This is a genomic window from Arthrobacter sp. ISL-72, assembly GCF_018613755.1.
Taxonomy (GTDB): Bacteria; Actinomycetota; Actinomycetes; order Actinomycetales; family Micrococcaceae; genus Arthrobacter.
This window is the reverse complement of the sequence record NZ_JAGGPP010000033.1, coordinates 57,672-103,701: the sequence shown is the minus strand read 5'-3', so window position 1 is coordinate 103,701 and position 46,030 is coordinate 57,672. Positions and strand designations below refer to the sequence as shown.

At 61.3% G+C, this 46,030-nt stretch carries 41 protein-coding genes and 2 pseudogenes (1 of these 43 running past the window's edge); 13 read left to right on the top strand and 30 right to left on the bottom strand.

From position 1 onward, the window contains the following. Positions 1–491: 491 nt before the first annotated feature. Positions 492–1,049 (bottom strand): annotated as a pseudogene (locus J7I92_RS24060) (IS21 family transposase); the annotation flags it as partial. A 340-nt stretch (positions 1,050–1,389) separates the two neighbouring features. Between J7I92_RS24060 and J7I92_RS21165 the strand changes: the two are divergent. The 3 genes and pseudogenes from J7I92_RS21165 (at position 1,390) to J7I92_RS21155 (ending at position 4,947) form a co-directional block, all read left to right on the top strand. Continuing rightward, positions 1,390–3,546: a glycogen debranching N-terminal domain-containing protein gene (locus J7I92_RS21165; RefSeq protein ID WP_214843719.1), complete on the top strand. Its 2,157-nt coding sequence runs from the start codon at positions 1,390–1,392 to the stop codon at positions 3,544–3,546. Positions 3,547–3,715: 169 nt separating this feature from the next. Beyond that, positions 3,716–4,265, top strand: a pseudogene (locus J7I92_RS21160) (IS3 family transposase). 172 nt (positions 4,266–4,437) lie between these two features. Beyond that, positions 4,438–4,947, top strand: a complete 510-nt coding sequence (locus J7I92_RS21155) for a flavin reductase family protein (RefSeq protein ID WP_214843700.1) — start codon at positions 4,438–4,440, stop codon at positions 4,945–4,947. A 912-nt stretch (positions 4,948–5,859) separates the two neighbouring features. Here J7I92_RS21155 and J7I92_RS21150 read toward each other — a convergent pair. From J7I92_RS21150 to J7I92_RS21135, 4 genes are all read right to left on the bottom strand, one after another. Continuing rightward, a complete protein-coding gene (locus J7I92_RS21150; RefSeq protein WP_214843698.1) occupies positions 5,860–6,519 on the bottom strand; it encodes a GntR family transcriptional regulator in 660 nt (219 codons plus the stop codon). A 128-nt stretch (positions 6,520–6,647) separates the two neighbouring features. Then, entirely contained in the window at positions 6,648–7,667 is a 1,020-nt protein-coding gene (locus J7I92_RS21145; protein WP_214843696.1) for a transketolase family protein, read from the bottom strand. After that, entirely contained in the window at positions 7,664–8,575 is a 912-nt protein-coding gene (locus J7I92_RS21140) for a transketolase (protein ID WP_214843694.1), read from the bottom strand. The genes J7I92_RS21145 and J7I92_RS21140 overlap by 4 nt, the downstream gene beginning before the upstream one ends. A 35-nt stretch (positions 8,576–8,610) precedes the next feature. Continuing rightward, positions 8,611–9,948 carry an MFS transporter gene (locus J7I92_RS21135; RefSeq protein WP_214843692.1) on the bottom strand — a complete coding sequence of 446 codons (1,338 nt, stop codon included), beginning with the start codon at positions 9,946–9,948 and terminating at the stop codon, positions 8,611–8,613. Positions 9,949–10,210: 262 nt separating this feature from the next. Here J7I92_RS21135 and J7I92_RS21130 point away from each other — a divergent pair, with 262 nt between their 5' ends. The 3 genes from J7I92_RS21130 to J7I92_RS21120 all read left to right on the top strand — a co-directional run bounded on the left by J7I92_RS21130 (position 10,211) and on the right by J7I92_RS21120 (position 12,169). Further along, on the top strand, positions 10,211–10,987 hold the full coding sequence (locus tag J7I92_RS21130; protein WP_214843690.1) for an SDR family NAD(P)-dependent oxidoreductase: 777 nt from the start codon (positions 10,211–10,213) through the stop codon (positions 10,985–10,987). A 93-nt stretch (positions 10,988–11,080) separates the two neighbouring features. Next, complete coding sequence (locus J7I92_RS21125) at positions 11,081–11,425, top strand: hypothetical protein (RefSeq protein WP_214843688.1); 345 nt, start codon at positions 11,081–11,083, stop codon at positions 11,423–11,425. Positions 11,426–11,524: 99 nt separating this feature from the next. Continuing rightward, positions 11,525–12,169, top strand: a complete 645-nt coding sequence (locus J7I92_RS21120) for a plasmid pRiA4b ORF-3 family protein (RefSeq protein WP_251040262.1) — start codon at positions 11,525–11,527, stop codon at positions 12,167–12,169. 674 nt (positions 12,170–12,843) lie between these two features. Here J7I92_RS21120 and J7I92_RS21115 read toward each other — a convergent pair. The 10 genes from J7I92_RS21115 to J7I92_RS21070 form a co-directional block, all read right to left on the bottom strand. Next, entirely contained in the window at positions 12,844–14,886 is a 2,043-nt protein-coding gene (locus J7I92_RS21115) for an acetoacetate--CoA ligase (protein ID WP_214843686.1), read from the bottom strand. Beyond that, positions 14,883–15,560: an HpcH/HpaI aldolase/citrate lyase family protein gene (locus J7I92_RS21110; protein WP_214843684.1), complete on the bottom strand. Its 678-nt coding sequence runs from the start codon at positions 15,558–15,560 to the stop codon at positions 14,883–14,885. Before J7I92_RS21110 ends, J7I92_RS21115 begins: the two co-directional genes overlap by 4 nt. Positions 15,561–15,922: 362 nt before the next feature. After that, the gene (locus tag J7I92_RS21105) at positions 15,923–17,617 is read right to left on the bottom strand and encodes an ABC transporter ATP-binding protein (protein WP_214843682.1); all 1,695 of its coding nucleotides are present in this window, start codon (positions 17,615–17,617) and stop codon (positions 15,923–15,925) included. Then, positions 17,614–18,504 (bottom strand): ABC transporter permease, encoded by an 891-nt coding sequence (locus J7I92_RS21100; protein WP_214843681.1) that lies wholly within the window; start codon positions 18,502–18,504, stop codon positions 17,614–17,616. Before J7I92_RS21100 ends, J7I92_RS21105 begins: the two co-directional genes overlap by 4 nt. Continuing rightward, a complete protein-coding gene (locus J7I92_RS21095; RefSeq protein WP_214843679.1) occupies positions 18,501–19,457 on the bottom strand; it encodes an ABC transporter permease in 957 nt (318 codons plus the stop codon). Before J7I92_RS21095 ends, J7I92_RS21100 begins: the two co-directional genes overlap by 4 nt. Continuing rightward, complete coding sequence (locus J7I92_RS21090; RefSeq protein ID WP_214843716.1) at positions 19,454–20,977, bottom strand: ABC transporter substrate-binding protein; 1,524 nt, start codon at positions 20,975–20,977, stop codon at positions 19,454–19,456. The genes J7I92_RS21095 and J7I92_RS21090 overlap by 4 nt, the downstream gene beginning before the upstream one ends. A gap of 111 nt (positions 20,978–21,088) precedes the next feature. Further along, complete coding sequence (locus tag J7I92_RS21085; protein WP_214843677.1) at positions 21,089–21,559, bottom strand: thioesterase family protein; 471 nt, start codon at positions 21,557–21,559, stop codon at positions 21,089–21,091. Continuing rightward, positions 21,556–22,527 carry a 3-hydroxyacyl-CoA dehydrogenase NAD-binding domain-containing protein gene (locus J7I92_RS21080; RefSeq protein ID WP_214843675.1) on the bottom strand — a complete coding sequence of 324 codons (972 nt, stop codon included), beginning with the start codon at positions 22,525–22,527 and terminating at the stop codon, positions 21,556–21,558. The genes J7I92_RS21085 and J7I92_RS21080 overlap by 4 nt, the downstream gene beginning before the upstream one ends. A gap of 3 nt (positions 22,528–22,530) precedes the next feature. Then, complete coding sequence (locus tag J7I92_RS21075; RefSeq protein WP_214843673.1) at positions 22,531–23,418, bottom strand: 3-keto-5-aminohexanoate cleavage protein; 888 nt, start codon at positions 23,416–23,418, stop codon at positions 22,531–22,533. Continuing rightward, entirely contained in the window at positions 23,415–24,293 is an 879-nt protein-coding gene (locus J7I92_RS21070) for a TetR/AcrR family transcriptional regulator (protein ID WP_214843671.1), read from the bottom strand. Before J7I92_RS21070 ends, J7I92_RS21075 begins: the two co-directional genes overlap by 4 nt. Positions 24,294–24,613: 320 nt before the next feature. On the opposite strand from J7I92_RS21070, the gene J7I92_RS21065 reads away from it, so the two are divergent. Next, positions 24,614–25,597 carry an alpha/beta fold hydrolase gene (locus J7I92_RS21065; protein ID WP_214843669.1) on the top strand — a complete coding sequence of 328 codons (984 nt, stop codon included), beginning with the start codon at positions 24,614–24,616 and terminating at the stop codon, positions 25,595–25,597. A gap of 314 nt (positions 25,598–25,911) precedes the next feature. Further along, positions 25,912–26,286: a hypothetical protein gene (locus J7I92_RS21060; RefSeq protein ID WP_214843667.1), complete on the top strand. Its 375-nt coding sequence runs from the start codon at positions 25,912–25,914 to the stop codon at positions 26,284–26,286. A 32-nt stretch (positions 26,287–26,318) separates the two neighbouring features. Here J7I92_RS21060 and J7I92_RS21055 read toward each other — a convergent pair whose 3' ends face one another. From J7I92_RS21055 to J7I92_RS21035, 5 genes are all read right to left on the bottom strand, one after another. Continuing rightward, complete coding sequence (locus J7I92_RS21055) at positions 26,319–26,465, bottom strand: hypothetical protein (protein ID WP_251040261.1); 147 nt, start codon at positions 26,463–26,465, stop codon at positions 26,319–26,321. Positions 26,466–27,113: 648 nt separating this feature from the next. After that, positions 27,114–27,491 (bottom strand): hypothetical protein, encoded by a 378-nt coding sequence (locus J7I92_RS21050; RefSeq protein ID WP_214843665.1) that lies wholly within the window; start codon positions 27,489–27,491, stop codon positions 27,114–27,116. A 191-nt stretch (positions 27,492–27,682) separates the two neighbouring features. Further along, on the bottom strand, positions 27,683–28,471 hold the full coding sequence (locus tag J7I92_RS21045; protein ID WP_214843663.1) for a 5'-nucleotidase, lipoprotein e(P4) family: 789 nt from the start codon (positions 28,469–28,471) through the stop codon (positions 27,683–27,685). Between the two features lie 694 nt (positions 28,472–29,165). Beyond that, a complete protein-coding gene (locus J7I92_RS21040) occupies positions 29,166–29,732 on the bottom strand; it encodes a recombinase family protein (protein ID WP_214843661.1) in 567 nt (188 codons plus the stop codon). A gap of 249 nt (positions 29,733–29,981) precedes the next feature. Continuing rightward, complete coding sequence (locus tag J7I92_RS21035; RefSeq protein ID WP_214843659.1) at positions 29,982–31,379, bottom strand: plasmid pRiA4b ORF-3 family protein; 1,398 nt, start codon at positions 31,377–31,379, stop codon at positions 29,982–29,984. Positions 31,380–32,064: 685 nt separating this feature from the next. Here J7I92_RS21035 and J7I92_RS21030 point away from each other — a divergent pair. Next, complete coding sequence (locus J7I92_RS21030; protein ID WP_142036849.1) at positions 32,065–32,268, top strand: cold-shock protein; 204 nt, start codon at positions 32,065–32,067, stop codon at positions 32,266–32,268. Positions 32,269–32,598: 330 nt separating this feature from the next. Here the strand turns inward: J7I92_RS21030 and J7I92_RS21025 are convergent, their stop codons facing one another. The 3 genes from J7I92_RS21025 to J7I92_RS21015 all read right to left on the bottom strand — a co-directional run bounded on the left by J7I92_RS21025 (position 32,599) and on the right by J7I92_RS21015 (position 36,348). Further along, positions 32,599–33,801 (bottom strand): amidohydrolase family protein, encoded by a 1,203-nt coding sequence (locus J7I92_RS21025; protein ID WP_214843657.1) that lies wholly within the window; start codon positions 33,799–33,801, stop codon positions 32,599–32,601. A gap of 8 nt (positions 33,802–33,809) precedes the next feature. Further along, entirely contained in the window at positions 33,810–35,237 is a 1,428-nt protein-coding gene (locus J7I92_RS21020; protein WP_214843655.1) for an MFS transporter, read from the bottom strand. A 124-nt stretch (positions 35,238–35,361) separates the two neighbouring features. Then, a complete protein-coding gene (locus J7I92_RS21015; protein ID WP_214843653.1) occupies positions 35,362–36,348 on the bottom strand; it encodes an ornithine cyclodeaminase family protein in 987 nt (328 codons plus the stop codon). Between the two features lie 201 nt (positions 36,349–36,549). On the opposite strand from J7I92_RS21015, the gene J7I92_RS21010 reads away from it, so the two are divergent. Further along, positions 36,550–37,245, top strand: coding sequence for a GntR family transcriptional regulator (locus J7I92_RS21010; RefSeq protein WP_214843651.1), 696 nt, complete (start codon positions 36,550–36,552; stop codon positions 37,243–37,245). A gap of 113 nt (positions 37,246–37,358) precedes the next feature. After that, a complete protein-coding gene (locus tag J7I92_RS24720; RefSeq protein WP_214843649.1) occupies positions 37,359–37,589 on the top strand; it encodes an aminotransferase class I/II-fold pyridoxal phosphate-dependent enzyme in 231 nt (76 codons plus the stop codon). 336 nt (positions 37,590–37,925) lie between these two features. Here the strand turns inward: J7I92_RS24720 and J7I92_RS21000 are convergent, their stop codons facing one another. The 7 genes from J7I92_RS21000 to J7I92_RS20970 all read right to left on the bottom strand — a co-directional run bounded on the left by J7I92_RS21000 (position 37,926) and on the right by J7I92_RS20970 (position 44,388). Continuing rightward, the gene (locus J7I92_RS21000) at positions 37,926–38,117 is read right to left on the bottom strand and encodes a hypothetical protein (protein WP_214843647.1); all 192 of its coding nucleotides are present in this window, start codon (positions 38,115–38,117) and stop codon (positions 37,926–37,928) included. Positions 38,118–38,211: 94 nt separating this feature from the next. After that, positions 38,212–39,333 carry a Gfo/Idh/MocA family protein gene (locus J7I92_RS20995; protein WP_214843645.1) on the bottom strand — a complete coding sequence of 374 codons (1,122 nt, stop codon included), beginning with the start codon at positions 39,331–39,333 and terminating at the stop codon, positions 38,212–38,214. Next, positions 39,318–40,016 carry a ThuA domain-containing protein gene (locus tag J7I92_RS20990; RefSeq protein ID WP_214843643.1) on the bottom strand — a complete coding sequence of 233 codons (699 nt, stop codon included), beginning with the start codon at positions 40,014–40,016 and terminating at the stop codon, positions 39,318–39,320. Before J7I92_RS20990 ends, J7I92_RS20995 begins: the two co-directional genes overlap by 16 nt. 14 nt (positions 40,017–40,030) lie before the next feature. After that, a complete protein-coding gene (locus tag J7I92_RS20985) occupies positions 40,031–41,251 on the bottom strand; it encodes a Gfo/Idh/MocA family protein (protein WP_214843715.1) in 1,221 nt (406 codons plus the stop codon). 22 nt (positions 41,252–41,273) lie between these two features. Further along, complete coding sequence (locus tag J7I92_RS20980) at positions 41,274–42,170, bottom strand: carbohydrate ABC transporter permease (protein ID WP_214843642.1); 897 nt, start codon at positions 42,168–42,170, stop codon at positions 41,274–41,276. Positions 42,171–42,172: 2 nt separating this feature from the next. Then, the gene (locus J7I92_RS20975; RefSeq protein WP_214843641.1) at positions 42,173–43,066 is read right to left on the bottom strand and encodes a carbohydrate ABC transporter permease; all 894 of its coding nucleotides are present in this window, start codon (positions 43,064–43,066) and stop codon (positions 42,173–42,175) included. Continuing rightward, positions 43,063–44,388, bottom strand: coding sequence for an extracellular solute-binding protein (locus J7I92_RS20970; RefSeq protein ID WP_214843640.1), 1,326 nt, complete (start codon positions 44,386–44,388; stop codon positions 43,063–43,065). Before J7I92_RS20970 ends, J7I92_RS20975 begins: the two co-directional genes overlap by 4 nt. Positions 44,389–44,621: 233 nt before the next feature. On the opposite strand from J7I92_RS20970, the gene J7I92_RS20965 reads away from it, so the two are divergent. Beyond that, positions 44,622–45,659: a LacI family DNA-binding transcriptional regulator gene (locus J7I92_RS20965; protein WP_214843639.1), complete on the top strand. Its 1,038-nt coding sequence runs from the start codon at positions 44,622–44,624 to the stop codon at positions 45,657–45,659. 94 nt (positions 45,660–45,753) lie between these two features. Next, positions 45,754–46,030, top strand: the 5' portion of a protein-coding gene (locus J7I92_RS20960) for a DUF4193 domain-containing protein (RefSeq protein WP_214843638.1). It continues 26 nt past the right edge of the window; the window shows 277 of its 303 coding nt (coding positions 1–277); the start codon lies at positions 45,754–45,756; the stop codon falls past the right edge of the window.

The window sequence follows — 46,030 nt, the reverse complement described above, 5'->3', positions numbered from 1 at the left end:
ACGGATACAGCAACACCAGTAACACCTGGTCGTCGGACAGCTTGAGACGACCAGAGCACCACCAGTAACACGGGGCGGGCAAGTTGAGAGCAACCTTATGCATTCCTTGCCCGCCCCGACCGTTCGGGTCCGCTGCCCGGTACAAAAAAGTTACCTAAAATCAACTCGGCCCCGCCAAACCGGTAGACCTCGTAGCCGGCGAGCCTGAGCCGTCGGTCCTCGGAGACCATCTCGCTGTAGAGGGCTGGGCTCGCCGGTATCGCCGTTCGCGTAGTGCTGCTTCCCGTCGACCTCGAGGACCACGCGATGTCTGCTGGAGAACAGGATGAGGAAGTCCATCCGCTGCCGTGCCAACGGGCTGCCGCTCTGGCCAGCAGATAGACGAGCCGACTGGGTCGCGGGGTCGAAGTGCAGGTGGACCTGCGGGATCAGAGCCGGCCCCCACCCTCACCTGATACGTTCACGGCAAACCTGTTGCGACGTTGGTGAGAAACCGCCCCTTCCAGGAATGCTTCCTGCCCGCAGGTTGGGTATACGCGATGGACAGATTTCCCAGAATTCGAAAGTCGGAAGGCGAACATGTAGCACCGGGTCCTGACGCCATCCAGATCCACCCACACGTCCCCGAAATCGACCTCGGCTTCAGCGCCGGGCGCGTGTTCCTGAGGGATGAACACCTCAACGGCTGCTTTCCCGGACTCGAACGCAATCTCTGCACGGCGGGCCTTCACATACTGGCGGACCGTCGAATACGAGATCACCGCCTGGTGCTCGTCAACCAGACGGTCGAAAACACGCTGCGCGGTATGGCGTTGCTTCCGGGGGGCATCGAGATCCGCGATGAGCATGTCATCAATGACGGACCTGCAACGGTCCAGTTTCGGAGCCGCGCGGGCAGGGACTCTCCGGGTTGGTGGTTCAGCCGCAGCGAGGGCCTGACGGACAGTCCTGCGGGAAACCCGGTATTCCTTGGCCAGCGCCCGGATTGATGATCCATGGACCCGTGCGTCCCGCCGGATCCTGGCAAATAGCTCCACCCTCAACTCCATCACTGCCTTCCACTGTTGGAAAAACAACCCTGATGAAATCAACGGTGGGGTGGGCTCAAGTCAAACTGCGATTCATCGACCGGCGAGCCGCCAAGTGGGCTCCAACCAAACTGCAGAAGTGGTCTCCAAACAAACTGCCATAATCAGGCCAGCTCGTCCAACATAACGTGTCTCGGTCCGGCCAGCTGCCGCTCTGGCGTGCTGGGCGCTGGCACGCTGAGAGTGATTGGCACCCTAGACGTGAGACTGTTTTCTCTTGTCTCCGCTCTGAAAAACCCGCATAGTTCTAAGCAAGTGCTGCTAGGCAGCGTGGCCAGCGAAAGCTTGGGAGGGCCGAGAGATTCCGGGATGGAATATCAACAACGCAGCAGGATCGTCCGGGCCAGGGGCAGTTACTCTTCTTGAGGGATCCTCATTCTGCATTTCTGAGGCGAACGGCGACATGACCGCGGGCCGGCCGCAGGGAGCCTTCTTCAACGACACCCGCTTCATCGCGGAATGGAACCTGACCATTAACGGCCGCTCTATCGAAGCACTTTCCGTTGCGACACCAGAGCCTTACCGCGCCAAGTTCGTCGGGAGGGCCGCCAGCAACGGAGGGATGGACAGTCCGTTGCTGATCGAACGCGAACGAATCCTCGGGGCCGGTCTGACTGAAACTGTAACCGTCCGCAACTACTCCCGTGAGCCTATTAACTGCCGCATGGAGCTAGTCGTAGACACTGATTTTGCGGACCTGTTTGAGGTGAAAGAAGGCAGGCCTTCACGGCGATGGCAACAGTCACGGCGCTCTGACGGGGAGAAGCTAATCTTGGCTTCCGAATGGAAAGGCAACAGCCACGGGATCGTCCTGACCTTCCCCGGCGCTCAGGTTCAGGGGCGCAGTTTCGTATCCGCATTTACAGTCCCTGCACAAGGCGAGCGAGCCCACACAGTTACCGCTGCGCCGCTCATCGGCAGCCGGGACACAGGGCCCTCCCTATACGGAAAGGTCCCTGGCGACGAGCAGTCTCTGAAACGCATCACCGAGTGGCGAACAGCAATGCCCGTCGCAGACCTCGGGGATGACGCGCTCGAGAAAGTAATCAGGCGCAGCCAGGAGGATCTGGGCTCCCTCCGGATCTTCAACCCCGATCACGCTGACCGCGTCGTAGTCGCCGCGGGAGCCCCGTGGTTTATGGCCTTGTTTGGGAGGGACAGCCTGCTCGCCTCCTTCATGTCTTTTCTGCTCGACCCATCCCTCGCTTTGGGCACCCTGAGGACACTGGCCGACTATCAAGGAAAGGAGATAAATCCACTTACGGAGGAAGAACCGGGACGGATACTCCATGAGGTGCGTCTGGGCGTCAGCACCGGGCAAGCTCTGGGCGGTCGCAGCATCTACTACGGCACGGCTGACGCCACACCGCTCTTTGTCGCCGTGCTGGGGGAACTGAGCCGATGGGGACTCGAATCTAAAGCCATACACGACCTGCTCCCTGCCGCGGACAGAGCCTTGGGCTGGGTAGAGAACTACGGAGACCGCGACGGAGACGGCTTCGTTGAATACGAGCGCCACACAAACCAAGGGCTACGTAACCAGGGCTGGAAGGACTCATGGGACGGCATAAATTTCGCAGATGGCACACTGGCCGAACCACCAATAGCATTGTGCGAAGTCCAGGCCTACACCTACTCGGCCTATATGGGACGGGCACTGATCGCCCTTACCCATGGCGATACAGAGACCGCTGATTCGTGTGCGGCCAAAGCCGCGAGACTGAAGGAGGCCTTCAACGAGCGCTTTTGGCTTCCTGACCGAGGATATTTCGCCATCGCCCTGGATGGCGAAAAGAAGCCCGTTGACGCCCTCGCCTCCAACATGGGCCATTGTCTTTGGGCCGGAATCGTGGACCAGGACAAGGCGGGGCTGGTAGCTGAACGGCTCATGTCCCCGGAGATGTTTACGGGCTGGGGAATACGGACTCTCGCCAGCACAATGGGTGCGTACAACCCGGCGAGCTACCACAACGGGTCAGTCTGGCCCCATGACAGCGCCCTGGTCATGGGCGGGCTCATGAGATATGGCTTCACGGAGCAGGCGCAGGCAATTGCGTATGGGCTTTTGGGAGCTGCCGATTACTTTGGGGGACGACTGCCCGAGCTGTTCTGCGGCCTGGACAAGGCGAGCCACCCGGTACCGGTTCCGTACCCAGCCTCATGTTCCCCCCAGGCATGGGCGGCAGCGGCTCCAGTGCATCTGATCCGCGTACTGATGCGTTTTGACCCCGCACTTCTTTGGAACGAGTTGTGGCTCGCTCCCGCACTTCCGCCGGGCACGCGCTTCCATTTGGAGAATGTGCCGTTCGCCGGAAATGCCAAGCTCTCGCTGGACATCGATATGAACAGCGATTCGGTCCAAGTCCAGGGGCTACCGGATTATGTGAAACTTCGACGGGGACTTCGTCCTCCGCTGATGGAACTGTACAACCTGACTCGATCGCCGCGGCCGGACTGAACGACCCAGCTCGTCATAATATCCGCTAGCAGTGTTCCGGCTTCTGCTTCATCAGTGATTAACTGCTGGGATACCTCGGCAGGGGAAGCGCGGCATCCTTTTGGGGACTGCCCCCGTTTTTATTGACTCCTTGACCTAGCGAGCTGATGCTCGTGGAAAGATGTTGACCATGCCCACGGCTTATGGGGCGGAGTTCCGCCAGGATGTTATTGATGTGGCCCGCAAGGTCGAAGCGCCGCTGGCGCAGATTGCGAAGGATTTCGGGCTTTCGGTCACGATGCTGAAGCGCCGGATCGCCATCGCCGAGCGCAAGGAGACCGGAGCCGGCCCGGCAGCGGCGGAGTCGGCCGAGATGCGGGAGCTAAAGAAGCGGAACCGCTTGCTGGAGCAGGAGAACGAGATTCTCCGCCGGGCTGCTGCCTACCTGGCCCGGACATCAACCCAAAATGACTTTTCTATGGGTTCTGTCAAGCCATGATGGTCTGGAGTTGACGGAAAATGGCGCGGCAGACATAGCGTGCCGCGATGGAATCGTTCTTCTCGCTGCTGCAGAAGAACGTCCTGGACCGTCAGCGGTGGACCACCAGGCAGGAACTCCGGCTTGCCATCACGACCTGGATCGAGCGGACCTACCACCGCCGGCGACGGCAACGACGGCTGGGAAAACTCACGCCCATCGAACATGAAACATCAACCGAGCCGCGCTCACAGCGGCCTAAGACCCCGAGTCAACAAAAGCCGGGGCAGTCCCGTTTGGTTTTCCTTACCCATCCGCCTTCAGACCATTGCTATGTTGATTCAAATATCTTAGAATTAAGATACTTGAATCAAAGAGACGCCTGGTGGAGGCGAAATATCGCTTTCCGGGTCTTCGGCACGAAGGGAGACACCATGACTATCGTCACCGAACAACCCCGCACCCTCGATCCGCAGCAGGTCCGGGACGTCATGTCCAAAGTGCCCACCGGCGTGCCGGTCATTGCGGGCGAATGCGAACTTACCGGTGAACGCGCCGCCATGATCGTTGGATCGTTCGTTTTCATTTCCGTCGAACCCTGCTTGATTGGCTTCTTCGTTGGCAAAGGCTCCTCAAGTTGGCCAAAGCTCAACGAGGCCACAGTGCTTGGCATCAGCGCCCTGTCCGCAAGCCAGACGCAGTTCTGTCGCAAGCTCGGCAAAAAGGAAGCGGACCGGTTCGCCGAACATTTCTGGAACCAGGGCCCATGCGGTGCACCACTAGTCGCCGGTTCAGTCGCAGCCATGGAATGCCAGATCGAAAACGTCACCTCCGTCGGTGACCATGACTTCGTTCTGGCCCGAGTCCGCGATCTCAGCACCGGAAGCGCTGCTGACCCTCTTGTCTTCCAAAATCACGAGTTCTCCGGGCTCCTTCGCCACTGACCCGATAGGGCTTGAGCCACCGGATCCTGCCCACACTTTGCTCACTGATACTCTTCCCCGCGGCCTAGTGGAAGTGGCTGCCTAGCTGCTCAAACGTGCGTTACAGCCTTACGCTGGGCTGGGCTTCTGAATTCGCGTCAAGTTCGGCCCGTTCTAATTCCGCGACGATATGTCCTTCCTTCGACGGTAACGGCAAAAGTTCGCTAAAGCTGTAGAGGCAGGCGTGGACCAGCAGAAGGAAGTTGGCCGCACCGAAGCACCCCTCGCCGCCAGGCAGCCTGTCTTCGGAGTCGGTCGCAATGCGCCTCGGTGCCGCCTGGATCCGGGCTCCGGTCTTCTACCCATCTTCACCGGAGCTCGCGGCCAGACGGAAACGGCTGTTTATGGGTTGCACGGCTTGGGACAGTTAAAAAAAGTCACTCCCCCCGCTCATTTTGAAGCGCCGATAATGGACCTTTCGTCAGCCTACGAACACTGACCTGTAGGCTCTGTGCGTGAATCCATGTATAGCCAGCTGTCTGAGGCCATTTCCTCGAGGTGAGGGGGTTGGCTTTTGGGAGTTTTTGAGGTTGAGGGCAAGTTGCGTTTTAGATGCGTTCATCTGTCTTTGTGTTTGTGGGGGAGAGGTCCGCGCGCGTAGCACGACGCCTGCTGGCGGCCGCTTTGGTTGCCGGCCCACTTCGAACCTTCACCCATTGCTTAATGGGACTGGATCAACACCTCAAACCGCCTGGTTTGTCGGGCAAACGCGGTCGTCGACACCCTGGGATTAGAACCAAAGCGTCCCTGAATCAGGCTGGTTTCGCCGACCACTCCGGTTCCAGCGAAGACCCCATATCGGCGGACTTCCATGGTGAGGCTTCAGACGACGATGGTGGCTGTTGCACTTCGAGTCCGAGAGCGCGTGGTGTCTTAGGACACGAGGTTGTCCGCTGCGGTGTCCATGTGTTCGCGGATGGTCTTGCGCACCACGGATGGTTCGCCGGTTTCAATGGCAGCAATGATGTCGCGGTGCCGGTTCACGCTCATGTTCTTGACGCCCTTTTCCAGTCCCGCGAACATGATGGACATCCGGATGGAGCCTTCGAGGGAGGTCCAGGAGTGCAGCAGGGTTTCATTGCCGGTCAGTCGGCAAAGAGTCCGGTGGAATTCCATGTCAGATTCGATACGCTCCGCTAATGACGCGTTCTGGGCTGCCTCCATAACGTCAATCGTCCGGTGCAGGGACGCGATGGCATGAGCGCGGTCGGGGAGCTCGCACAGTGTACGTGCAGCCAGGGATTCGAGGGCAGCCCGTACGGCGAAGATATCGCGGATTTCCTTTTCGTCCAGGTGCCGGACCGAGAGCCGGCCGCGGGGCCCTGCGGACAGAAGGCCTTCCTGTGCCAGTTGGCGGAGTGCTTCGCGGAGCGTTCCCCGGCTGATCCGGAGCATGTCCGAGAGTTCGGTTTCCACCAGGTGCCGCCCGGGTTCCAGCTCACCGCTGGTGATGGCAGTCCTTAGCGCGGAGAGCGCCTGCTCGCGCAGATTTTGCTTCTCCAGTCCCAGCAGCGGGGCTGTCAGTCCGGCCATGACACCTATCCTCAATGTTGTAAGTCGACTGTTTACAGTCATATTCGATAGTACGGCAGAAAGCACGGTCTCGGCCGGGAACGGTGCCATGCTTTCTGCATCTATTCAGTCTGTCCAGGACAGGCTGTCTAGCCGAGTTCGGCGAGCACCTTCGCGACGATGCGGTCCACGGCCAGGCCGTAGCGGTCGTGGAGGGTGGGCAGCGCGCCGGCGTCCAGGAACTGGTCGGGGAGCGCCACCGGGACCACGCGCTTGCCGAGGCCGGCGGTGACCACGGCGGAGGCGACTGTTTCGAACAGGCCGCCCACCACGCTGTGGTTCTCCAGCGTGACGGCGAGCCGGTCGGTGTTGATCTCGGCGAGGACGGTGGCGGCGTCGAACGGTTTGATGGTGGGCGTGTGGACGACGGCAACATCCACGTTGTGCGCCGCCAGGGCATTGGCTGCCTGGAGGGCGCGGATGGTCATCAGGCCCGAGGAGATGAATACGACGTCGTTGCCGCCGCGCAGCACCTTGGCCTTGCCGAGCTCGAACGTGTAGTCGTACTCGTCAAGGACTGTGGGGACGTTGCCGCGGAGCAGGCGCAGGTAGGTGGGTCCCTCGGAAGCTGCAAGCTGGGGGACTGCCTGTTCGATGTCGATCGAGTCGCAGGGGTCCACGATGGTCAGGTTGGGCATGCCGCGGAAGATCGCCATGTCCTCGGTGGCCTGGTGGCTGGGGCCGTACCCGGTGGTCAGGCCGGGCAGGCCGCCAACGATGTTCACGTTCAAGTTGGGCTCGGCGGCGTCTAGGCAGAGGAAATCGTAAGCGCGGCGGGCCGCGAACACCGAGTAGGTGGACGCGAACGGCACCAGTCCGGTCTCGGCCAGGCCGGCCGCGGCGCCGAAGAGCAGCTGCTCGGCCATGCCCATCTGGAAGAACCGCTCGGGGAAGGCCTTGGCGAAGATGTGCATGTCGGTGTACTTGCCCAGGTCCGCGGTGAGGCCGACGATCTTGTCGTTCTCCTGTGCGGCCTTGACCAGTGCGTGCCCGAACGGCGCGGACGCAGTCTTCTGGTCCGGATCGGCGAACGAGGCGATCATGGCCGAGGTCTTCAGCTTCGGCTTTGCGGCTGTTGTGGTGTCGGGAGCCTCGGTGGTGGCGCTCATGCTGAAGCCTTTCCTTCGTATCCTGCGGTGAGCTGCTCGCGGCAGGTCTGCCATTCGTGTTCTTCGATGCGCATGAAGTGCGCCTTTTCGCGTTCCTCGAGCAGCGGAACGCCCCGGCCCACCTTCGTGTCGCACAGGATCACGGAAGGACGTCCGACGGCGGCGACCTGGGCGGCTGCGTTGTCGAACGCTGCCAGCAGCGCGCCGACGTCGTTCCCGTCCACGCGCTGGGTATACCAGCCAAAGGATGCCCATTTTTCGGTGACCGGCTCGGTGCGGAGCACCGTGTCCGTCTTGCCGTCGGCCTGCAGGGCGTTGATGTCCACCATGGCGGTGAGGTTGCCCAGCTGGTGGTGGTGGGCGCCCATGGCCGCTTCCCACGTGGAGCCTTCGTCCAGTTCGCCATCGGAGAGGAAGTTATAGACACGGGCGCCTGAGCCCTGGTAGCGCAGGCCCAGGGCCATGCCGACGGCGATGCTCAGGCCGTGCCCGAGAGATCCTCCGGAGATTTCCATGCCAGGGGTGTAGGTGGACATCCCGGACATCGGGAGCCGGGAGTCGTCCGAACCGTAGGTTTCCAGTTCCTCGACCGGGATGATCCCGGCCTCGGCGAGGGCTGCGTAGTGGCCGATCGCGTAGTGCCCGGTGGAGAGCAGGAACCGGTCCCGTGCTTCCCAGTGCGGATCCTCGGCCCGGAACCGGAGCTGGTCGCCGTAGACGGTAGCCAGCATGTCAGCTGCACCAAGGGCCTGGCCGACGTAGCCCTGGCCCTGGACTTCGCCCATGTTCAGGGCGTGGTGCCGGATCCGGTAGGCGGCGGCGCTGGTCCTTTCGATGCGGTCCTGCGGAACGTCGGCGGAGCTCACCCCGGTCTGCGTTGCACGGTCCTGGACGTTACTTACTGGCATTACTGGCTCCGTGTTCGTTTCGTGTGTGGCGGTCATTAGACGTTCACCGTGTTGGGTGTGCTTTTGGTGGCCTCATCTGCCAGTTCGCGTTCGCGCTTGCCCCAGGTTTCCCGGGTGACGAGGGCGGCCCAGAGTCCGATAGCGGCGTAGGTACCGAAGAGCAGTGCCGGTCCCATCCAGCCGAAGCTCACGAACAGCAGGGTGGTGATGAAGGGGGTGAAGCCGGAGACCATGGCGGAGATCTGGTAGGCCAGCGAGGCTCCGGAGGAGCGGGTCTTGGCCTGGAAGAGCTCGGGGAACCAGGCACCCTGGGCGCCGGCGAGGGAGTTCTGGCAGACGGCGTAGGAGATGGCGACGGTGGCGATGACGGCGATGAACAGGCCGGTGTTGACCAGCAGGAACATCGGCACGGCGAACAGCACGGCGAAGGCGCAGGACCAGATGTACAGGGGCCGGCGGCCGATGCGGTCCGTGAGGCGGGCCCAGGCCTGGGTGGCGAAGATACCGATGGCCGAGGCGATGCAGAGGGCAACGAGGGTCTGGGTTTTGTCAGCGAGGTGCTGGGTGTGGAGGTAGGAAATCATGTAGGTGATGGACACCGCGTAGCCGGCGGTCTCGGCGATGCGCAGGCCGATGCCCTTGACGATGTTGCGCCAGTCGGTCTTGATGACCTCGACAATGGGGGACTTGACGATGGCACCGCTTTCCTTGACCTCGTCGAAGACCGGGGACTCGGGGACCTTGGCGCGGATGATCAGGCCGACGGCGACGAGCACGATGCTGGCCAGGAACGGGACGCGCCAGGCAAGTTCGCCGCCCAGGTTCACGCTGACGAGGAAGACGAGGTTTGCCAGGAGCAGGCCAACGGGGAAGCCGGCCTGCACGATACCGGTGTACTTGCCCTTGGACTTCCAGGGCGCGTGCTCGTAGCTCATCAGGATGGCCCCGCCCCATTCAGCGCCGAAGGCCAGGCCCTGGACGACGCGGACGAAGACCAGCAGTGCGGGAGCCAGCAGGCCAACCTGTTCGTAGGTGGGCAGGAGCCCGATGAGGAACGTTGCCACGCCCATCAGGATCAGGGATGCCACCAGGACGGGCTTGCGGCCCACCTTATCCCCGAGGTGCCCGCCGATGATGCCGCCGATGGGCCGGGCAGCGAATCCGACGCCGAGGGTGGCGAAGGCTGCCAGCGTTCCGGTGACGGGGTCGCCGGTGGGGAAGAAGGCTGTACCGAAGTACAGGGCCGCGGCGGTGCCGAAGCCGATGAAGTCATACGTCTCGATAACGGCGCCAACACCGGAGCCGATGGCCACGCGCTTCGCGTCCTTGGTGCCGTGTACATGGCCGCGCATTTTCAGAGCTTCATTGCTCATTGAGTTTTGTCCCTTTCGATGAGCGACGAAGCACGAAGCTCCAGCGCTGTCGACTGTTAACACCTGATACGACAATAGTGACGCAGGTCATTAGCAATGTCAACAGTCAATGTTTGGAGTTGACTGTTAACAAGACTCGCTCTACAGTGATACACATCACCCCTGCAGATTCAGAGGATCAACGCCGATACTCAACCCCGTACCGGCTCATTGCCCTGAACCGCACCGCAGCAATGCATACCCTAGGTTTCCAAGGAGCATCATGAGCAATATCATTCAGCGCACCGCCGTCCTCACCGGGGCCACCTCCGAGCGCGGTATCGGTATCACCACGGCCCGGCGCTACGCCAAGCAGGGATGGGGCGTGGTGATCCTGGACCTCGACGGCGAGAAGTCCGCCAAGGTCGCCGCCGAAATCGGCAACGAATTCAATGTCCCCGCGTTCGGCCACGAGATTGACGTCGCCAACGAGACCTCCGTCATTGCCGCCCAGGCCGCCGTCGCCGTCGAGGTTGCCGCGGGCAACCTGCCGCCCGTGGGTGCCCTGGCCAACATCGCCGGCATCACCTCCCCGCTTCCGTTTTTGGAGACCACCCTTGAGCTGTGGCACAAGGTGATGGACGTCAACGCCACCGGCACCTACTTGGTGTCCAAGGCGTTCCTGCCGGACATGATCGCCAACGGCTGGGGCCGCATCGTCAACATGTCCTCAGTATCCGCCCAGCGCGGCGGCGGGGTCTTCGGCAAGGTCCCCTACTCCGCGGCCAAGGCAGCCATCCTCGGCTTCACCAAGGCCCTGGCCCGCGAACTCGGCACCACCGGCGTCACCGTCAACGCCATCACCCCGGGCGCCGTGGACACCAACATCCGCGTAGGCAGCACCGAGGAGCAGGAAGCCGCCATCAACGCCGGCATCCCGCTGGGCCGGAACGCCACCACGGAGGAAGTCGCCGCCGTCATCACGTTCCTGTCCTCCGAGGACTCCGCGTACCTCACCGGTACCACCATCGACATCAACGGCGGAAGCCACATCCACTAACAGCCGCGTGCGCGCAGTCGGTGCCCGGCGGCGGCGTAAAGGGCCACTAAAAAGGGCTCTCGAAGTGGTCGTAGTCCCGCCACCCCCCGAACAGTGGCAGCCGTCAAGCAGGCGACGACTGCCACTGATTTACCCGATTGCGGAGAACACATGCCACCTAACCGAGCAACTCCCCGAAAACACGTTGAATGGAACCTCCTGATCAACACATTGGTCGAAATCCGCCTCGACGGCCAAACAATCAGAACAGGCCTCGTCGAAGACGTCATGCCCGACTCCTCCGCTCTGTGGCTCGCTGCCGATAGCGATAACCCGCGCCAAATATTTGAAGTGTGCCAAGGCCACCAGGTGTGGGTGACACCACAGCAACTCTGCGGAGAGCTCAGCTACCGGATGACAACGCAACAGATCTTCGGAACAACGGCTAAGAAATTCTGAATTTGCGCGCCCCGGGTCGGACCTGTTCTTGTACCCGGGAATCTGGGAGAAGAGGCGGATCTTCCGAGTCCCGCAGTGGAGTTTGTCAGAATGGCCTGCATGGACAAACTTGTTGAGGCCGGGGTCGACGGTCGACCGGAATCGGTCCTGGCTGTTCGCGTGGAGCTGGTCGACAGCGAGCCTGAAATCTGGCGTCAGCTGGAGGTCCTCGGCTCCCTGACTCTGGATCAAGTCCACCAGGTCCTGCAAACTGCCTTTGGCTGGGAGGACGCGCACCTGCACAGGTTCACAGCAGATGACCCCTTCGCGCCACTGCGGCCGGTCGACGGAGAGGTTCCCGAAGCCCTGCAGTGGCTTCCCGGGCAGGAGTGCGAAGAACCGGAGGACACGCCTGAGGAGGACTTCTCCCTGGACCAACTGCTGGCGCTGGGTTCCGGCGCAGCGTTTTATGAGTACGACTTCGGTGACAGCTGGCTGCACCGGCTCGAGCTGGTTTCCCGGCGTCCCGCGAACGAAGGCACTCCGCCGGCCCGGCTGATCGACGGTGCACGCCGCGGCCCGCTGGAGGATTCAGGAGGATTTCCCGGGTACGAAGAGATCATGCATGCCCTGGCCGACCCGTCACATCCGGACCACGCCAAACACTCCACGTGGGTGGCCGAAATAACCGGATCACACGAGCCGTTCGACCCTGCCTTCCTGGACATCCCTAGAGTGAACGAGGCGCTGGCCGACCAGACCTAAGCCCCAAGGTTTCTGGAAAAATAGGCGCGAGAGACGAGGCCGCACACAGCCCCGTTTGGGGCCTCTCCCCGGCCTAAACCAAGTGCCGATAATGGAGGTTCCGTAAAGTTGCGGCTCCCGGCTACCAGCGGTGCCGCATACTGTCAGGTTGGGGTGTAGTCCAAACGTACGGGTGCAGGGAACGAGCAAAGTAGTAGATGGAGGTTTGCAGCCGCCGCCTTGCCATAGGCGTATCTCTGATGACGCAGCGGGAGGGCCGGGCAATAGATTAGCTATCGGACCAGCATGACGATGATGCCCCAGGGCTCCCCGAGTGCCACCGAGCACTGATGCAATGTCAGAGTCCACACTTTCCCGCAAGATGCCCCGGGGAGTATGGAGGCTGGGTGACCACTCGCTTGTTACCTTGAAGAGTGCATCCGACTTCCGACATTTTGTGCAGCGGACTTCCGAAACTTACAGATCCGCATCCGCGGGAAGAGTCTCGCCAGAAGTGCGACATGGATGCCCGGCCGAGTTTCACAGCACAATCGTGGCGCCTTACAGGAAGACCCGTACATGGTTGACGACCTGCCGGTCACAGAAAAAGCTGATGATCACGCTGGTTGCCCGTGTGTTGGGAGGGGATTATGCCCGGTTGTGCTGATTGTCCCGCCAGCTCCACTCGGAAGTGCTCATTCTGGTCGACCAGCGCGCCGGGCAGCAAGATCGATGTACCACTGCAGCACGCTGGCATCATCTGTGGATTGTGGGTCAAAGATCGTGTTGATGTCAACGCCTTGGAATATTTTCTTGATGGGAATCTCCAGTTTCTTGCCGGTGCGAGTGTGCGGGATTGCCGGTGTCGCGATGATCTCGTCGGGTATGTGCCGGGGTGATGCTTCCTTGCGGATTATGTCTTGGATCGCGCAAATCAGGTCGTCATTCAGAATGGTGTCCTCGGTGAGAGCGACGAACAGCGGCATCCAGTAGGTTCCGTCGGCATATTCAACTCCAATGACCAGCGCTTCGCGTATCTGCGGCAGCTTCTCCACAGCTTGGTAAATGTCGGCGCTGCCCATCCGGACCCCATGGCGGTTAAGCGTGGCGTCGGAGCGGCCGTGGACGGTGACGGTGCCATGTCCGCTGATGGTAACCCAGTCACCGTGCTGCCATACGCGTGGGTAGCCGTCGAAGTAGGTGCAACGATACCGCTCGCCGCTGGGGTCGTCCCAAAAACGGACCGGCATGGAGGGCATGGGTTTGGTCAGGACCAGCTCGCCGACCTCGTCGATGAGAGGTCGGCCGTCCTTGTCCCAGGATTCGAGGGCCGCTCCTAATGCGAGGGCTGAGATTTGCCCGGCATGGACCGGGACTGTCGGGACGGCTGTGGCGACGGCGCTGACGACGTCTGTTCCTCCGGTCATGGATGCGACTTGGACGTCGGCTCCGACACGGTTGGCTACCCAGGCATTGGAACGTGCAGGCAGGACGGAGCCGGTGACCCCTAATGTTCTCAAGGAGGTGAGGTCATATGTGAGGGCAGGAGAGAGATCGTCCTTTTCGCAGGCCTGCAGGTATCCCGGGCTGGTCCCGAGAAAGGTGACCCTGTTTCGTTCCGAGAGTCCCCAGATGGCGTCGGCCGGGTGGGTGGGACTTCCGTCGTAACAGATGATCGTGGCGCCGACCAACAGGCCGGCGACTTGGAAGTTCCACATCATCCAGCTGGGTGAGGTGTACCAGAAGTACACGTCACCGGGAGCAAGGTCGAGATGGAAAGACATGGACTTGAGGTGCTCGAGCAAGACGCCGCCATGTGAGTGGACAATGCCCTTGGGTCGACCGGTCGTGCCGGATGAGAAAAGCACCCACAACGGATGGTCGAAAGGCAGAGGCACGGTCTGCAACGGCGCGTTTCCCGCGCTGGCCTGGGACCATTCGATGAGGCCAGAGTCCTCCATGGGCAGCTCCAGCCGCGGAACGATGATAGTGGCCTGTAAAGAGGTGATGTTGGTTCGGATGTACCCGATCGCGTCTCGGCGGTCGTGGGATTTGCCCGCGTAGCGGTATCCATCCGCAGCGATAAGCACTTTGGGGTCAAGCTGGCCGAGACGGTCAACAGCCGCGGCTGCCAGATACTCCTGCCCGCAAGATGCCCAGAGTGCACCCAGGCTCGCGGTTGCCAAGAATGAAATCACCGTTTCGATGGTGTTGGGCAGGTACCCGACGACCCGGTCTCCTGCCTGGACGCCGTTGCCACGCAATGTAGAGGCGACGGCAGCAACCTTTCTTTCCAGCTGCTCCCAGGACAGTGTGCGCCGACCGGGACCGCCTGGTTCGCACTCTTCGATGACAGCGGTCCCGTCCGCAAGTCGGTCCCGGAAAACCTGATCCACATAGTTGAGAGTCGCGCCGGGGAACCACTCGGCTCCCGGCATCGTCTCCTCAACGAGGACACAGTTAGGCCGAGAATATGCAGCCACATCGAAGAAGGACCAAAGCGCTGCCCAGAAGCTAGCGATTTCGGTGGTCGACCAACGCTGCAGATCGGCGTAGTCATCGAACTTCTCGCCCCTGGTAATGGCCAGCCACCGACGGAAGACTTCTACGTTGGCCTCCTGTTGACGCCCACGGGACGGTTGCCATGTCGGTAATGACCCCTGCGGGGTATCAGCAGCTGCGGTACTGGGCAGGGGAGCGTTTCTGCCGAGCACCGTGAAGTCCGAGCCCATATTCATGGTCGCCTGCCCGAATGTTTCGCCACGCCGGTGGTACCGACGGGCACACCGGCAAGCTTCACAGCGGCAACCGCCTTGGTGATGAGTTCGATAATGTGAGGGTCTGTTACCTGTCTCCCTTCCCCTTCGGCCACGTCTGCAGCACCAACAAGTACGGCGTCGACGCCCTCGACCGAAGCGATGTCGCCGGCTGCAAGTGCAGCTTCAGCGCTCTGGATCTGAACGATACAGGCTACTTGTTCCAGGCCGCGCTGCCCATATTCATTTCTGCCCGGAGCACCCCGCTGCCTTGCGCCGCTGGTGCTTCGGGTTCCTCGTGGGTCGCGGACCGGAACCCGCAGAGCACGGACGGCAAAGCTGGCATCGGCAGGGGAGTTGATGTGCGGAAACATGATGCCATCCGCTCCGCTGTGGAGCATGTGTTGAATCAGCGCAGTTTCGGCAGCAGGGATACGGACGATCGGTGACAGACCTGAGATCCTAGCGATGTCAATCATTGCCAACACTGTTCGTGTGTCCCGGGGGGCGTGCTCGAAATCGACGACAACGAAATCGGGTCCGGCAGTGCCGCCAGGATGAAAGCTGTCGATATTGGGAACTTCGATCCATGTCCCGAGGGGATGTCCGCCGCGTTTGAGTACTTCCCGGAACCGGCTTCGTTGTGTGGTCTTCATCGGGCGGGGTAGTCCTTTGCAATCAGGTGCTGGTAGGTCATGTCGCTGGTTGTACTCAGCCCAGCTTGCGCGGGTAAGAAGGCGGCGTTTATTGATAAGCAGGAGCCCAACCGAAGTCAGGGTGGCCATTTGTGCCAACCTCGAGCGCCTTTGAGGGAGATCGGCGACTGCGGCACGCGCTCGGTTCCGATGTGGAACATTGGTCGGCGATCGGGTCTCTGATAGTCCCTCATGGGTGTCGTGTTAGTTCTTGCTGGGCCGTCCAGCGTTGTGGGCTGGCGCGTGCTGGACGACGCCTTCCCGGGAGAGCTTGCCCCCTTGGGGGCGGGTTTGGTTCTGAGCCCGGGAAGGCGGGACCTGTCCTAGATTGTGGGAACGTTGGCGAGCAGTTCCCTCGTGTACTCGTGCTGAGGATGTTTCAGCACTTCGTCCGTACTGCCGAAGTCGACAATCCGTCCATGTTGCAGAACCGCTATCCGTTGGGAAATGTGGCGGGCCAAGCAGATGTTGTGCGTCACGAACAGCATGGACATACCGGTTTCGGCTTGGAGTGTGCGGAGCAGGTCGATGATGGATGCTTGGACCGATACATCAAGGGCGGAAGTCACTTCATCGCAAACCAGCAGCGCGGGTGCGTTGACGAGTGCTCGGGCAATTGCCACCCGCTGGCGCTGACCGCCGCTTAGGTCTCCTGGACGGCGGTCCAGGTAGCTTTCGCCCAACCGGACCTGGTCGAGTGCTTCGAGGACCCGTACCCGCCTCTGCTTCCGGCTCAACGTCCCCGACATCTGCAGGGGGACCTCGACGGATTCGCAGACAGTGCGGCGGGGGTTCAATGACGAGAACGGGCTCTGAAACACATATTGAACCTGTTGGCGTTGCTCTGCCGTCCGCGCTCGGGTCCCGGGGGACAGCGCGTGTCCGTTGAGGCGCACGATGCCCGTGTAGTCGTCGTTGAGTCCGGCAATACAGCGGGAAAGAGTGGTTTTGCCCGAACCGGACTCGCCAAGGAGCATCATGGACTCGCCTCTCGCCAACGAGAAATCGATTCCGCCCAGCACCTTGTTGCTCCCGTATGACAGTTTCAGTCCCGCAACCTCTAGCAGGTTGGAGCGATCTTCGCTTGAGGGCGGAATCTGGAGGGCTTGGACGGCAGTCACGTGTCCGGATGCCAGGTTGATAGCGGGATGTTCCTCCGTGATGACGGCGACGCGGCCCACCTGTCGCCGTCCGGCGAGATCAGGCACGGCGCTGAGCAGTTTCTGCGTGTATTCGTGCCGAGGCTGGTAAAGCACCTGGGCGGTAGAACCCTTCTCAACAACCTCGCCCGAGAGCATAACGACGACTTCGTCGGCGACTTTAGCTACCACGGCTAGGTCATGCGTGATGTAGAGCCCCGCGACGCCATGCCGTTCGGCTAGCTCGGCGATGGTTTGCAGCACCAGGGCTTGCGTCGTGACATCCAGGCCAGTGGTTGGTTCGTCGAGCACCAAGACGGCTGGCCGGCAGGCAAAGGCCATAGCGATGCCGACCCGCTGTTGCTGCCCGCCGGAAAGCTGGTGAGGATATCGGCGCTGGTACGTCTCAGAGTTTTCCAGGCCGACTTCGGCCAGCACTTCCTTAGCACGGGCACGGCGGTCTTCCTCAGAATCGCCATAGTGATGGACCTGCAGGACCTCTTGGATCTGCCGGCCAATCGTCATGGCAGGGTTTAGGGACAGTGCCGGGTCCTGTGGCACGTAGGAGATTGAGCCACCTCGGAGTTTGCGCCGCTCCGCTTCCGGCAAATCCAGGATGTTGCCGTAGTCACCGGTTCCGGCCAGGTGAATTTCACCACCGGTGTGCTTCAGGCCCCGTCGAAAATGTCCCAGACAAGCCAACCCGGCGGTTGTCTTGCCTGAGCCGGATTCACCCACCAGTGCCAGGATCTTGCCGGGCTGAAGGGTAAAGGACACGCCATGCAGGATTTCGTAACCGGAGGTGGTGGCGATCCGCAGGTCGCGTGCACTCAGAACCGGTTTGGTTGTTGTCGGGGGTTCCACGACCGAAGTGCTCATTTGCTTTCTCCCACGTTTAGGTTGGCCGACGCCCGTGCCAATGAATCGGTAATCAAATTGGTGCCGACGGTCAGGACTGCAATCGCCAGCACAGGCAGGATGACGCCCCACGGTTGGATCGCCAGGGCGATCCGGTTCTCATTGATCATCAGGCCCCAGTCGGCGGTCGGTGGCTGCATGCCAAGGCCGAGAAAGGACAGGGATGCCAGGGCACCGATTGAATAGGTCATGCGCAGCCCCAGCTCCACCATGAGGGGGCCGGTGATGTTGGGCAACACGTCCTGGACGAGGATCTTCCATTTTGGAACGGCATACATTTCGGAAGCGCGGATGAAATCCTCGGTAACGACGGCAACGGTGGCAGAACGGGTAACACGGGCGATCCGCGGGGCATGGGTGATGGCTATAACGGTTACGAGCACCCAGCTCTGCGGTCCCAAAACGGTGATGGCGAGAAGGGCGAAAACCAACTGAGGAAGAGCGAGAAGAACGTCGTTGCTGCGCATGATGGCGCTGTCCACTATGCCGCCTCGATAGGCCGCGGCCATACCGGAAAGTCCTCCGATGATCATGCCCAATAGGGTGGCAAGAGCGGCAAACATCAGCAGGCGCAGCCCGCCATCGAGGAAGCGGGTGAGTACATCGCGTCCCAGATTGTCTGTGCCAAACAGGCCCTCCGGTTTGAACGGCCTACCCGCGAATTCGGTGCTGGTGTATCCGGTTGCCCCCCAGGGAAGAACCAACGGACCGAACAGTGCGATCAAAACCACGGCCGCGGTGAGGGCGACGCCGATTTTCGCCTGGCGTTGGCGGATGAGGCGGCGGAGCAGCCCCGGCGGCGCCTCCACTTCCCGCTCGACAAGCTGAGGTGAATCAATGACGCTCATCGAGAGCCTCCCGTGCGTAGTTTGGGATTGGTCAGTATGCCCACCATGTCGGCAAGGAGATTGACCACGATGTATACGGCTGCGATCAGGATCGATAGAGCTTGAGCTACCTGGACATCCCGATTAGCGACAGCATCCACGAGGGCCTGGCCGATTCCGGGATAACGGAAGAGGAATTCAACGACGACGACCCCGCCAGCCATCCAGGCCAGCTGGATGGCAATCACCTGGGCGACGGGGGAGAGTGCGTGCGGCAGGGCGTGGCGCACTATGACCTGTCGTTCGGGTACACCTTTAAGCCGTGCCATCTCCACATAGCCCGAGTCCAGGACCTCCAGCATCGTCGCCCTCATCATCCGCGTGATGTAGGGCGTGACCACGAGCACCAGGGTCAACGCCGGAAGGACCAGCTGGGATGGATAATTCCAAACTGCCTCCCCTGGTGGGGCCATGGTCACTGACGGCAGGATGGGAAAAATTGTCGTTGAGAAGACCGTGATGAGCCAGATACCAATCACAAACTCGGGAAGGGCAGCCAGCACCAGACTGGCGCCGGTAGTGATGTGGTCACCCGTCCGTCCACGGTGCAGGGCACTGTAGGTTCCCACCAGAAGGCCCACGGGAATACTGATCGATGCCGCGGCTACCAGCAGCACCAGGGATGCGCCGATGCGTTCGCCGAGAAGCGCGATCACGGGACCACCAGACGCCGCGGAAACGCCGAAGTCTCCCACGGTCAGATCGCCGAGCCAGGACAAGTAGCGCTGCCAGATCGGATCATTGAGGTTCATTTGTTCCCGAAGCGCGGCCAGCCGCTCAGGTGTCGCCTGCTGCCCGAGGATTGCTTGGGCAGGGTCCCCGGGCAGCAGGAGCGTTGCGACGAAGACGAGGAGAGAGACCGCCAGCAGGATCAGTACGCTGGTCGCCAACCTGCGGAGAATTAGGTGTGTCATAGGACTTTTCCCAACCAAACGCGGCGGAACTCGAAGCCTGAAAGCGCAAGACCTGTGCGGCTGGGCACAAGCCCGGCCACGTATTGCTGGTACGCATCTGCCTGGTTCGGATGGCCCCAGATAATGTACCCGCCTTCGTCGTATTCGATCTCCTGTGCCTGTGAGATCAGCCTGTTACGTTTTTCCGGGTCGACAGATGCGGTGGCCATGGCCACCAGCTGAGCGAATTCGGGGTGGTCCCAGTGGGTCTCATTGAACGGGGATGTGGGCAACGAGCTGTTGTTGACCTGCGGCAGGAAATTCCGGGTGTACCAGAAGGATTGGGCGAAGTCCCACTGCAGATAACCGTCTCCAAAAAATGTCGTGGTATCGACTCGGCGCAGGTTGACTTTAATGCCGGCTGCCGCGGCTTGTTCGGCGAACACCTGGGCCGCCTCCACTGCCCCGGCCTGGATGGGGGCGGTGACTAGTTCAACACTGAGCCCGTTCGGATATCCGGCTTCGGCCAACAGCTCCTTGGCCTTGCTGATGTCCTGGACTCGCTGCGGCAGGTGGGATGCGTAACCGGGGTCAAAGGGAGAATAAAGATCGTTCCCGACGCGCCCGTTTCCGCTTAGAACCTGTTCAATCATCTGTTCCCTGTCCACTGCCAGCCGGAAGGCCTGGCGCACACGCTTGTCATTGAAGGGCGGCTTGTCCACGCGCATGCTGAACGGCATCCACATCCCTGTTTCAGAGTTCAAAATGCCGATGCGTGGGTCCGCGTCGATGACTTCCAGCAGCGCCAAAGGAATTTGGCCGATAGCATCTACCTGAGTGGAAAGCAGCGCATTGATGAGTGCGTCATTGTCGTTGAAATTAAGGATTTCCAGTTCGTCCAGATACGGCTCATTGCCGCCGCGCCAGTATTGTTCGTTACGTGCAAAGAGGCTGCTCCGCCCGGGAGAAAAGGAGCGGTATATGAACGGCCCGGTACCGATCGGGTTGGCTGGATCGTAGTCTTCGGGAACAATGCCCAGGGAGTACTGGCCCAGGGAATCATCGAAGGTGGCTGTGGGAGTGTTAAGTCGGAACTCGACCTTGAAATCATTCAGGACCACCACTTGATCAAGAATCGCCAATGACGAGGCTCCGGTCTTCGGATCCTTAGGATCGGTGATGCGCCTAAAAGTTGCGGCTACGTCGCGGCCGGTCATGGGCCGGCCGTCATGGAACGTCACGTCAGTGCGGAGATCAACCGTCCAAATTCGGGCATCGGGTGAGGCAGTGGCACGTGTGGCGAGAAGTGGGTGGAGCTCGTAATTTTCGTCCCGGTAGAGTAACCCCTCGTAGAGGTTCAGCACACGGGCGATGTCAGTGGTGCTGACGGGTGAATGTGCGTCCAGACTGTCTGCCGCGCCACCTCCTGACAATCCCACGCGCAGCCGTCCTCCTGCTTGCTGCGGCCCTGACACACTCGCCACGGCACTGGGTTGGCCATCCCGGCATGCGGTCAGAAGACCGCCGAGTCCCACGGCCATACCCGTGCCGAGCAAGAGGCGCCGGCTCAAATGTATGGCTGTTCCCCCGGGCAGCCCGTATGGTGATGATGCTGGTTTCACTAATCCTTCTTCCTTGAAGGCGTAAAACGCCTATGCAGTCACTTTCCGTCCGACCCACTGCGGCGTCTGATGTCCGCTCGTGTGTCTGACTCTGGTGATGTTGTCGTTGATAGCGTGAGGGAATGCTTCGGTGCGTCCAGTGTGCTTATTGACGTGGAGTGCCAAGATTTCTTCGGTTGCGACGAGCTGCTGGCCGGAGCGCAGTTCGTGGGCAAGGTGCAGTTTTTTCGGGCCGGCGGCAACGATGAGCGATGTCACTGTCAGCTCGGCGTCGAGCCCGGTTTCCAGGAGATACCTAACATGAGCTTCCACCGTGTACAGCGAACTCTGTGTTTCCTCGCGGTAAAGCTTGTCCATTCCTAGCTCATCCATGACCTGGTCGGTGGCATAACCAAAGACCAGTACGTAGAAGGCCTCGGACATGTGGCCGTTATAGTCGATCCACTCTGGCAGAACCGTGCACCGATACGCAGGAAGGCTGCCTGTTGCGATGTCGGTCACCTTCGTGCCGCTTTCAGCGCGGCTATGGCATTCCGGATGGCGATGATTGCTTCATCCCGTTCGGCGACGAGCTCAAGGAATGACCGTCCGGCAACTTCTTCGTCGCAACCGGCAATGACGGCGTCCCGCAGTCCGGGTGTCAGTTCGGGGGCGTCCAGGCGGGTCCAAGGAGACTTCAGTGACGGACCGAAGTGGTCCAGCATGTGCGCCATTCCTCCTTCTCCGCCGGCCAGATGGAAGGTGAGCATGGGTCCTTGAATTGGCCATCGGAGGCCGGGACCGTCCGTGATGGCCAGATCAAGTTGCTCCACGGTGGCCTCGCCGTTGTCAATCATGTGCAGTGCTTCGCGCCACAGGGCTTCCTGCAGGCGGTTTGCGATGAAACCGGGTACCTCGCGGTCCATGGTGATGACCGATTTCCCGATGTGTTCATACCAGGCGGCTGCCCACTTCACTGCTTCCGTGGACGTATTTTCGCCTCCGACCACCTCCACGAGGGGGATGAGATAGGGCGGGTTGAAGGGGTGGCCGACGACGAGCCGGGCCTGGTTGACGGCCTCGGTAGCCATCTCCGTCATGCCGTACCCGGAAGTGGAGGAGGCAATCACGACGTCCTGTGCGGTTACGGAATCGATCTGGGCCAGCAGAGACCGCTTGAGTTCAAGGATTTCGGGCGCGCTTTCCTGCACGAAGCCGACACCGGCGACAGCTTCGGCGAGATCGGAGTGAACGGTGAAGTTATCCTTTGAGGCATGCGGTGCGAGTCCCAGCCTTGTCAGCGCAGGCCAGGCTGCGTCAATGAGGCGGCGCAGCTTTGATTCCGCATCGGGGGAGGGATCCCAAGCCTTGACGCGGTAACCCTGGGCAAGAAAATAGGCTGCCCACCCGCCGCCGATGGTACCGATGCCCACGCAAGCGATCGTGTCGATGTCGTTCATGGTCAGGGGGGTGAAATCAACGGTTGACATGAGTCACGCCTTCTTCTCGAGCTGCAGTATTTCGCGGGCTTCATCCGGTGTGGCTACCGAAGAGCCGAGGTCCTTGACGATCTGGATGGCGCGCTCCGTCAATTGGGCGTTGGTGGCTTTGACGCCCTTGCTGAGGTAGAGGTTATCCTCCAGCCCTACCCTTACGTGGCCTCCCAGGAGTACGGATTGCGCTACCCAGGGAAGTTGGTCCCGACCAATGGCAAATGATGTCCACTGCGCGCCCTGAGGGAGCATGTTCACCATCGCCTGGAGCAGCCCTGCGTTCACCGGGGCACCGTAGGGGATTCCCATGCACAGCTGATACAGGGGCGGAGGAGCGATCAGTCCTTCTTCAACCATGATGTTTGCGAACCACAGGTTCCCCGTATCGAAGATTTCCATCTCCGGTTTAACACCCAGTTCCTTGATACGTGCTGCGCCCTCTCGCAACATGTCCGGGGTGCTGATGTAGACCTGGCTGCCTTCTCCGAAGTTCAAGGAACCGCAGTCAATGGTGCAGATCTCCGGCCGCAGCTCCTCGACGTGGGCCAGGCGTTCCAGGCCGTTCACCAGATCTGTTCCGGGCAACTGCTTGGTTGGTTCCCCGGGGTCCAAGAACAGATCGCCACCCATTCCGGCGGTCAGGTTGATGAGGGGATCAACATCACTGTCGCGGACCAGTCGGACGACCTCCCGGTATAGTGCCACGTCCCGCGAACCCTGCCCGGTCTCGACGTCGCGGACGTGAATGTGAACTACTGAAGCACCCGCTCGGGCGGCTTCTATAGCGTCCTTTGCGATTTCTTCGGGTGTGACGGGAACATGTTCGCTCCTGCCGGTGGTGTCGCCGGCGCCGGTAAGTGCGCAGGTGACGATGACCTTGCGATTCATTGGGTACTCCCTTGTGCTCTAACGATGTTGCGGTCGATGAAACTTTCGATATGGTCGTGCATCTGATCGGAAGTCAGCATTCCGGTCAGCACTTTTATGCCGAGGCCGTCTACGAGGCTGGTGAGCTCTATTGCGAGGTCGGCGGCTGGCACCTCAGCGAACACTCCGGCCTGCTGGCCGAAGACGATGGCGTCCTCCACGGTCTGGATCCAGCGGCGGTAGCCCTGGGCGTGGTTTTCCTTGCCGCAGTCGTCCACCGCCACGTAGGCCCAGGTTTGTAGCCAGATGGACCATTCCGCCCGGCCCCGTTCCCCGGCGGGCAGCTGGAGTTCGATCAGCCGCTTGAGTCGGCTTACGGGCTCCGTGATGGCATGGAGTTCCGCGATTTGGCGGTCAAAGGCCAGTTTCACCGAGTAGCGGAGGACTTCGGCGAAAATCTCTCGTTTGGTTGAGAAGTAGTAGTGGACGCTTGCAGTACTCACGCCGCAGGCATGGGCGATGTCCGCGATACGGACCGATGAGTACCCGCGGCGCGCCAGAAGCCACCAGGCCGATTCGATGATCTTTCGCCTCTTTTGAGCTTGATCGCTGTTTTCCGGGTGCCGGGTTGGCAGGATTCTGGAGGGTGGAGGCGCGGAAACACCTTGCGTCTGATCCGAACCTGACATCAGCCAGTTCACGGTTACCCCGGTGACGTCAGCGAGATCGGTCAGTTCCGAAGGGCGGAATCGGCGCGTGCCCGCAAGTGACTTGGAAAGCTTTGTCTCGTCAAGGCCAATGTGCCGCGCCACTTCCCGCTGGACCAGACCGGAATTTTGGATGGAGACGCGGGCACGCTCGGCCAGTTGAGCCTGCTCTGAGGTGGATGTTGGCATGGCTAGACGCTATAAGGGACTTGCGATAATGGCAAGGGCTTAACTGATATTTAGTCAGGTTTGCGATATGCTGCTCAAAGAGAGAGGCGCTTTGGTCTTAGATGAGCCCAGCCTTGACCATTCTTGGCTGCCTGTTCCGTACAGTTCGAAAGCTCTGCTGGATGTAGTTGACACTCTTGATGTCTTTCCCTATCTTCGGCGCCCTGCCGATATAAGCCATCCACCGGCTGGCAGGAAGGCAACTGCCTGCAGTCGTCTACTACGTCGGGTACTCCGCTCCATGGAACTCGTGAACGAAGGGAATGAGGATGGACACTCCAATGAACTCGTCCACTCATATTGAAGTCCGACAGGCTGGCTTCGATCCGCTGGGCCCTGTGGTGCGGAGCAGCGAGGTCACCTCTGGGCGGACTGTCCACTTTATCGACGAAGGTCATCCCACTGGAATGCCTCTGATCTTTCTGGGTGGCGCAGGAACGAGTGTCCGCGCCTTCAGATTGATGGAATTCGCCCGTTCCCTCCGGGAACAGTTAGACGTCCGGATTATCTCGGTTGAGCGCAACGGTCTCGGGCAAACGCCCTTCAACCCAGCCGTTGGCTTCAAGGAGTATGCGGACGATGTCTGGTCTTTACTTGACCATCTGAGCATTGGCCGAGCGTCAATCGTGGCTATTTCCGGTGGGGGCCCCTACGCTGCACACCTCGCGGCAAGCTATCCCGAGCGGGTACGATCGCTGCACCTAGCATGTGCGTACGCTGAGCCCATCACGGCGAAGGGCATTGACTTTGAGCCTGCGCAGGTGGCTGCTGATCCGGTGTCATGGTGGACGTTCGCGGCCGGCAGCTCTGTCCATAAAATCCCCGGGTTCGTCGACTCCGCCATTGAAGAGGCCACTCGCGGGGTTTTTGCCCAGGGCAGGGACGCGGCATCAGACGGGCTACGGCAGGCCTTCGAGCTATACGCACGGACGCCTCTGCCGGATCTTGGAAGCGTGGACTCTCCGGTCTTCATGTACTGGGGCACTGAAGACACCGTCGTTCCTGAGAAACATATCGAGCGGTGGCAAAGGTCGCTGCACGCCAATAGACCGGGTCGCGAGGTTGTGAAACGCATGTACACCGGCCAAGGACACGACGTTCAGTATCGACATTGGGACCAGATACTCACTGACGTCGTTTACCTCGGCTCCATGGTTCTGGTCAGCATTTCCGGCAGGACGTACCTAGTTGATGCCCGGAAAGAAAGGTCTCTCCTCGACTCCGGCGGCCATCTCGGCATCGCCGCATGGCATGCGGACCTTTAGGCCCGCCGCATCGGGCCGCGGCAGCTCACTCCAGAAAGCATTCACTTTCAGGACCGCCTATGAACGCCCAGCGTCTCAATACCAAGGAAATAGGCCAGTACGGGCCCGGAGCACATCGCACCGGATTGCCAAGTAACACCTCCAAAGTGCACTTGTGCTCAGGTTGAAACGGATCTGTATAAGAATCCCCGGCCGTGCGGACTGGAATACCCACGCACTCAAGGCTGCTGACCAAGGCATCAACCTCACTCAGCTCTAAACAAGATTCGTGGACGAGCACTATGAAGCGAAGGCGCCATCTCTGAAAGGACACCATGGAACTGCTGTGGGAAATAACCGGTTGGGCAGGAGCGGTTGCGATACTCACTGCGTACCTGACTGTCTCCATGGGGTGGCTGAAGGCGGGCAAGGGCTTCCAGACAGCAAATCTCCTCGGTGCTTGTGCCTTCATCGCCAATGGCGCATTCCACGAAGCATGGCCGTCCGTGGCTACGAATATCGCCTGGTTCCTCATTTCCGCAGTCGCACTTCTTCGCATGCGCTCGGCGAAGCAGGCGTCAGCTGCCGTTGCTGATACCGCGCCGGTTCACTTCCCTGGCGTCCCTGACACAACCGGCCAATTGGCTGTTATTGAGGGTCTTACAGGTTCCGTTAGCGGCGACGCTGAGAGGGAACGTCCGCTTCCGTGACTCTCCAAAAGGGAGCCAGAAAGAAGGCAAGCTCAGCGTCGAGGGCTGACATATGTGGCGGCCGTGTGGAGGATTCCGTGGGATCTTAGAAGCTGCATCAGTTCGGTGGTCTTCCGGAGGTTGCGCTTTGCCAGGGCACGCAGGTTCCAGCGGTAGCCGCTCCGGCGCTGTTCAGGCATCTGGTTCCTCCCAGGTGGTGATGCGCGCGCGATTATTTGCTGCAGGTTTTCTGTTTGAAGTCCCACGATACCGCTGTGTAGAGGCCGGTGGTCGAGGCGTACGAGTGGCCGACTTGGGTCTGTACGAACGACGCTAAATCATAGCCGGCTTTCGATCAGGTGGTCACATGGGAGTATTTGAGGCAGTGCAGCCCCAGTTCCTTGGGCAGCCCAACGGCGTCCCGTGCAGCTGCGAAGGCATCGCAGAAATCACCAAGCGACATCCGGGCGCCCCGCTCGCTCGAGCACATCGCCGATTGCATTAGATGCAGGAAACCTATAGCTTGAGCGCTGTACGCAGCAAATCCTGGGGGCATCGCCGCGATTCGACCGGGAGCACACACCGTTCATGACCTGCGAAAACACCAAATTCGCCAAAGGTCGGGAGTTCTCGCAACTACTTCTACTCCCGTGGTTTAGAACGCCGATAATGGACCTTTCGTCAAGCTGGGCTGGCCGAGGCAGGGGAGTGGCCTATTCCTTCTTCCAGGTTAGGCCAAGCATCGCAAAGGCGTGCTTGGTCTCGTCGCTGTCGTGGTGGAGTTCCTCGGACGTGCTGTTCCGAAGCTTTGGGCTGACAAAACCGTCGCCTGGTCGTTCGAAGATGGCTCACAGCTGCAGGTCGTCGCCGTGACGGGAGGCGAACGTGATGCCGTCGAAATCTGTGTTCTCGTAGATCCAAGCGGCTATTGCCTGGGTAAGTTGGCGTGGTCGGGCGTCTTTCAAGGCTGCGGCGTCAAGGTCTGCCAGACCGAGGCTGAGGGCCATTCCGATGAAGTGCGGATAGAGGATTGCGATGGACTTGGAGTCGGTCACGGCACAGAAGTCGCCTCCCAACTCGGCCGAGATCGCAGCACGGGCATCAAGCCATTCCCGCGGAACTTGTCCCGGCGGCACGGTGGGGTGCAGAACCGCGTCTTCGTTGGGCACGCTCAGCTTGGAACCAGGGTGGCCCTGAATCAAGCCGTCTTGGTGGTCCTGAATCACGTTGACATATTCAGGCCGCGGGTACCAGGCTGTGGAGCCTGGTACCCGCGCTGGCGTAGGAACCTCTTAAGGAGTGGCTCCTGCATCTCGGAGGTTCGCGGGTGGAAGGGAATCTTCGGCCTTTTGGCACCGATGATTACTCCGATCAGGGCGCCCTCTTGGCCGACATTGCGAAGGACGCGGAGAAGGCATCAGGAAGACTTATTGACTTCCAGTTCGGCGTCCCACTCGTCGAGCTCGGCATCTTCCCAGGAGCCGTAGGTTGGATTGGGCAGGATGAACCAGTCGCCGCCGAAGTGCTCAGCGTCTTTTTCGACGAGCTGTCGCTGTTGGTCTAGATCGGCGCTGGCGTAGTCCCCAGCGAAGTCATGTAGTGTATCGCCCAGTTGCATGACGATCTCGTGTTCCCGCTGGATCTTGGTACGCCGCTCCTCCTTTGATGGGCCTAGCAACATTACATGGTCCTTCGATACTTGGGGGAAGTCCAGGCCCTTCAGCGATGCGATGGTGGCATCGAGGTTCTCCTCGGTTCGGTCGGAGAGGTAGTAGATCGAGACGCCCATCTTATCGGCTTTGTGGAAGAACTCGGCGGCGCCCGGGATTGCGGACGGTGAACCCTCGAGCTCCCAGTGGCCCCAGGTATCCCAGACACTGTAGTCGTGGCAGGCGGTCATGTCGCGGGCCAACAGCTCGGTGTTGTCGATTGCGGTCTCGTCCAGATCAGTGACAATCGCGAGGTTCTCGGACTTGGCTTGCTTGACCTTCTCCGCGAGGCGCTCACCGGCGAGCCGATAGGTCTGGGACTGCAGTGCCTGTGCCTCGGCGCTTTGCTGCTGCCAGCGCAGACCCATCGCATGTTCCTGTACCGCACAGTTCTCGGAGTTGGGGCTCTCCTCCGCATCCTTACCGCCCTGGCCGGTGGCGCAACCGGCCGCGGCCAGCATGGATACAACGGCGATACTGGCGTAGGCAATGCTCATGGGTCTCTTCAAGGTGGATCTCCTTGTTCAGCAAGATGGACTTGATCGGTTAAAAACATGTAGTGAGGTTTCTGGCCCTCACCATTGAGCTCGGGTAGGTGTTCCCCGTGGTGGTGACCGTCAGCGGCGAGTGGTGCTCGTAGGCGGTAGTTGTCGAGGTCGCGGTAGCCTCGGGCGACCCCACGCAGGGTCTCGATGACGCCTTAGATGGCCGCCGTGGGCCCGTTCCAGGCACCGGCGGTGTCGACGTAGATCACGGCCTCATTCCACGCTGGGGTACTTGGCTCCGTCGGAATTTCCCGACCGGCCCCATCAGAGCGAAGCACCACGTGCTGTCCGCGCCTGCGGGTTGTGCGCATGCCGGCGAAGCTGCATTTCAAACTAGTCAGCGCGTGCCCGAAAACTCGGGTGGCGACGAGTCGCTTCTTGTTCGCTGGCTTCTCGCTCATTGTGATCAAACTCATATGGAGGACACTAGCGGAGGTTGAACAAGCGTTCAATACCCCGCGTTGGCTCATCCAGAGTGCCCGGTACACCGCTCGAATCGGGACCCTGCAGCACCGGCATCACGAGCCGTAATCGCCTCGCTACTACTGCTACTCCCGCGCTTTGAACGCCGATAATTAGGATTCAGTCAAGCTACAGCGGCCACGGGGGGCTGCGGCACAAGGACGCCGCCGGCAGGGGGAGTGGTTCACTCCAGCTTTGCGTGGCGCAGGTACTGGTAGACCGTCTCCCTGCTGATCCCGTAGTCACGGGCAAGGACCGCTTTCGGAACACCGCTTCCGGCACGCGTGACCAGTTCGGCTGTCCGTTCCGGCGTGAGGGTCTTTTTCCGGCCTTTGTAGGCGCCGCGTTGTTTAGCCAGGGCGATGCCTTCCCTTTGGCGTTCCCTAATGAGGGAACGTTCGAATTCAGCGAAGGCCCCCATGACCGAAAGCATGAGGTTGGCCATGGGGGAGTCCTCGCCAGTGAAGACCAGGCTCTCTTTGACGAACTCCACCCGTACGCGCTTGCTGGTGAGGCCTTGGACGAGAGCACGTAAGTCATCGAGGTTGCGGGCAAGCCTGTCCATGCTGTGCACAACTACGGTGTCACCGTCCCTGGCAAATCGCAGAAGCTCCGCGAGTTGGGGTCGGGCGGTGTCTCTGCCGGAGGCCTTGTCCGTGAAGACCCTGTCCAGAACCTGGCCTTCGAGCTGGCGTTTCTCGTTCTGGTCCAGCGTGCTGACCCGCACATACCCGATCCGCTGTCCAGCCATTCTGCGTCTCCAACCCTCAACCTGTCAGGTTGAGTTCTAGGCCCGTCCCAGAAGAAAGTCAAGACCCGCGCGGCTACTGATATGTCAGGGTGGGCTTTCACAGTTCAGGGATGACGATATTTTTGGTCACTATATGGGCGGCGAAGGCCTCTCATTGCCGGAACGCTTAACTTCGCAGCCAGCTTCAAGCTTGCTCGCCTCGGAGGATGCGGGTCGCCGCGGGGTCGGTGAGTTGCTGGTTATGAGTGGTTATGAATGGAGTGCTGCGCGGGCGAAGGCTTGCCCTGGTGCCTTGACGGTGTTTGCTTTGAGCCCGAAGCGGTCGTTGAAGATGCCGAGGTTCAGGAGGACTTCGTGGGCGTTGACGAGGATTGCTTGGACCGTGTTCGGTTCCAGTTCGGCTCCGGAGCGGGTGCTCCAGCCGAGTGCTCCGAGGCCGAAGGCGACGGCTTCACGGTAGTCGGCCCATTCGGTTCGTTTCCCTGCGGCGACTTCGAGCAGGAGTAACAGCGTCGCGTCGCGCTCGGAATCATGGCGGTGCCGATGGGCGATGGATTTGGCGAGGAAGAGCCAAAGCCCTTCGGGATCATCGAGCAGCCGCTTGGCGGCGGATGTGAGGACGAGCTTGCCTTTGATTTTGCGGATCAGGCCGAGCCGCTGGGCGCTTTCGCGCAGCTGAAGGACGGGCAGGGTCTGGTCCTCGCGGTTGGCTTTGCCGATCCAGTCCTTGGCCCACCCGAGTTCTGTCATTGCTTCGCGGACTACGGCCGGCGGTAGCCACCCGGCAGCGGTGAGGCATAGACCGTCAAGCCCGATGCGGCGGGTGAGCCAGAGATAGGGGGCGGTCATCGCCACGGCAACGTCTGCTTCGACCGTTGCGGGCCCGTCGAGGCCGGCGGCGTGCAGGAATGAACGGAATTCGTGTCGCAGTCCGGGAGACATCCGGTTCGTGAGTTCCTGGGTCAGTGACTCGCTTCCGCGTCCGTGTTCGTTGGCAGAGGGGGCAGGGAACAGCAGTGCCAATTCGTTGTTCACCGCATCGATGTCCAGTTGGTCCGGATCGAATTCCTGCCATGGCCCGGCTATCCAGGCAACCCAGGCCTGAAGGTCTTCGTGCTCTTCGTGGCCGGGATCGGCGAGGACGTCGAGCATGTCGTGGTAGCCACCGATGCCGCCGGAATCTTCCAGCGGGGCCCGCCGTGCGCCGTTCAGGAGCCGCGCCCTTGGGGCGTTGGCCGGCATGGGGGGGTTTCCGGTGAGTTCCAGGCGGTGGATCCAGCCGTCTCCGAAGTCATATTCATAGAACAGGGGACCGGAACCGGTTGTGAGGATCTGGCCTAGAGCCGAGTCCGTCTCGGGCAGGTCGCCGTCGGTGTCTTCCAGCAGGTCCAGGGGGACCCAGCGCCGTGGTTCGCGGATATGCCCGTTGACGGTGCGCAGGCGAACATAGGGGTCGGTGTCGGTGAAAGAATGCAGATGCGAATCCCGCCATCCGACGGCCGTTTGAAGGACTTCGTGGACCCTGTCCAGAGTCAGGGAAGGGTCGATGTCGAGGAGCCGCCAGATGGCCGGTTCACTTCCCACGATCGAGACTTCCACCCGCAGCAACATCGACCCGGGATCTTCATCTGCAGCACGTATCGTCACAGCACTATCCTGCCAGTCTCAGCGTGGGCGAGACCCCGGTCCTGACTCGCGGCGTCCGCTGTGCTACCGCTGGTTCAGGCCCTAAATGACTTAGGCGTTACCTGATAATCGGCAATCCAAAACAGACCGGGGGAGTCCCTTTTTCGTTTTAAAGCCGCTGGGCAGAAGGTCGGTTATCTGCCGCTCGTCCTCGGGGGAAGACCATAGGCGGTTTTACGATTCCGGGGAGTGCCGGGAGGTCCTGGCACAGGGCCTTGACCACATGGGGGACAGCGAAGCCGTTTAGGCCAAACCCAACGCGGACCGGGACCAGGCACTCCGCCGGCGGCAGCGGTCTCTATGAGACACAGTAAAAAGCTCCGAAGGCCCTGAAAACACCCGCAACTCCTGAAGCCAACAACAGGCACAGAAGGGACGGAGCCGCTGGTTCGGGTGTCCAGTCCATGCGTGCCGGGTTGGACGCTCTGGAGAATGACTAGTCGCTGGGATCATCTCCCTGGAGGCCGTGGGTCCAGAACCCTCGGAGCAGCCGCCCGTGGGAAGTGGGGCCGGCCGCTTCATCCAGGTTCCGCTTTTTGACCAATCTGTTGCCCGCACCGGCACTGGCACATAGGCTCATCATGTGAGTGGCGGGGACGGCAATCCGACAAGCGGATCCGGCCCGCGACCCGTGAAGGAAAAAAGCATGGCAACAGGTACGGTCAAGTGGTTCAACGCCGAAAAGGGCTTTGGTTTCATCGCCCCCGACGACGGAAGCGCTGACGTGTTCGCACATTTTTCAGCAATCGCATCCAGCGGTTACCGCTCCCTGGACGAGAACCAGAAGGTTCAGTTCGACATCACGCAGGGCCCTAAGGGTCCGCAGGCGGAGAACATCCAGCCGCTCTAAGTGGTTCTCAGAAAGCTGGCCGGCTACAAACCGGCCAGCTTCTCTGTTTGCGCCCCAACCCCGTTGCCGCACGCATAGCGTCCTGACCACAACGAAGACCCCCAGCCAAAAGGCAATCGCTCCGAATGTCCACCAACTCCCTAACAATTTTCAGGTTCGGCCACACACAACCTCCGGTCAACCGCTGTTGACCCGGAGTTTGTCCACTTGGGAGCCCGAGCCGATCGCGCTCAAAGTTTCGCGCTGAACCTCTTTGGAGGGACGGGCAACACACCTGTCTGCAGGCGGCGGACAATCCGGTCGGCGCTTGGGCGGATTGAACTTGTGCTGTTATGAAAGCTGGTTTGTCACTAGCCTGCCGTTGATCATCACCACCTTAAGTGCCCCGGGCTTCCTTAGTACGTCAATGTCCTGGAGGGGGTTGCCATCAACAACTAGTAGGTCCGCGAGGGCGCCGGCCCGAATCTCCCCGATTTGCCCAGCCATATTCAGCAATTCCGCTCCGACTACGGTGGCGGACCTGAGTATGTCGCTGGGCCGTTGGACCTTGGCGCGCAGTGTTAGTTCCATCAGTTGATGTTTGTGCCCGGCTCCGTGCAGATCAGTGCCGTAGGCAATCTTGACTCCTGCTTCACTTGCCCGGGCCAGTGAGTCGAGACCGGCGTCAAGGACGCCTTGGAGTTTTGACTGTTTGTCTTTTGGCAGGGCGCTGAAATGGGGCTCCTGTGTTAGGTACCAGTAGGTTGCTAAGGTGGGGACGTAGTAGGAGTCCGTTTCAAGGAACAGACGGATACTCTCGTCATCGAGGTAGTTTCCGTGTTCGATGCTGCGAATCCCGCATCTCAGAGCCCTGTTTACAGCTTCTGCGGTATACGCGTGCGCCCCAACGTAGCGGTGGGCCATATGGGCTTCTTCGACGGCTGCCTTGAGTTCCTTTTCGGTGAAGCCGAGGGACTCCATGCGCATCTTGGAGATGACGCCTCCACTGACGGTTAGCTTTATGTGGTCGGCTCCGTCCCGAAGTTCCTTGCGGATGGCTCGGCGTAGTTCCACCTCGCCGTCGCAGACTTTTGTCATCGAATGGCCGCCTGTGGGGGCAATGATGGGGCCACCGAATTTGAGGCGCGGGCCTTCAATTAACCCTTCCTCCAGAGCCCTTGCTATGCCGGCGTCAGCCCCGCCCATATCTCTGGTGGTCGTGAATCCGCGCTGCAGCATGTCCTTGAGGACATCAGCTGCTCGGGCGCCTATATAGTACGGCGACCACTCGAGCAGGTCATTGAAGTTCCCGGAGACTTGCATCACGTGGCTGTGTGCGTCGATGAGGCCGGGCATCAGGGTCATCCCCCTGCCATCTAGCGTTTTTGCTCCTGGTGGGATGCTGGTTTCTTGCCCGACGACTTCTATACGTGGTCCGCGGACCACGACGGTTTGGTCCTTGAACATTTGTCCCGTCCGTGTATCCAAGAGGGACGTGTTGCGGATAGCCATGGTTTTGTCGTCCGCGCTTGCCAGTAGGTTCGGAAGGTTCACTGTTGTCCTTATTTGTTAACGGGCTGCGCGTGGGCCTGGTCGTGACGGGGTTCGATGACTGTTGCTTCGCTGATCTCTTCCAGCGTTCTTCCCCTGGTGTTGACGCCGAACACCAGGACAGCGAAGGCGGCGATCAAGAGTGCAGACATGACCAGGGTGAAGACTCCGCCGAAACCGAGTTGTGTGTAGCTTGCCCCGATGATGATGGGGGCAGCAATGCCCCCGATGCGCCCTACCGCTGATGCAGTGCCCATGCCCGTAGCCCGAAGTTTGGTGGCGTAGACCTCAGGAGTGTAGGCGTATAGGGCGGCATAGCAGCCGTTCATGAAGAACGACAGGAAGCAGCCGAAGATGAGGATTTGGGCGCTGTCCTGCGCGGTCGACAATAAGTAGGCTGAAGTTGCTCCACCAGCCAGATAAGACGCGATTGTGATCTTTCGGCTGAGCCGCTCATTGAGGTAGGCGGCGCTGTAGTATCCGGGAATTTGGGCGATGGTGATGATCAGGGTGTAGGTGAAGCTTTTTGTCATGGTCATGCCGTTGGCGACGAGAAGTGACGGGATCCAGACGAAGAAGCCGTAGAACGAGAAAGTGACCGACATCCATAGGAGCCATAGCACGGCAGTCCGCCGGCCATTGCCATTTTTGAAGAGTTCCGGGAAGTGGAACAGCGGCGGCCGCTGGATGGACTCATCGGCTGCTGTGGTTGCCGAGTGAGAGGTTGCGGGAGCTTGTTTCATTGTGTGCGTCAGCAGGACCCCGCGTTCCAATGCATCAACGGTGGCTTCTGCTTCCTGATAGCGGCCTCTGCTGATCAACCAGCGTGGTGATTCGGGCAGGATCCGCCGCCACCAGAGCAACATCAGAACCGGAACGGCGGTGATGACCTGGCCGATCCTCCAGCCTTCGGGGCTGCCGGCTACAACAAATGTTCCGAGCAGCGCCGCCGACACATATCCGAGGGAGAAGAAGCCAGCCACTGAACCCACGAAGAGGCCACGTTTGGCCGCGGGAATGAACTCCGAAATGAATGTGGGAATAATGGCTGCTTCGGCGCCTATGCCGATCCCCGCGATTACCCGGAAGGCAAAGAACATCTCCCAATTTTGAGATGCCGCGGCGGCAAGGGTGGCGACTGCATAAAGAGCCAGGGCGTACATCATCACTTTTCGCCGGCCGATTCGGTCGCCCACAACACCGGCGGTCAGGGACCCGACCAGTATGCCGATGAGAAGAGAACTGCCGATGAGTCCTGTTTGTGCTCCCTGAAGGTGCCACAGTGGCGTAATGACCGGCAGGATATACGAGACTAAGGCGCCATCCATGCCGTCAAAGAGTAGGCCGAGGCCGCCAATCAGGGCGAGTTTGTAGTGAGGCTTTGATATCGGCATGCTCTCCATTCGGGAGAGTAAGCCTTGTGCAGCTGCAGAGTTCATAATTCCATCACCGCTTCGGGTAGTTGAGGATCGAGCTGATCCTCGCTTATCAGATGGTTCCTGTTGAGCTTGGTTGGATTTTCGCGGCAGGGTGCCGCTGTGAGAGGAAAATGCCTTCGATTCGTCAGGACGACATATCGACGGTCAGACCGAGTCCACGTTCCTGTGCGGCGTCGAAGAGAAGGCGGCCGATGGCCAGATCCAGCGACCCTACCCCGACTGAGTTGAACAAAGTGATGTCGGAGTCATCCGCTCGTCCGGGAGTAGTACCGGCGATTACGCCGCCAAGTTCCCCGGCAACATCGGACAGCTCCATGGTGCCGTCCCTGACGGCCAGAAGAAGGTCACCTGACTTGATGCGTGCCGTATCCATGCTGTCGACAAACACTCGTGCACCAGCCATTCCTTTGGCATCTATCTCGCGGTGGGAAGCACGGGGGCGTGCACCGACCGCGTTCAAGTGAAGGCCTGGCATGAACCATTCCCCGTGAAGTATCGGGCTCTCGGATGGGGTAAGGGTGCAAACGACATCAGATGCCTCCACGACCTCCCTCGGCGAGGATACCTGCAAGGTTTTGATGCCGTGATGTGCTGTTGCTTCTTGAAAGGTGCGAACAGTTGAGGCGCTCCGGGACCACACGATTACCGTGTCAATCGGCAGAACGAGCAGCATCGCCTCCAGGTGTGCCACTGCGAGGGTACCTGCGCCAACCAACCCTAGAGTGGTACTGCCGCGGCGGGCCAAGTGCTTGCTCGCAACGGCACTGGCGGCTGCCGTTCGCACCCGGGTGGGAACTTTGCCGTCCAGTACAGCCAGAGGTTCTCCCGTCCTCTGGTCAGTAAGCAGGATTGTCGAACGTTGGGTTGGTAGCCCTTTGTCGAAATTTGAGGGTATGTCGGAAAGCAGCTTCACTGCAGCCAGGCCAGGCCCTGCTGCCAGCCCGGACATCACAATGAAGTTCGCATCCGATGACGGAAGTTGCATCGCTACTGGTGAAGGCTGATGGGCCATTCCTTCAGCGATGTCCTTAAAGATGCTTTCAACGGCCGAGATGGTTGAAGACATGTCTGTTGCCGCTTCCAGCTGGGACGCTGTTAAAAAAAGTGTCACGAAACTCTCCGGCTTGAAAAAGTACTAGCAGGTGGTGTCCATCACTTTATTCCAGTTTGGTATGCCAAACAATGGTCTAGGTAAAGAAAATCGGCCTTTCAGGCCAACCGATCTAAGTCTGGTATACACAAACCGTCAGGTCGGACTCCCATAGGATGACTGTGAAGAGCAATGAACCAACTTCGGACAGGAGACCCGAAAATGTCGACCGAGGGGACCAGGAACGGTACCTGGCTGGAGCAGAACGATGCCGAGTCCCTCTCTGATGGCATCTACCAATGGCTTCGGGAGCGGATCATCGACGGAACCCTCACTCCCGGATCCCGGATCAGGGAACGAGAACTGGCCGAGGAACTACAAGTCTCCCGTATCCCCATCCGGGAGGCGTTGCCGCAGTTGGAGAGTGAGGGGTATATCCGATCTATGCCCCGTCGAGGTGCCGTAGTGACCCAGATGACAGTCCGTGATGTCGAGGAACTCTTCGATGTCCGAGCCAGCCTGGAGGTACTCGCCGCGAGGCTGGCGGCTGCCGAGTGCGCCAAGGGTGCTGTGACTGACGGCTTGGACGCGGCGCTGGCCAAAGCTGAGAAAGCAATCGCAGCACGAGACGAAGTACTCATAGCGAACGTCAACTCAAGAATTCATGAGGAGATCCTGCTCGTCTCGAACAGCACGCTGCTCAAGGGCCTCATGTCACCAGTAGAGGGCCGGGTGCGTCGACTGTTCCACATCGTCACAGATCGGGATCAGGTTGGACTCCACCGGGAGCACTTTGCCCTGTGCAAGGCTATTGCTGAAGGACAGGTTGAACTTGCCGGCGCCCTTGCCTTCGCCCACGTGGAGCAAAGCCGGCACGACTCGATGCCCATTGTGGCGAAACTGCTGCCGCAGGCTTGAATATCGGGGAAAAGGGATCAGCCTCTACTTCTTAGCCATCACCATACTGATTCCGCAAGCTGGTTACAGATGTCGGGCTAGGGCGTAGTTCAGCTTGACGTGATGACAACCGCGTGTTGAGCGTGTTCTCGCTGTCCAAGACCTATGCTCTGACCGGTGCACGCATAGGTTATCTGGTACTGCCTGCGGAAATAGACGGAACATTCCGTGCAGTGCACGAATCCACCACCAGCTGCGCGAACGGGCCCGCCCAGCGGGCAGCCCTTGCGGCAATGCAGGGGGATCAGGCGTTCGTTCGTTCATCAGCGGAGCATTACCGGCGCAACACCGAGGCAGCTGATTGATTCATCTGATGAGATACGCAGAGTACAGCTTTACATAACCCCGTTATCGGCTTGAAACAACCGGAGCTGAAGTAGTTGCGAGGCATTTCTTCCTAAGGCGAGATGCGCGTTCTCACTGGTCTGAAGCGGTTAATAAGAACAGTCAAACGAATAATGCTTCCGCGTCTCCTGCCGTGCGCGCTGAAGCTATGGGTTTTCCACATTCAATGCATGTTCCATCGTTTTGGTGTTGCGGGGACACCGCCGGGGATGCGATCGCCTCCGCAGCGGCGGCGTAGCCGGTGGCCAGGTGCACCTTCAGCGCGGCCAGCCGGGCCTCCATCCTGCCCACCTCGGTCAGGCCGTCCAGGAACGCATCGGCCTGATCCCGAAGCGGATCAAGACCCGCCGGATCCCCGCCGGCGGGATCCGCGCCCGCTGGAACACCGGTCGGGGCCACCTCGCCGGCCGTGCTGCGGACACAATCACCAGCGCAGCGATGGAGGACTCGATGCCCTCCATCGCCTCCACAGCTGCTCTGCTTTCCATACCTACAGCATCCCAGCAGCCACCGACAATTTTGCGACTGCAGGGAATTAGGCGAGAGCCCTGCCCCTCCAAAGGATCACGTAAGGAGAACGCCCTAGCGGCTGACGTTCGTCAGCGGCACCGCCTCCGGCCGCTCGCACCAGCTCGCGACCTTCACGGCCTGCCCCAGGGCTGCGGATTCCAGCACGGATTCCATCACCTCCAATACATGGAAGGCCAACTGCCCGCCGGCCCGCGGCTCGCTTCCGGCCGGAGTCCCGGCCAGGTCGTGCAGGCCGAAGCCACGGGCTGAATCCGCGTACCCGGCCGAAACCGGAAGCACCTCCCAGTCGCTGCCGCCCAGCGACCGGAGCTTCACGTCGCCGTCGAAATGGTTGGGATCGGGCACAATCAGCGAACCGCTTTCCCCGTGGATCTCCAGGTTGGCAGACTGGGTGGCCACGGCGTCGAAGCTCATCACCAGCGTGGACAGCGCACCGGACTCATGCACCAGCACCCCCGTAACGTGCGTGTCCGTGCTGACCGGCACGGTCTCCCCGGCGCGCGGCCCGGTGCCGATGGTCCGGCTGCCGCGGGTGTGGCTCGCCGCGCCGATCACGGACGCGACGGGACCCAGCAAGGTGACCAGCGCGGAGACGTAGTACGGCCCCATGTCCAGCAGCGGACCGCCGCCGGGCAGGTAGTAGAAATCCGGGTGCGGATGCCAGCGCTCGTGTCCCGGCGTCACCATGGTGGCGGTGGCCGAGATCGGCGCCCCGATCAGGCCGTCGTCGATCGCCTTACGAGCGGTCTGGATCCCGGTCCCGAGCACGGTGTCCGGCGCGCAGCCGACGACGACTCCGGCCGCCGCTGCAGCTTCAAGCACCTTGCGGGCCTCGTCAGTGGTGGCAGCCAGCGGTTTTTCGCCATAAACAGCCTTGCCGGCGGCGATCGCCCGCAAGGCAATCCCGGCGTGGGCGGCGGGAATCGTCAGGTTCAGGACCAGGTCGACCTCAGGGTCGGCCAGCAACTGGTCCACGCTGAGCGCGCGTACGCCGGACTGCCCGGCAGCCACGGCCTCCGCCCGGGCGAAATCGAGGTCCGCGACGGCCACCAGGCGGACCGTGGCCAGCCTCGGGAAGGTTGCGAGGTAGGCAGCGATGATGTTCCCGCAGCCCACGATCCCAATCCGCAGCGGTGCGGCTTCCGGTCCTGTCTTTGCTAGCGGCTGGCCCACAGCATGCCCCTTTCGATGATGGTGCGGACGTTGTTGTCCTTGAGGATTTCCACGCTGTGGCCGGGAGTGGCCACGAAGATCCGGCCCTCGCCCCACGAGCGCGTCCACACAGCCGGCGCGACAACGTCCCGGTGCCAGGCGTCCTTTTCGCGGGCAGGGAGCGTGGTGGTGGCCAGGACGTCGATGTAGTCGTCGGTGAGCACCCAGTACTGCTCGGTGAAGAGTTCAAAGTCGCCGATGCCCGCGGTGATCGGATGTTCCGCCGCGGCCGGCAGCATGTTTACGGTGTACGTCCGGAAATTGTCCGTGGCGTCCCCGTGCAGCTCGCCGTGGTCCTTGACCGGATGGCAGGCAAACTGTCCGCCGATCAGGTGCAGGTAGTCCGAATTGTTCCGGTATGAATCAGCGATGCCGCCGTGCCAGCCAGCCATTCCCGTTCCGGCCTCAATCGCGGACCGCAGCCCCTCGAACTCGGCCTTTTCGATGGTGGTCATCGTGTTGCACTGCACGATGAGGTCCACGCCGGCGAGGTAGCCAGCGTCCGCATACACCGCCGTCGACTCCTCCACCCGGACGTTGAATCCCTGCTCCCGCAGGAACGGGATGAACAGGTCCGTGGCTTCGACGGGCTGGTGGCCGTCCCAGCCGCCGCGCACCACCAAAGCATTCTTAGTTTCAGTCATGTGATGTCCTTTTGTCAGTCCACTGAAGTCCAGCGGGAATCCTTGCCTGCACTGTGTTCCACGGCCGCCAGCACCCGCTGCACCTGGAGGGCATCCGAGAACGACGGCGTGGGCTGGGTTCCGGCCCCGATGGCCGTCAGCAGGTCCACCACCTGGTGGGTGAAGCCATGTTCGTAGCCGAGACCGTGCCCCACCGGCCACCAGTTTCCCGTGTACGGATGGTGCGCCTCGGTGACGTTGATCCGGCGGAAGCCGAGGGAATCAGCGTCAGCACCGCTGCCGGCGTCGTAGTAGTTGAGGTAGTTCATGTCCTCGAAGTCGAAGGCGATCGACCCGCGGGAGCCGTTCACCTCAAGCCGCATGGCGTTCTTCCTGCCGAGCGCAGCCCGGCTGGCCTCGAACACGCCGATGGGTCCGCCGTCGAACCGTGCACTGAAGATCACCGCATCGTCCACCGTCACCGGTCCGCGTTCGACGTCGGCACCCACCGCGCCGCTTCCGCCCAGCCCCACGAAGTCGCCGCCCACGGGACGTTCCTTGGTGAAGGTTTCCATGATGGCGGAGACGCCGGTGATGCTCTGGCCGGTGACGAACTGCGCGGCGTCGACGCTGTGGGCGCCGATGTCCCCGAGTGCGCCGGAGCCGGATTTCGCCTTGTCCATCCGCCAGGTCAGCGGGGCGTTCTCATCCGAAAGCCAGTCCTGCAGGTACTGCGCCCGGACCTGGCGGATGGTGCCCAGCCGACCGTCTCGCACCATCGATCGTGCCAGGGCCAGGGCGGGCGTGCGCCGGTACGAGTAGCCGCACATGGCATAGACGCCGCGGGCAGCGGCCTCGGCCGCCACCTCCGCCATTTCTTCCGCTTCCGCGACGCTGTTGGCCAGCGGCTTCTCGCACAGCACGTGCTTGCCGGCCCGGAGGGCGGCGATGGCGATCTCTGCGTGGGTGTCGCCGGGGGTGCAGATGTCCACGAGGTCGACGTCGTCCCGTTCCACCAGCGCACGCCAGTCCGTTTCGGTGCTGGCCCAGCCGAGGCGGCGGGCGGCGGCGGACACCCGGGCGCTGTCCCGGCCGGCGAGCACACTCAGCTCGGGGACCAGCGGCAGGTCGAAAAACCGCGGCGCAGTGCGCCAGGCGTGCGAGTGGGCGGCGCCCATGAAGGCGTGGCCCACCATGCCTACCCGTATGGTCTCCGGCTGCACGGGGGCAGATGAAGGTGTTTCCAGCGAACTCATAGGTGTGTTCTCCATTGATCGACTACTTGCTGAAGCCGGCGGTGAGCCCGCTCAGCAGCTGGCGGCGGCCCACGACATACAGGACCAGGATGGGCAGGGTGGTCAGGACCACGGAGGCCAGCACGGCGGGGATGTTGACGCTGTATTGGCCCTGGAACGTCCACAGCGCGAGCGGAAGCACCCGGAGCTCAGGGCTCTGCGTCAGGATCAGCGGAAGCAGGAAGCCGTTCCACACGCCCAGGCCGTTGTAGATGGCCACGGTGACAATGGCCGGTTTGACCAGCGGCAGCGCGAGCCGCCACATGGTCTGCCATTCGTTGCAGCCGTCCAGCCGCATGGATTCGAAGAGTTCGTCCGGCACGTCGCGGATGAAGTTGGCCAGGATCAGCACGGTGAGCGGGATGCCGAACGCGATGGAGGGCAGGACCAGGGCCAGCAGGCTGTCGTAGAGGTTCAGCCGGATGATGAGCAGGTAGACGGGAATGATGGTGGCCTGCAGCGGGATGGCCAGGCCCATCAGGAACAGGCCGTTGACCAGCTTCAGGAACCGGCCGCGGCCGCGGACAATCGCGAAGGCGGCCATGAAGGAGAACAGCACCGTGGGCACGACGGCGCCGACGGTCACCAGCGTGCTGTTGAGGAAGTACCGCGCGAAGTCCGCTGCCAGCACCATCTGGTAGTTCTCCAGCGTTGGGTTCGACGGCGGGGCCAGCGGGTTCTCGCTGAAGTATCCGGCCTGGCTCTTGAAGCTGGTGATGACGATGTAATAGATGGGAATGATGATGACGGCGAGCCAGATCCAGCCACCCAGTCCGCCGGGCAGGTTCAATTTCCGGAACCGGCGCCCAAGGCCCCGGTTGGGGGAGGGCTGAACGGGGGTGATTGCCGCCGGCGTTGATTTGGTGAGGGTGGCGCTCATGGTCAGAGTCCTTCCAGCTGGCTGCCGCCGGCGTTCTTGCCGCCCAGCCGCTGCAGCAGCAGGGCAAGGCCGAGTCCCACCACAACGAGGATGACTGCGGTAACACTGGCGGGGCCCATCAGGTTGGCCCGGAACCCGGTCAGGTACATGTCCAGGGCGAGGATCCGGGTGGAGTTGCCCGGGCCGCCGGCGGTGAGCACGAAGATGAGGTCGAAGTAGGTCAGCGAGCCCACCACCATCAGGGTGGATGACGTGATGATGGTGTATTTCAGCTGAGGAACGGTGATGTAGAAGAACTGCTTCACCCGGCCGGCGCCGTCAATCTCCGCTGCCTCATAGAGGGACTTGGGGATCTGCCGGACGCCGCCTTGGTAGATCAGCGTGTGGAACGGGACGAACTGCCAGGCGATCACGAAGATCACCAGGAAGAGGACCAGTTGCGGCTGGCCGAGCCAGTCCTGCGCCAGGAACGGCAGGCCCAGGCCTTCCGCCAGCCCGAAGTTCGGATCCAGCAGGGCCTTGTACGCAATGGCGATGGCCGCGGAGGAGAGCAGGAGCGGCAGGAAATAGAGCACCGCAAGCACGGCCCGGTACCGCTGGCTGCCAGCGGTGAAGGTGCCCAGCAGCAGGCTGAGGGGCGTCTGCACGAGCCACGAAACCACCATGATCACGAAGGTCAGCCAGACGGCGTTGTACATGACGGGGTCGGAGAGCACAGCGAGCCAGTTGTCCATGCCCGCCGCGCTGATCGCGCCGATACCGTCCCAGTTGGTGAAGCTCAGGGCCACGACGCCCAGGAGGGGAAGGACGGCGAACACCGTGAAGAACAGCAGGGCCGGCAGGACCATCCAGCCCAGTGATCCCCGTCGGGCCCTGCTCATTTCTGCCGTGCTCATTTGCCGAGCGTCGCATTCATGTTCGCCGCAAACTGTTCGGGGGTGATGGACTTCAGGAACAGCTGGTCGATGTTGCTCAGGAGTGCTTCCGCGGCGGTGGGGCTCAGCGCCTGGTCCCAGGACTGCTGCAGGCTGGGGGCGTTCTTGCTCAGCGTGTACACGTAGTTCAGGAAGTCCTTGTCCTCGCTGGAGGCCAGCTTGTCCTCGATGCCCTGCACAATGGGCACCGCGCCGGAGGAAATGTAGGCGGTGATTTCGTCCGTGGTGAGCAGCCCGTCCTTGAAGAACTTTTTGGCTGCCTCCTTCTCCGCGGCGCTCGCCTTGGCCGAGATGGACAGGTACTGGGCGGGGTTGCCCACGGTGTTGCGGGGATCGCCCTTGCCGCCGCCGATGGCGGGGAAGTCGAACCAGCCGAGCTTGCCGTCCTGGACGAACGTTCCGCCGTCGTGCTTCATGCCTCCGTACGTCCAGGCGCCGTGCAGCATCATGGCTGCCTTGCCGGTGAACAGCAGCGCCTGGTCCGCGTTGCTGTCCGCCGTGATGGACGAGAAGCCCTTGATGAAGCCGTTGGCGGTGACCAGGTCCTGGATCTTGGTGCAGGTTTCGATGACGGCGGGATCGGACCATGCGTTGGCTTTGCCGTCGAAGATCGCCCGGAAGACTTCCGGGCCGCCGATGCGGTCCAAGAGGTACTCGAGCCACATCATGGACGTCCAGCGCGACTGGCCGCCGAGTGACAGCGGGGCGACGCCCATGTCGTTGAATGTTTTGGTCAGGGCCAGAAGGTCGTCCCACGTCTTGGGCGGCTGGGCGTTGGCCTTCGCGAACAGTTCCTTGTTGTAGTAGAAGACAATCGGCGCGACGGTCTGCGTCGGGACGGCGTAGATCTTGCCGTCGATGGTGGCCGCCGCAAAGGAGGACGGGAAGAGTTTGGCTTTGACGTCCGGATTGGAGTCGAACCAGCCGGTGAGGTCCTCCACCTGGCCCGCCTGCGCGTAGGTCTTCAGTGTTCCGCCGCCCCAGCCGTAGATGATGGTGGGCGCCTGGCCGGCGCCGATGGCCGTCTTGATCTTGGTCTTGTAGGCATCGTTCTGGAAAACGGTGGCCACAATCCTGGAGTCGGGATTGGCCGCATTGAAGGCATCCAGGCTCTTTTTGCGGATGGACTCGTTGGGCTCTCCGGTCAGGGACCAAAAGGTGGCACCGCCGGCGGGTGCCGTGCCGGGGCCCGAGGTGCCGCAGGCGGTCACAGTCCAGGCGGCCAGGGGAGTGAGGGCAGCAAGGGCCAGGAATGACCGGCGTGAGGAAAGGCGTGGTTCCATTCTGTTCTCCGTTGAAAAGAGCCGCGGCATTGCGGCGCTGGTTGAGGGTGCCGGCCCGGGGGCGGCAGGAAGGTGCGGACAGTTTCGAAATATTTCGCAACTAATTCGTTGACTGAGTTAGAAGGTAGCCTCGATTTCGTCCCGGCGTCAAGGGTTTTTGGGGCAAATCTTGACGAGGGTTGCTCTCGTGGGGGAGACTGCAGGCAACGAAATTTTTCGAGAAAGTTGTTCTGATGCCTGCAAAGACGCCGAAGGCCAAGCTGAACCTGGCCGACGTCGCAGCGCTTGCCGGGGTCTCCGCGCCCACCGTTTCCAAGGTCATCAACGGCCGGGACGACGTGGCGGAGGCCACCCGCGCGCGGGTCCAGAAGGCCTTGGTGAAGCTTGGCTATGAGTCGCCGATGCAGCGCAGGGTCAGGTCCACCGGGCCGGCGCTCGTGGACCTGGTCTTTGACGGACTGAACAGTTCCTACTCCCTGGAAGTCATGTCCGGAATCGTGAACTGCGCGGCCGAGGAAGGCGCCGAGGTGGTCCTGAGCAGCGTCACGCCGGCCAAGCTCCAGAACACCGACCACGAGCAATGGTCGCAACGGCTGTCAGACGCCGGCCGCAAGGGCCTCATCCTGGTCACATCGGAAATCACCCCGGGCCAGCTGGAATCCTTCCGGCGCCGGAACATCCCGGTGGTGGTGATCGATCCGCTCAACCCGCCCCGCTCCGGTTTCGTCAGCGTGGGTTCCACCAACTGGGCCGGAGGCAAGGCCGCGGCCGAACACCTGATCGCCCTGGGGCACCAAAAGATCGCGTTCCTGGGTGGTTCCGAGGCTGCGGAATGCAGCGTTGCCCGGCTCCACGGCTACCTCGCCGCCCTGCGCGCCAACAACATTCCTGCGAATCCGGACTACATCCTGGCCGGCCGGTTCCGGCGGGACTTCGGGGTGGTGGGCGCCCGCCAGCTGTTCGCGCTCGCCGACCCGCCCACGGCCATCTTTGCCGGCAACGATGCGATTGCCCTCGGTATCCTGGACGAGGCCCGCTTGCAGGGAATCCTGGTGCCTGAACAGCTGAGCCTGGTGGGCTTCGACGGGACGGACATCACCGAACAATCGGTTCCCCGCCTGACCTCCGTGGCGCAGCCCCTCCAGGAAATGGGCCGGACGGCCCTGCGGTCGATCCTGCGGCTGGCCAACGGGGAAACCCTGGAATCGACCCACGTGGAACTGGCAACGCAGCTGGTGGTGAGGGATTCCACTGCCGCTCCCGCTTCCTGATAGCGCCCTAAGCTTAATCAGTGAGGGAATAACAGCGGAATGGTGTATGTTGCAGTCCCGTCAGGTAAAACACCAGAAAAGAGAAACACCTAAAGTGGCAACCGATTACGACGAAGTACGATCCGACGTCAAGGAGTCCCAGGACAACTCCCTCGAAGCACTCCAGTCCGCCAACGCCCCTGATGCACGGAGCGTTGTCCGCGAGCTGGACGAAGCGGACGCACTGGATGACGGCATGGTCCCCGGCGGGGAGTTCGTCGCCGAGGAACTCGTGGTTCAGGTCATCCCCCAGGCCCAGGACGAGTTCACCTGCTATTCCTGCTTCCTGGTCCGGCACCGGTCCCAGATCGCGCGCGAAAAGAACGGTCACT

Coding starts and splice junctions, on each gene's coding strand:
- J7I92_RS21090 (WP_214843716.1), bottom strand. CDS start 20,977: ATGGCCGTGGGACTCGGCGGTCTTCTGACCGCATGCCGGGATGGCCAA.
- J7I92_RS21130 (WP_214843690.1), top strand. CDS start 10,211: ATGAGCAATATCATTCAGCGCACCGCCGTCCTCACCGGGGCCACCTCC.
- J7I92_RS21110 (WP_214843684.1), bottom strand. CDS start 15,560: ATGAAGACCACACAACGAAGCCGGTTCCGGGAAGTACTCAAACGCGGC.
- J7I92_RS20980 (WP_214843642.1), bottom strand. CDS start 42,170: ATGAGCGCCACCCTCACCAAATCAACGCCGGCGGCAATCACCCCCGTT.
- J7I92_RS21135 (WP_214843692.1), bottom strand. CDS start 9,948: ATGAGCAATGAAGCTCTGAAAATGCGCGGCCATGTACACGGCACCAAG.
- J7I92_RS21055 (WP_251040261.1), bottom strand. CDS start 26,465: ATGCCTGAACAGCGCCGGAGCGGCTACCGCTGGAACCTGCGTGCCCTG.
- J7I92_RS21020 (WP_214843655.1), bottom strand. CDS start 35,237: ATGAACTCTGCAGCTGCACAAGGCTTACTCTCCCGAATGGAGAGCATG.
- J7I92_RS21155 (WP_214843700.1), top strand. CDS start 4,438: ATGACTATCGTCACCGAACAACCCCGCACCCTCGATCCGCAGCAGGTC.
- J7I92_RS21040 (WP_214843661.1), bottom strand. CDS start 29,732: ATGGCTGGACAGCGGATCGGGTATGTGCGGGTCAGCACGCTGGACCAG.
- J7I92_RS21030 (WP_142036849.1), top strand. CDS start 32,065: ATGGCAACAGGTACGGTCAAGTGGTTCAACGCCGAAAAGGGCTTTGGT.
- J7I92_RS21115 (WP_214843686.1), bottom strand. CDS start 14,886: ATGAATATGGGCTCGGACTTCACGGTGCTCGGCAGAAACGCTCCCCTG.
- J7I92_RS21045 (WP_214843663.1), bottom strand. CDS start 28,471: ATGAGCATTGCCTACGCCAGTATCGCCGTTGTATCCATGCTGGCCGCG.
- J7I92_RS21070 (WP_214843671.1), bottom strand. CDS start 24,293: ATGCCAACATCCACCTCAGAGCAGGCTCAACTGGCCGAGCGTGCCCGC.
- J7I92_RS21150 (WP_214843698.1), bottom strand. CDS start 6,519: ATGGCCGGACTGACAGCCCCGCTGCTGGGACTGGAGAAGCAAAATCTG.
- J7I92_RS21065 (WP_214843669.1), top strand. CDS start 24,614: ATGAACTCGTCCACTCATATTGAAGTCCGACAGGCTGGCTTCGATCCG.
- J7I92_RS21120 (WP_251040262.1), top strand. CDS start 11,525: ATGGACAAACTTGTTGAGGCCGGGGTCGACGGTCGACCGGAATCGGTC.
- J7I92_RS21000 (WP_214843647.1), bottom strand. CDS start 38,117: ATGGAAAGCAGAGCAGCTGTGGAGGCGATGGAGGGCATCGAGTCCTCC.
- J7I92_RS20965 (WP_214843639.1), top strand. CDS start 44,622: ATGCCTGCAAAGACGCCGAAGGCCAAGCTGAACCTGGCCGACGTCGCA.
- J7I92_RS20990 (WP_214843643.1), bottom strand. CDS start 40,016: ATGACTGAAACTAAGAATGCTTTGGTGGTGCGCGGCGGCTGGGACGGC.
- J7I92_RS20975 (WP_214843641.1), bottom strand. CDS start 43,066: ATGAGCACGGCAGAAATGAGCAGGGCCCGACGGGGATCACTGGGCTGG.
- J7I92_RS21075 (WP_214843673.1), bottom strand. CDS start 23,418: ATGAATCGCAAGGTCATCGTCACCTGCGCACTTACCGGCGCCGGCGAC.
- J7I92_RS21145 (WP_214843696.1), bottom strand. CDS start 7,667: ATGAGCGCCACCACCGAGGCTCCCGACACCACAACAGCCGCAAAGCCG.
- J7I92_RS21095 (WP_214843679.1), bottom strand. CDS start 19,457: ATGACACACCTAATTCTCCGCAGGTTGGCGACCAGCGTACTGATCCTG.
- J7I92_RS21100 (WP_214843681.1), bottom strand. CDS start 18,504: ATGAGCGTCATTGATTCACCTCAGCTTGTCGAGCGGGAAGTGGAGGCG.
- J7I92_RS20985 (WP_214843715.1), bottom strand. CDS start 41,251: ATGAGTTCGCTGGAAACACCTTCATCTGCCCCCGTGCAGCCGGAGACC.
- J7I92_RS21105 (WP_214843682.1), bottom strand. CDS start 17,617: ATGAGCACTTCGGTCGTGGAACCCCCGACAACAACCAAACCGGTTCTG.
- J7I92_RS21080 (WP_214843675.1), bottom strand. CDS start 22,527: ATGTCAACCGTTGATTTCACCCCCCTGACCATGAACGACATCGACACG.
- J7I92_RS21010 (WP_214843651.1), top strand. CDS start 36,550: ATGTCGACCGAGGGGACCAGGAACGGTACCTGGCTGGAGCAGAACGAT.
- J7I92_RS21060 (WP_214843667.1), top strand. CDS start 25,912: ATGGAACTGCTGTGGGAAATAACCGGTTGGGCAGGAGCGGTTGCGATA.
- J7I92_RS20970 (WP_214843640.1), bottom strand. CDS start 44,388: ATGGAACCACGCCTTTCCTCACGCCGGTCATTCCTGGCCCTTGCTGCC.
- J7I92_RS21140 (WP_214843694.1), bottom strand. CDS start 8,575: ATGCCAGTAAGTAACGTCCAGGACCGTGCAACGCAGACCGGGGTGAGC.